The following is a 56,878-nucleotide window of genomic DNA, read 5'->3' on the forward strand; positions in this document are numbered from 1 at the left end:
CCCCTCCAAGACCGCGAAGTTGAATTCCCCGGTGAGGGTATCCACGCTGCCGCCTCCCATCTGCTTGGCGTATAGGCCATAGCCGATGGTTTCAATGAGCCCGGTGTCGTTGCCGGGAGCGATGAAGGTGTTGTTCATGCGGGAAACCGGGGCAAAGCGATAGCTCTGCCGCCGCCCGCTGCCCGTCTTAGCAAGCCCCATGCGGCGGCTGCCCAGGGTGTCCACCAGATTGCCGGTTAAAATCCCCTTGTCGATAAGGATGTTTCGCTGGGTGGGGGTGCCCTCGTCGTCGTAGCCGCAGCTGCCCCAGTAGCCCATGAGGCTGCCGTCGTCGATGGCGGTCACCTTGCTGTTGGCCACTTTCTGGCCCATCTTGCCCGAAAACTCACTCTGGTTTTTACCGGTGCGGATGGATTCCAGGGAATGGCCGCAGGCCTCATGGAAAATGACGCCGCCAAAGCCGTTGCCCACAACCACCGGCATGGTGCCGGCCGGGGCAAAGGGAGCGTGGAGCATGGTGACGGCGGTCTCCGCCGCCGATTTGGCCAGGGCATCTACATCCAGGGACCGGAAGAACTCAAACCCGGCTCCCCGGCCGGGAGCCTGGTAGCCGGTCTGCATCTCGTCCCCCTTGGCCGCGGCCGCGTTGATCATGAACCGAGCCCGATGGCGGCTGTCCTCCACGTAGACCCCGTCGCTGTTGGCGATGATCACGTCCTGGCAGACGTCCGCCAGGCTGGCGGTGGCCTGGACGATCTCGGGGGAATAGGCCCTGGCCGCGTCATGGGCGGCTCGAGCCAGGGAGACCCGCTCCTGGGCATGGCTGGCGCCGGGCAGGATCAGGGCGGGCTGCAGATCCCGGCGGGGGGCCAAGGTGAGGTTTCGAACCTCCCTCATTTTGCGCTGCTGCCCCACCGCGGTGGCGGCTGCCCGGGCGGCGGCCATGAGCCCCGCCTCGGAGACGTCGGCGGTATAGGCATACACATAGTTGAGGCCGTTCAGCACCCGGATGCCGGCGCCGTAGTCCCGGCCGGACAGCACGGTCTGCACCTTGCTGTCCCGATATTCCAGGCTGTTGCGCCGTGTGTCCTCAAAGAAGAGTTCGGATAGATCGCCGCCCCCCGCGAGAGCGGCCGTCAGGACCGATTCAATCAAAGATTTACTGAGCAAATAGGTCACTCCTTTCGCCCCTTTTCCTCCCGGTTCCGCCGCCGAATCTCATGATTCCGGCGGATCGCCGCCTCCTGTCCCATTTCGCTGGGATGGTAGTAGGTGCGGCCCAAAAGGGAGTCGGGCATATACTGCTGTTCCACATAGTGTCCCTCAAAATTGTGAGGATATAGATACCCTTTTCCACTGCCCAGCTTATCGGCGCCAAAATAGCTGGTGTCCCGCAGATGCATGGGCACCGGCTCGTCGGGGAACCGTTTTACGTCGGCAAAGGCCTCGTCCTTCGCCATGACCACCGAGTTGCTCTTGGGGGATTCGCACAAAAAGATGATGGCCTGGGTGAGGGAGAGCCCCGCCTCCGGCATACCGATGAGCTCCACGGCCTGGGCGGCGGCGACCGCCTGAAGCATGGCGCTGGGGTTGGCCAAACCGATGTCCTCGCTGGCGTGGGCGATGAGCCGCCGGGCGATGACCCGGGCGTCGGCCCCCATATAGATGAGCCGGGCAAACCAGGCGATGGCGGCGTCGGCGTCCCCGCCCCGGAGGCTTTTGCAAAAGGCCGACAATACATTGTAATAGTGGTCGTCCCCGCCGTTGATCATCCGCTGCTGCATGCTCTGCTCCCCGATGGACCGGGTGATAAAGAGCTTGCCGTCGGGATCGGCCACGGTGGCGCCTACCGCCAGCTCCAGGGCGTTCAGCGCGGTGCGCACATCCCCGTTGGCGGTGACGGACCAGTAATCCAGGACCCCGTCCTCCAGTTGGATGTTGAGCTTGCCATAGCCCTTTTCCGGATCCTCCATGGCCCGGAGGATGGCGGTTTGCACGTCCTCGGGGGAGAGGGGGAGGAACTGAAACACCCGGCACCGGCTGACGATAGCGGGGGTCATGGAGATCATGGGATTCTCGGTGGTGGAGCCGATGAACTTGATGACGCCCTTTTCGATGGCGGGCAGAATGGTATCGCTCTGGGCCCGGGTCCACCGGTGGCATTCGTCCAACAGCACGATGGTGGCCACCCCGTATAGCCGCAGGTCGCTGTCGGCCTGGTCGATGATGGCCCGCATCTCCTTGACCCCGGTGGAGACGGCGTTGATCCGCACAAACCGGCTTTTTGTGGTCTCGGCGATGATGCTGGCCAGGGTGGTCTTGCCACAGCCCGGCGGGCCGTAGAAGATACAGCTCACCAGGGCGTCGTTCCGGATGGCGTTGTATAGGACGGTTCCCGGGCCCACCACATGCTTCTGACCGATGAATTCCTCCAGCCTGTGGGGGCGCATCCGGTCGGCTAGGGGAGCCCGTTTTTCGGCGTTTTGAGAGAAAAGATCCATGGATTCACCTCACACAACAGTATACCCCTTCTTTCCAAACCATGCCAGCCCTCAAGGGCAAAGGGAGAGGTAGCCGTTTTGCTGCTCCCCCAGGGATAGCGTTTCCGCTCCCCGGCCGGGCTAGGGCGCCCCCCCTTTTTTTTTCAGCGGGCGGCGGGGGACTCGCCCAGCACCTTGCTGTACAGCAGGCATTTCAGAGGCACCCGCTTCGCTCCCAGATCCAGTACCACGTCCCTTTCGCAGGCGCGGGCAAAGCCTCTATGCTCATAGAACTGATAGGTACAGGCGTCGTCCGTATACAGATAGATTGTTTTGCCGCGCTCCCTGCGCTCCAATTCCTGGAGCAGCCTGCTGCCGATTCCCTTGGTTTTGCTTTCGGGATCGGCGGCCAGAAACAGGATCTCTCCCTGAGGGGTATTGTGCTTCAAGTACTGGGCTAGCATGTCTCGGTTTGCTTCGTCGTATACGCCAACTTCGTCCTTATAGAAGGCATTTTGCAGGAATTCAAACCCTCTGACGTATAACCGTCTCCAAAAAGAGCGGGTTTGCTTGGGTTCCCCCTTCATCTCGGCCAACAGCACGCCCGCGAGCCGGTCGCCCACATACGCCGCGATGACCTGGGTGGCGCGGCCCAGCTCCAGATACCAGAAATACCTGCCATATAGGTTCAGCAGAAACCGGCTGTCCAGATACCAGTGAAAGTGCATGCCGGTTATGGCATATTGGATGGCTTTGGCGTAATCCTTCCGTTTCAGCTCTCGCAGCTCCACTTCCATTGTCGTTCCTCCTCTCATCCAAATCCAACGGCTGATGCCGGGTATAAAAAGACCGCCATCCTACCGATGGCGGCATTTTACCGCGACAACGCTACGGGTTTGTGCGGACGCGCCTTACACCGGGGCTTGTTGCCCATCCACCTCAGCCACCGCCGTTTTACCGATGGCCTTGAAACCTGCCAACCGCCTCAGCCTGCCCGGGCGGTGCCTGGCTCCGTGTTGCAACCGATTCGCGGCTACGGGTGTGGCTCTAACCAGCCCCTTACCGTTGGCTACTACAGGTTTGCGATCGCTATGCCAGTGTTGCGGCGAGGGTGCAGGCTCAGCCTGCTACGATGGTCAGGAGGATGGGGATCACCACAAAACAGGCCAGGGTGGTCCAAAAGAAGGTGATGGAGGCAAAGTCCACGTCGGCCCCATAGCGGCTGGACATGATCACCGTCTGGGACTGGGTTGGCATAGCCGAGATGATGACGAACACCGTCCGGGCAATGCCGCCGATGCCGAACAGGGTGCAGATGCCGAACATCAAAAGGGGACAGATCACAAACCGGCTGATGAAGACGTACAGCGTATCCCGGGGAATGGCCAGGCCGCGCAGGCCGTGGTTCTGGAACACCTCATACATGGTGGCGCCGCAGAAGATCAGGGAAAGGGGGGTGCAGGTGTTCCCCAGCTTCCCGGCGATGTCCATGAAGAACACCGGCACGGTCACCCGCAGGGCCACCAGCAAAAGGCTGATGAAGATCACCACAATGTTGATGCTCAACACCTTTTTAACCATATCGCCAAAGGAAAAATGAATATCCCCCTGGCCGTCCCGCTGGATGCCGATGAGTCCCAGGGACCAGAAGATCACGTTCTGGGCCATGAGATAGTACATCACATAGGGCACGCTCACGTCCCCAATGGCGGATAACACGATGGGCAGCCCCACAAAGATGGTGTTGGAGCAGGAACACATACAGGAAAAGGCTCCAAGCCGGCCCTTTTGCACCTTAAGGACATGCCGGGCCAGAATGCCGGAAAGAAAGAACACCGTTAAAATGGATAGGGCGGGTACCAGGATATACCCCCAGATGGAGCTGATGTTGTCGGGGCTCACGGTGTCCAGCACGTTTTTGAAGATGGTGCAGGGCACGGCGATGTACATCACCAGCATGGTGAGAAGGTTTTTGTTGTCCTTGGTGATCCACCCCGCCCTGGTGATGAGAAACCCAATGGCAAGAAAGACAAAAGCCGTGAGCACGGCGGAGATGGAATTCCAGAGCATAAAGAATGCGCCTACCCTTCTTTGGTAAGACTGGCGTAGATGGCCCGCATGGCCACCTCGAAGTCGTCGTTTTGTACGCCTACGATGATGTTCAATTCGCTGCTGCCTTGATCGATCAGCCGGACGTTGACGCCGGCGTCGGCCAGGGCGGAGAACAGCTTGGCGGAAATGCCCACCCGGCGGATCATGCCGTGGCCCACGGTGGCGATGAGGGCCATATCGGAGAAGACCTCAATGCTGTCGGGGTTGCAGGCAAGCTGAAGCTTCTTCAGCACCCGGTCCAGCTTTCCCTCGATCTGGCTGTTTGCTACCACTACCGAAAGGGTGTCGATGCCGGTGGGCATATGCTCTAGGGAGACGTTTTCGTCCTCCAGCACCTGGAGCACCTTGCGGGCAAAGCCCACCTCGTTGTTCATCTTGCTGCGCTCCATCTGGATACTGGTAAAGCCCTTTTTGCCGGCAATGCCGGTGACGGGCCCGTCGTATGCCTCCTCGGGCAGGGAGGGCAGGATCATGGTGCCGGGATGGCTGGGATCATTGGTGTTGCGGATGTTGATGGGGATGCCCGCCACCCGCACCGGGAAGATGGCCTCGTCATGGAGCACCGAGGCCCCCATGTAGGACAGCTCCCGCAGCTCGCTGTAGGAGATGCATTTGATGGTCTTGGGATGGTCCACGATCCGGGGGTCGGTCATAAGGAAGCCGGAAACATCGGTCCAGTTTTCGTAGACGGACGCCCCCGCCGCCCGGGCTACGATAGCCCCGGTGATGTCGCTGCCTCCCCGGCTGAAGGTGCGGACGGCGCCCCGGCTGTCGCTGCCGTAAAACCCGGGGATCACCGCGTAGTCGCTGCCCGCCAAGAGGGCCTTGGTCTGGGCGTGGGTTAGGGCCTCGTCCAGCTGGCCGTTCTCGTCAAAGGCGATGCAGTCGGCGGGATCAATGAAATCAAAGCCCAGGTACTTGGCCAAGATCACGCCGTTGAGGTATTCTCCCCGGCTGGCGGCGTAGTGGTCGCCGTACCCGGCTTTGATGTTCCGCAGCACGGTATGCAGATAGGGGTTCAGATCCAGATCCAGCTGAAGATCCCGTATGATGGAAAGATATCGCTTTTCGATCTGCGCAAAGACCTCCTCACAAGCATGGGTATTGTAGGAATACGCGCAGGTATAGAGCATATCGGTGATCTTGTCGGGAAACTCCGGCGCTTTGCCGGGCGCCGACGGCACCACGTAGTGGATTTCGGGATCGCTTTTTACAATGGACGCTACCTTTTCAAACTGCGGCGCGGTAGCAAGGGAACTGCCGCCGAATTTGGCAACCTTTACGGGCAAACTCCACACCCCCAAGTAATCAATGACGTAACTGATATTATAATAAGGGGAGCAAGAGCATGTCAAATAAATCTCGTATAAAGAGGCGCCCAAAAGGCTCTTGTTTCATTGAATCCCCCTTGATACCTATGTTATAATAGCGAAAAATAGGAAACGGACATGGCGCATGTCTTAAATAGAGGAGTTGAACCCCCATGGATTTCCGTGAAGTGGAGAAGAAGTGGCAAAAGAAATGGGAGGAAGACAAACTGTTTTCCTTCGACGATTCCCATCTGGAGAAAAAACTCTACGTGCTGGAGATGTTCTCCTACCCTTCCGCGGCCAAGCTGCATGTGGGCCATTGGTATAACTACGGCCCCAGCGATACCTATGCCCGGTTTAAGCGGATGCAGGGGTACAATGTATTCCATCCCATGGGCTTTGACGCCTTCGGCCTGCCCGCCGAGAACTACGCCATCAAAACGGGGATCCATCCCCAGGACAGCACCTTCGCCAATATGGAGGACATCGAAAGGCAGCTCCGTGCCATCGGCGGCACCTTTGATTGGGACCATACCCTAAAAACCTGTACCCCGGATTATTACCGCTGGACCCAGTGGCTGTTCCTCCAGCTCTATAAAAACGGCCTTGCCTACCGGAAGGAGGCTCCCGTCAACTGGTGCCCCTCCTGTAACACCGTATTGGCCAACGAACAGGTTCAGGAGGGAGCCTGCGAGCGGTGCGGCACCGCCGTCACCCGGAAAAATCTGACCCAGTGGTTCTTCAAGATCACCGACTACGCCGAGGAACTCTTGGATGGCCTTTCCGATCTTGACTGGCCCGAGAAGACCAAGGCCATGCAGCGGAACTGGATCGGCCGGTCCGAGGGCGCTCAAATCGAGTTCGGCATCGTGGGCGGCGGCAGCTTTTCCGTGTTCACCACCCGGCCGGATACCCTCTTTGGCAACACCTACTGCGTGCTGGCGCCGGAGCATCCCCTGGTGGAGAGCATCACCCGGCCGGAGTATCGGGAGGCCGTGGCCGCCTATCAGGAGCAGGCGGCGGCCAGCTCCGATATCGACCGTTTGTCCACCGCCCGGGAGAAGACCGGTGTGTTCACCGGCGCCTATGCCATCAACCCCATCAACGGCAAGGAGGTGCCCATCTACATCGCGGATTACGTCCTGGTGTCCTATGGCACCGGCGCCGTTATGGCGGTGCCCGGCCACGACGAGCGGGACTATGCCTTTGCCAAAAAGTACGACCTGCCCATCATTCGGGTGATCAAGGGCCGACGGGATGACGATCTCCCCTATACCGGCCCCGGTACCATGGTGGAGAGCGGCCAGTTTGATGGTATGGATAACGAGACCGCCAAGGCGGCCATTGTAGGGGAACTGGCCCGGGAGAAGAAGGGCCAGATGAAGGTCAATTACCGGATGCGGGATTGGCTGGTGTCCCGGCAGCGGTACTGGGGCGCGCCCATCCCCATGATCCACTGCCCCCACTGCGGCGTGGTACCGGTTCCCGAGGAGGATCTGCCGGTGCTGCTGCCCTATGACGTGGACTTCACCCCCGATGGCACCTCGCCCCTACTCAAACATGAGGGCTTTATGAACGTCAAATGCCCGGTGTGCGGGGCCGACGCCAAGCGGGATCCCGATACCATGGATACCTTCGTGTGCAGCAGCTGGTACTACCTCCGCTATCCCGACAACAAGAACGACCAGGCCGCCTTTGATCCTCAGAAGATCAACCAGATCCTCCCGGTGGACAAATACATCGGCGGGGCGGAGCACGCCTGCATGCACCTGTTGTACGCCCGGTTCTTCACCAAGGCCCTGCGGGATATGGGCTATCTGAACTTCGACGAGCCCTTCCTGTCCCTGGTGCATCAGGGCACCATCCTGGGCCCCGACAACGAGAAGATGAGCAAATCCCGGGGCAACGTCATCTCCCCCGACGACTACATCAGCGTCTACGGCAGCGACGTATTCCGGATGTACCTGATGTTCGGCTTCAACTATGTGGATGGCGGCGCCTGGAACGACGGAGGCATCAAGGCGGTTCACCGGTTTATCGACCGGGTGGAGCGGCTGATCTCCCGGATCATCGAGATGGACGACGCCTCCAATACCGAGCGCCTCATCGGCAAGTTCTACAACGACGACTTCACCGCCTATGACGGACCCAACGAGATGGAGCTCCGCTACGTGCTGGCCAACACGGTGATGAACGTCACCGCCGATGTGGACCGGTTCATGTTCAACACCTCCATCGCCCGGCTCATGGAGCTGGTCAACGCCATGTACCGGTATCGGGATGTGTGCAGCACCGAAAACGTGCCCCTTCTGTTCCATGCGGCTGAGGTACTGATCCGGCTGATGGCGCCCTTCGCGCCCCACTTCGCTGAGGAGATGAACAGCCGGATGGGCGGCGCGTATTCCATCTGCAACGCCCCCTGGCCCACCTACCGGGCTGCCGATTTGGTAAAGGACGTGGTGAACATCGCGGTTCAGGTCAACGGCAAGGTGAAGGTCCGCATGGACGTGTCCCAGAACGACGACGAAACCGCCATCCGGGAGCGGGTGCTGGCCGACGCCCGGGTCCAGGACGCCATTGGCGGGCTGGATGTAAAGAAGGTCATCGTCATCAAGGGCCGGCTGGTGAACATCGTAGCCAAATAACCCTGCTATCCTATGGAACCATAAGACGGCTGCCGAACGGCAGCCGTCTTTTTATGCATGAAAACAACCCAACAGAATTCCATCAACTTCCAATTTATGGTATACTATACACAACGGTAAACCGGGAGGTGTAAAGATGGATCAAAGGAAATACAGCGCGCGGAAAAAACATGCCTGGAGCGCCCTGGCCTTTGGGGCTGTGGCCCTGCTCCTGCTGCTGTCCTATGTCCTGTTCTATCCCAGGCTGCGGGCCTGGTGTACCCAGAATTTTCAGCCAATTTATCTTCTCTGGTACCGTTGGACGGTATGGCCCGTCTTTTCCTTTACCGCCGCCCTGGCGGCCCTTAACGGTCTGAACCTTTTGGGCCCCCTTCAGGTCAAGAGCCCTGCCGCCCGGAAGGCTTTCCTATGGGGCGGCGCGTTGATCTTTCTCCTCTTTGGAGCGCTGTTAATCTCCTTTGTCCTTTTCCAGAGCGGCGTCTGGACTGGTCCCAGCACAAAGTTTGTGGTGGAAATCTTTTTTACCACCCAAAGCCTGTGGCTAACCGCCCTCCCCGCCTTTGGAGCGGCAGGGCTCTTCCTGTCCCGCCTTCGATAGCGTAGAAAAAGGCCCGGGTTCTCCGGCCCTTTGTTCCATGCAAAAACTGCATGTTTCTGGAAGCCACCCGCGGCGGCCTTGCTCCCTGGGTGGTTTCGCTGTATCATAAGAAATTAGCAGGGAAATTGGGAGGAGAATATGGCCGCCATCCATAGGGATGTCCACATCCACAGCACCTATTCCTTTGACAGGAAATCCCCCGTCAGAGCCTATATCGACCGGGCCCGGGAGCTGGGGCTTCGGGAAATCTGTATCACCGATCACCAGGAACTGCAGATCCATACCCGCCAATACCGCCCCTATGATGGGGACGGCTACTACGCCGAGATGATCCGCCTCCGGGAGGAGTGCCGGGGGTTTTTGGATCTGAGGCTGGGCACCGAACTGGGGATTCTCAGCGACCGGGTGGAGGAAGCCCGCCGCCGGGCCAAAGCCTATCCCTATGACTTTATCATTCTGTCGGCCCACTGGTGCGATGGCAGCCCCAATTTTTACAGCGAGCCCTGGGGCTCCTATACCAACCGGGATGTTTTTACCCTCCACCTCCGGCGCCAGCTGGAATACGCCCGGATCATGGAGGATTTCGATGTTCTGGGCCACATCACCTACTATTCCCGCCGGTCCCCCTATCGGGACAAGGAGTTCCGCTATACCGACGCGCCTGACCTTCTGGACGCCCTCTTTCAAACCCTCATCGAGACCGGACGGGGCATCGAGATCAACACCAGCACCTGTGGGTCCCTGGGCTTCTCCATGCCGGATTACGATATTTTGCGCCGGTACCGGGAACTGGGGGGCGAGATCGTCACCGTGGGCTCCGATGCCCATACCGCCCAGGCCCTGGGGGCGGGGCTGGATCACGCCGCAGCCATTTTGGAGCGAGCGGGTTTTTCCCACTATACCACCTTCCATGGCCGCAAACCGGTCTTTCATCCCTTGGAGGGCCGTCCATGATTCAGGATTATCATGTGCACACCGCCTTTTCCTTCGACGGCAAGTCCACCGTGGACCAATACCTTCTGGCGGCGGATGCCACGGGGATGGACCGCGTCTGCTTTACCGAGCATTTCAATCCCATGGGGCCGGACGGCGTCACCGACCGGATGCTGCCGGACATGGACGCCTATGAGGCGGCTGTCCGCACTGCCCAAGCCCGGCTGGGCTGCCGGTGCCAAGCCCTTATGGGGGTGGAGATCGGCCCCTATGTGCCCGCCGCCTGCGCCATGGCGGAAGAAAAGCTAAACGGCCGCACCCTGGATTTCATCCTTATGGGAAACCATTGGAACCCCGGCGGCAAGGAATACTGGATTTCAGCGAATTGGCAGGGGGACACCAAGGCGCAGGCCCAGCGGGAGAACATGCTGCACCTTCTCTCCCTCATAGAGGCCATGGATGCCTTTGACGCGGTAGCCCACCTCACCTACTTCTCCCGGGGCTGCCCCTATCCCGATAAGGAAATCCGCCATGACGACGCTCCGGAGGAAACCGACGCCGTCCTCCGCGCCCTTGTGGAACGGGGCAAGGGCATCGAGATCAACACCAGCACCTACCGGGGATTTGGGTTCTTCATGCCGGGGCTTTCGGTGCTAAAGCGGTACCGGGAGCTGGGGGGCGAGATCGTCACCCTGGGCTCGGATTCCCACCATGTATCCACCCTGGGCAGCGGGATCCAAGAGGCCCGGGAACTGCTCCGGGCGGCGGGATTTTCCCACTATACCCTGTTTCGGGAGCGGGTTCCCCAATTCTGTAAGCTATAACTTTTAGATAGAGGTGACCAAGATGCGCATCAAGTACGATTCCCACGTTCATTCCTGCTATTCCCAGCATCCTTCTGTGGATAAGACCCCGCCCAGGGAGACCCTGGATCGGGCCATAGAGCTGGGCCTCAGCCGGGTCTACTTTTCAGAGCATGTGGATATGGACTATCCCTATGCCCTGGAATCCGCAGTGGTGTACGACCCCTGTGTGGATCTGCCAGCCTATGAGGAGAACCTCCATCGGATGGAGCAGGAGTACGCCGGCCGGATCCGCCCCATGTTCGGGGTGGAGGTGGGCCTGATGGACACCAACCTGGAACGAACCCGGGCGTATGTAAAGGGCTATCAGTTCCAGCAGGTGCTGGCCTCCCTTCATATTTTGGAAAACCAGCCCAACTTCCACAAGCCCGAGGCCTGGGAGGGAAAGACCAAGGGGGATGTCCAGCGGCTGTATCTGGAGACCATGGTCCGTCTGACCAAAGCCTATGGGGATTACGATTGTGTCACCCATATCACCTACTATGCCCGGAACTGTCCCTTCCCCGATAAGGAAATCCGCTATGCCGACGCCCCCGAGCATTTCGACCTGCTGTTCCGGCACCTGAAGGAATCCGGAAAGGGGATGGAGGTCAACACCTCCTCCTATCGGAAGTTTGGCTTCTTCCTGCCGGGCATCGAGATCCTGCGGCGGTATCGGGAGATGGGGGGCGAAATCATCACCATCGGGTCCGACGCCCACGGCGCCGGCAAGGTGGGGGACGATCTGGATCTGGCCGCCGAAATGCTGGAGGCCGCCGGGTTCCGCTACTACACCATCTTTGAGGACCGCAAACCCCAGTTTATCAAGCTGTAAGGAGGAAAGGCCCATGGCCGTCGCCTACGATTACCATGTGCATACCAGCCTCTCCCCCGACGGCGTCTCCTCCATGGAGGAGTACATCGGCGAGGCTCTTAGGCGGGGGATGGAGGGCCTGTGCTTTACCGAGCATATCGACGTCCTCTCTCCCGAGGTGGACTTCAACCCCGGCACCGACCTTGCTGCCTACCAAAACGCCTTTCAAAGGGTAAAGGAACGGTATGGGGACGCCCTGTTCCTGGGATTCGGCCTGGAGGCGGGGATCCTCTCCTGGTCGGCGGAGGCCACCCGGGCCTATATGCGGGGCTACGGGTTCGACTACGTCATCGCCTCCTGTCACTGGCCAGAGGGCCTGCCCAACCTCATGTACCCGGAAAACTGGGCCTATGTCACCCGGGAGACCGCGTTGCAAAGGTATTTGGAGGGCTTCTATCAAAGCCTGGGCCGGTATGACGACTACGATTGCATCGGCCATCTAACCTACTTCTCCCGCTACTGCCCCCTGGCCGATAAAAAGCCTCGATTCGCCGACGCCCCCGATCAGATCACCGCGATTTTGAAGCATCTGATTGAAAGGGGTAAGGGGATGGAGGTCAACACCAGCACCTATGGAAAAGAGGGATTCACCATGCCGGATCTGGAGATCGTCCGCCGGTACCGGGAGCTGGGAGGCGAGATCATCACTCTGGGGTCCGACGCCCATGAGGCCGGCGCCCTGTGCCAGAGCTTCTCCTACGCCGCCGGCATGCTGAAGGAGGCCGGATTCACCCACTATACCGTATTTGCGGAGCGCCGGCCCCGATTTTTGCCGCTGTAACGGAAGAAGCCGCCATCCTTGGCCTTTTTCAGGAGAGCGCTGGATAAGCTCAGCCCAAAAAGGGCCAAATTTGGACAGCCTGGGACCATTTCAGCGGAGGAGGATTTGCTATGAAGCGCGGGGAATGGAAGGAATACATTGCGGGAACCTATGGGGTGGAGCCGGATTTCCCCTGGGCGAGGTTTCCCAATCATATGGTGTTCCGGCATGAACAAAACCGAAAGTGGTTTGCGCTGTTGATGTCCATCCCCGGGAGCAAGCTGGGGATCCCGGGGGATCAAACCGTGGATATCCTAAACCTCAAATGCGATCCTCTTCTCACCGGCTCCCTTCGCCGGGAGCCCGGCTTCTATCCCGCTTATCACATGAACAAGGAAACCTGGATTACGGCGGCGCTGGACGGCAGCGCGGAGGAGGAGAGAATCAAACAGCTGCTCCATATGAGTTTTTATTTGACCGCGCCAAAGAATGGATGCTCCTGTGGCGCTATTCCGTGATGGATTTGCAAGAGAAAGCGGAAGGGAAAGGCAATCAAGTGGTTTTTCAATGTAAAAAGAACCGCCGGGGAAGCCCCAGGCGGTTCTTTTGCTCTTGCGGTCTTATCCGATCCGCCAAAAGGGCGGCGCCGGCTTGGAAGGGAGCCAAACAGCCCCACCCGATGGATCGTCGATGTCCTCAAATGGGGGATGGAAAGCCGGGTTATCCCCGCTTTTTTGCCTCCAAATACCTGTCAAACAGCGCTTGGCACGCCTCCCGATCCATCTGCTCTACGGAGAGCAACGGCTGCTTTTCCGGATGCTCCAGCATGTCGTACAGAAGCTTATCGTGGAAGCCGCTTATAAGGGCGTCCTGCCGGCTGCAGCCATAGCATACGCGGGTGATTTTGGCCCAATAGGCGGCGCAAAGGCACATGGGGCAGGGTTCGGAGGTGCTGTACAGGGTGCAGCCCGATAGATCCCGGGTACCCAGCCGCTCCGCCGCCAGGCGGATGGCCGCCACCTCTGCGTGCATGGTTGGATCCTGGGTTTCATACACCCGGTTGCCGCTGACAGCAACGATTTTTCCATCCCGAACCACCGCCGCGCCGAAAGGCCCGCCATGACCCGATTGGAGGGATTCCATTCCGGCCATAAGGGCCGCTTTCATAAAAGGATTCATGGCGTTCTCCCTTTCTTGCCCGTTTCCTTCGAACGGTATGGCGTTCGTCCCTCTGTAAAGTGGCGCTGTTATCCCAGCGGCCGCAAAGCCCGGATGCGGTCCTCATACTCCTGGGGCAGATCATAGTGAAGGGCTGCCAGACAGATGTCCAGCTCCCGGGGCGTCTTGATCCCCACGGTGGGAATGACCTGGAACCCGTGCTCCAGCAGCAGATATTTGATGACGATGGTGTTTACCTCAGCGCCGGTTTCTCGGGCAGCCTCCTTCAGCACCTCTAAAAGCGCCTGGTTGGTGGGACAGTCGTACTCCCGGTGCTCATGCTCCGGTACCTCCATCCCGTTGGCCAAGCGGTGGAAATAGGCGCGGCCGTTGGCGGCGTAGGCCATGACGGGGATCTGGGTTTCCCGGTGGAAGGCATAGGCGCGGTCGTCCATATAGGCGTCGGAACGAAGGCCGTTGGCGCCCTCCGCAAAGACATTGAGGCACCAGGAGATCTGATCCGTGATAAAGCCGGATAACCCGTGGGCTTTGGCGTAGTCGTAGGCTTCCCGCTGCCGGACTACCCGCCAGTTGCTGCATCCATAGGCCCGGATTACGCCCCTCTTCTTCTGCTCCTCCAAGGTCTCCAGAATCTCTCCCACCTCCACGGTTTCGTTGTCGTTGTGGAGGGTGAAAATGTCGATGTAATCGGTCTGAAGATAGCCGAGGGACTCCTCAATATCGGCGATGATATCGGCCCGGTGCAGCTGGGGTTCGGTCTTTGGGCAGGTGAGCATGTTGCCGGTAGGGGTGATGATCTTGGCGTGGCAGCCCTTGGCCGATAGGGTGAACTCATGGCGGCAGCCCCGCTCGCGGAACCATTTGCCGATGAGCTTTTCAGAGCTGGACCGCTCGATCTTCAGCCAGTCGCAATACACCAGGGCGGTGTCCAGGAAGATGCCCCCCAGGGAGCGGAAATAATCCAGTTGGTTGATCACCAGCTCCGGAGCGGTGGAGCCGCCAAAGGAACCTCCTCCGAGGCAGATGCGGTTTACGTCCAGGCCGGTATTGCCCAGTTTAACCCGTTCAAGCATAAGATTTTTCCTCCTTAGCGTAAGCTATCCCGCAGCGCCTTGAGATGCTCCGGGGAGTAGATGATGCAGACGTTTTCAAAACGATGCTGACGGCCCACCATGCCGCTGTTTTCGATGGGTTCATCCCCTTCATCCCGCTGGTTCAGATCCAGGATACAGCCGATGAGCTGATCCAGCACCTCCGGGCCTATGGGGGAGTTGCCATGGCCGGGATAGATGGCGTCAAAATCCAGGTTCATCCCCTGCAAACGGCGAAGGGATTGCAAGAATACCGAAAGGGGCAGGGTTTGGTCGAAGCTTCCTACATACCAGATGGGATGGCTGTTGACGCTGTCCCCCCCAAAGAGACTGCGAAGTTCTGGACTGTACAGAGCTACAGAGCCTACGGAATGGCCCGGCACCTCGATGGCTCGAAGGGTGACGCCCCCAAGGTCCAGTACGTCGTTCTCCACCAAGGGCAGATGTGTTACATGGTTTAGGTTCTGGGCAAAATAGGTGTCCTGATCCAGCACATCTTTAAACCAGGGATTCTTCCGAATGCGGTACTCGATGATCTTTTCCTTGGCTTCCCGGGTATAGCCGGCCAAAAGCCCTGGCAGATCCTTAGGATTCAAATAGGCTTCGGCAAAATAGTAGTTGCCGAAACAATGATCGCTGTGCCCGTGGGTGTTGGCTACTAAAAGGGGTAGGGAGGTGATTTCCCGGATCATGGGCCGGATATCCTCAAAGCCGTAGCCGGTGTCGATCAAGAGGGCTTTTTCGTTTCCCAGCACCAAATAGCGGTGGATGGAGCCCAGTTCGGTGATGCGGTAAATGCGGTCTGTCATCTTGGTGACGCTGTTAACCATGGGCATGGGCGAAACTCCTTTACACATATTTGAATTGGAACAACATTCCAACCCTATGATAGCACAAAGAGCCCGGTACCGTCACGGTTGGTACCGGGCTCTTTCTGAAACCAGGCGGGCAGGCGGGCAGTGGCCGCATCCCTGTTGCAACCGCTTCGCGGTCGGCAGGCTGAGCCTGCACCCATTTTGCAACCGCTACGCGGTTGCGGGGTGTTACACGGGGAACAGACGCCTGCTTTGCAGTCACGGCCTGCGTTACTCTTGCTCAGAACAAAGGCTTCGTTTCTTAAGCATAACGCCGCACCGTTGGCATTAACGATTTTAAATCATAAAATCTATTTCCACGGCAAGGCTCCGGGCACCACTCGGTTAATGGTGGCAGTGATGCGCTTCCCCGTGATGGTGATCGCATTGGCCGGCAGGATTGTCCGTGAGGTTTCCGGCAAGATAGGCTTCCACGGCGGCGTCTACGCTGCCGGAGGCGCCGGCGATGAGTTGGATACCCGCTTCGCTGAGAGCGTCCCGGGCGCCTTGGCCAATGCCGCCGCAGATGAGAAGCTCCGCTCCGGCCTGCTTGAGCACTCCAGCCAGGGCGCTGTGTCCGCTGTCTGAGGTGTCCAAAAGCTTTTTATCGGCCACTTTGCCATCCTCTATGGTATAAAGGGTAAAGCACTGGGTTTTGCCAAAATGCTGATAGATTTCACCGTTTTCGGTGGTAACTGCAATCTTTTTCATGTTGCTTGCGTCCTTTCTCTTATAATGCTTCCAGCGCGTCCACAGCCCGTTTGAGCCAGGGGGCGTCCAGCGTTTCAATCTCTCCTGCATCACAGGCGCTGGCGATGGCCGGATCTACGGGGATCTGGCCCAAGAGGGCTACGCCGTATTTCTGTGCGACCGCTTCCGCCTTGCTCTCGCCAAAGACAGAGATGCGCTTGCCACAGTCGGGACAGAGAAGATAGCTCATGTTTTCCACCATGCCCAGGATGGGTACGTTCATAAGACGGGCCATATTTACCGCCTTTTCCACAATCATGGAAACCAGATCCTGGGGGGAGGTGACGATGATGATCCCGTCCAGGGGCAAGGACTGGAACACCGTAAGGGGGACGTCGCCAGTTCCCGGAGGCATATCCACAAACAGATAGTCCACATCCATCCAGACGGTATCGCTCCAAAACTGCTTTACCACCCCGGCGATAAGAGGACCGCGCCAAGCGACGGGATCGGTTTCGTTCTCCAGCATCAGGTTTACCGACATGAGCTGGATATCCCGGCGGCTCTTGACGGGATAGATGCCGTATTCGCTGCCAACGGCCTGCTCATGGACGCCAAATACCTTGGGGATGGAGGGGCCGGTTACGTCTGCATCCAGGATGCCGGTGCGGTGCCCCGCTTTGTTCATGGCTACCGCCATCAGGGAGGTGACCAGAGACTTGCCCACGCCTCCTTTGCCGCTGACCACGCCAATGACGTGTTTTACACTGCTCAGCTCATGGGGCGGAAACAGCATGCTTTCGGGCTCGCTCCGGGAGGGGCAGTTTTCGCCGCAGGAGCTGCAGTCATGGGTACAGTTTTCCATGGAAACTCACTTCTCTTTCTCTTGATGGATGGAGGACTCGTGGAAGGGACAACGGGAACAGCCGTGGCCTTGGCCGCAGGGGCGTTCCTCCACGGCGTAACTGCCCCCTTGGATCCGGATGCTGGCACCATCCCATAGGGCCTGGGCCACGCTCTTTCGGGCGGCATAGAGAATCCGCTGGAACGTCCCCCGGGATACCCCCATCTGCTGGGCGGCGGCATCCTGGTCAAGCCCCTCCAGATCGCAGAGCCGAAGGGCCTCTAACGCGTCCACCTGTATGGTGACCGTCTGCTCTCCTCCCGAATCGGGAGAAAACACCCGATGGGCCGGCTCCCGGCAGATTCGCCTGCATTTCACATTCCTTGCCATGGGTTCCTCCAAAAAATTATGGGCATATGCACATAATTAGTATAGTGCATATGCCCATAATGTCAATGGTTAAAATGGGGTTATTTTGCCATAACCCGATTGAGCGCCTCAACTAGATGGTCTACGGTGAAGCCGAAGACCTCAAAGAGCTTGTCCCCAGGGGCGCTGGCGCCAAACCGATCGATGCCGATGATCTCCCCGGCGTCTCCAGCGTACTTGTGCCAGCCGAAGGTGGTGCCGACCTCTACGACCACCCGCGCCCGCACCGTGGAAGGCAGCACGGATTCCTTATAGGTGGCGTCCTGCTCCTCAAACACGTCCATGCTGGGCATGCTAACCACCCGAACGGCCTTGCCTTTTTCCTCCAGAGCCTTGGCGGCTTGGATGGCGATGTCCACCTCGCTGCCGGTGGCGATGAGGATGGCGTCGGGGGTATTTCCCGGGCCATAGATCACATAGCCGCCCTTCTGGGCTGCCTCGATGGAGGATCCCTCGTAAAGGGGCAGGTTCTGACGGGACAGGGCCATGAGGGTCGGGCCATTGTGGCCCAGGCCGTAGAGATAGGCGGCGGCGGTTTCCTTGCCGTCGGCGGGACGGAAGACCGATACCCCCGGCATGGCCCGGAAAGAGGCGATGTGTTCAATGGGCTGATGAGTGGGGCCGTCTTCGCCTACGCCGATGCTGTCATGGGTCAGGATGTACAGCACTCGCTGATGCATAAGAGCGGAAAGACGGACGCTGTGGCGGAGATAATCGCTGAACACCAGGAAGGTGGCCACATAGGGCACTACGCCGCCATGGAGGGCCATCCCGTTGGCGATGGCGGCCATGGCATGCTCCCGAACGCCAAAGTGGATGTTGCGGCCTGCCCGGTCGGCAGGGGAGAAATACCCTTCTCCCTCCAACACGGTCTTATTGCTGGGGGCAAGATCGGCGCTACCGCCCATAAGCTGGGGCACCATGGGCGCAATGGCGTTGAGCACCTGGCCGGAGCTGCTCCGAGTAGCGGTGGCGGTGAGCTTTGCGGCAACGGCTTCCACATCGACAAGCTGGGCAGGGTTCTGGGTATGATAGGTATCCCACAGATTACCCATGTCGGGAAGGGCTTTTTTGTATTGAGCCAACAAGGCGTCCCAACTGCTCCGGGCGGCGCGGCTATCGGCCAGCGCGGTTTCCACGTACCCATAGGCCTCCTGGGGGATGTAGAACTCCCGGTCGGGATAATAGTCAAGCGCTTCCTTCAGGGCTTTGATGTTATCGGCGCCCAAAGGCTCGCCGTGGGTTTTTTCACTCCCCTCCAAGGGGCTCTTGGCGCCAATCTTGGTATCCACCACGATGAGGGTGGGTCGCTCTTTGGACTCCTTAGCGGCTTGGATAGCCTGCCCAATGGCGTCCATGTTTTCGCCGTCCGCCACCTCGATTACCTGCCAGCCATAGGCACGATACCGGGCGGGCACATCCTCATTGAAAGAGGTAGCGGTATTTCCCTCGATGCTGATCCGGTTCCGGTCATACAGGACGATGAGCTTATGAAGCTGCTGGGTGCCGGCTAGGGAAGCCGCCTCGGAGGAGATACCCTCCATCATGCAGCCGTCGCCCACCAGAGCGTAGGTGTAGTGGTCCACCAGATCAAAGCCATCTCGATTGAATACGGCGGCCAGATGGGCTTCAGCCATGGCCATGCCCACTGCCATGGAAACGCCCTGGCCCAGAGGACCGGTGGTGGCCTCCACTCCTACGGTATGGCCGTATTCGGGATGGCCGGGAGTGAGGCTATCCAGCTGCCGAAAGGACTTTAGGTCCTCCATGGTAAGGCCGTAGCCAAAGAGATGGAGCAGGGAGTAGAGCAGCATGCTGCCGTGGCCCGCCGATAGGATAAACCGGTCCCGGTTGGGCCAGTCGGGGCAGGCGGGATCATGGCGCAGATGGCCCGAAAAAAGCTCGAAAGCCATGGGAGCCGCCCCCAGGACGATGCCGGGATGCCCGCTATTTGCCTTTTGAATGGCCTCGGCGGATACCACCCGGATGGCGCTGACGCAGAGTTGCTTTTGATCTGTCATGGTGCCCTCCTAAAAAATAATGGATTCGTTGGTAAGGATCATGTAAAGCCATAGCGAAAGCCCGTCTCCGGGCTTTCGCGTATTACGGTGTTATTTGCGGTTCCTCCTGCGGGGAGCATAGGAGAATTCATCCATGGAGGGGGCGGAACCGCCTTCCCTTTGGCCATGGTTCCCGTCGTTAAAATCGTCCTCCGGGGAGAAGAAATCCTCCTCTCGTCCTCGATTCCGGGGAGTCCGCTGCCGGCTGGCACGGGGAGAAACCTCCTCTTCATCGGCAAAGAGATCGTCCAGGTCGTCCCGCCTACGGGGCTTGCGTCCAAACAAGCCGCGCTTGCTCCGGGGAGCCTCGTCCTCGTATTCCTCCTGGTCCTCATCCACCAGCACATCGTCTAAGGAAGGAGCGTCGGGGCTGAGGTCGTCCTCCACCAAGCGCCGTCCCCGGCTCCGACCTCTGACGGAAACGGTTTCGGTCTCATCATCGATGGAGGGAGTGGAATGCACCCGCTCCGCTTCCTCGATCACCTGGCCAAAGGCCCGGCGGGGCCGATCATGGGCAAAGGGATCCTGCGAGGGCAGATCCTCAGGGGTAAAGGAATCGGAAACCGGCGCCGTTCCATTTTCCGGCGGGGTCTCTGCCTCTAAGAGGGACTCTGCTGCTGCACCTGCGATGGCGCCGGTGGACAGCCGCTGGGCCTCCTCGGGAGAAACCTCAAACCGGCGCTTCCGGGCTGCTTCCAGCCGGGCGGCGATCTCAGGATCATCCAGGTGGTAGGAGGAGCCGCCCTCGTAGGGCCGGCGGCTGGGCCGATATACCTTCATGCTATCCTCGTCCTCTTGGACGTTGGGGAGAGAACTGCGGGGAATGGGACCGCCCCGACTGGCCCGGAGCTGTTCCTGAGCGGACTCGGGGGTCACCACCCGCTGGATACGGCGGGTAGCGGTGTTGCTGCCATCCATGGGCATGCCATCGGCGGTCATGCGGGGGCGGGAACCACCGGGCCGGGGACCCATATCCCGTCCATTGGGCCGGTTGCCACCGGGGCCTCCGCCGATGCCGGGCCGTCCGCCGCGGGCCATAGCACGCTGAGCCCGTTTCTTTTTGTCGATGACCATGAGGATCACTAGGGCAACAGCGGCCACAACGATGAGGATGACAATGATGATCAGCACCTTAAAGAAGGTTCCCAAGGCATCCCCTCCCTCGGAGGGATTGATGGTGCTGGGGTCTCCTGCCGCAACCCCCAGTGCCACGGGCAGGGAGGAGGCGGTATAGGCGGTGCCGGCCTCATCCTTGGCGATGGCCGAGAAGAGGTAGTTGCCGGCCTCTTCAATGCGCAGGGTTTTGGTGATCTCCCGGGTGCCAGGCGCCAGTTCGGCAAGGGTCTCTATCTGGCCCAGCTTGGCTTCAGTAATGACGATATCCTTTAGGGTGATGCTGCCATCTGCCGTCAAAGTGATTTTGAATTCCACGTCTCCAGGAATCTCGGGATTCTGGTTTATGGGAGTAACGGTCATGCTGAACAGGAAGGAGCCGGATACCGTGATGGGTACCTCGGCAGATTGCTCGGATTTGGTACTGCCTCCGGCGGGAAATTCCGCCACAAAGTAGTAGTTATGGCTTTCAGCCACGGTGGTTTTATAGCTGATATTGGTGGAGGCGTTGGGGTTTAGGCTGATGTCCTTCCGAACCTCGTTGCCTGCGTCATCCTTCACCGTGATACCATTGATGGCCACGGCGCTGGTGTTTTTTAGGGTGATGGTAAAGTTAACCTCTGCTCCCTGATCCACAGCGTCTTGATCGGCCTTGGCGGTGATGGAAAGAGAGGGGGTGCTGGCGGTAATCTTAATAGGGGTAGCGGAAGCGGTGCCTCCGGTACCCTGGGCGGTATAGGTGGCGGTAGGGGAGGAGGTGATGTCCTCATTCACCGTAACGGTCTTGGTGTATTGTTGGTTCTGGCCAGGGGATAGAGCCAGGCCGGATGCGATGTTACCGGAAACCACAGCGGTATCCTTGATGGTGATATCGGTCAGATCCACATCGCCGCCGTTCTGAACGGTGTAGGTAAAGGTGACCTTTTCTCCCGGCTCCACAGCTTTTTTATCGGAAGTAACGGTGAGGTTCAGTTTGGGATTGCCGCCCTTTTTCTTGACGGTAACGGCGCCGGAAGCGCTGCGGGATTCTCCGCCCACCATGTAGGTGACGATATAGGTCAAAGGAGCGCCCAATTCCTCGGCGGAGAGGCTGACGGTAACGGTGTGGTTGGTGCTCTGCCCCTCGTCCAGGTTGCCCAGGTTGACAGGGGAGGAGATGCCGGGCCCCGCAAGGGCGATGTTTTCCACCCCTACGTTGGCACCCACGGTAACGGTGACGTTGGTGGAGCCCGCGCCAGTCATCTCGGCAGGGCTGGCGGTTACGGAAACGGTGATGTCGGCGGCCGCCTGGGCGGGGAGGGCAGGAATCCCCATCACCATCAGGGCAAGTATGGCCAATCCTATGGTAAAGACGCTTTTGATCCGCTTCATGAAATACCTCCGGTATGAGGGTTGTGGGCAGTGCATACAGCCCATAGCTTACAGACCATTATACCAGTATTGACAACCTTAGGCAACACAGCTTGTCCCGTCCATGGGCTGGAATCCATGGGGAAATCCCCCTGCTATGGACATTTTATGGGGAAGGTGCTACACTGCCGCAAAAGAGAGGGGGGAGGGCTATGGAGCTTTCCCGAAGGGTCGCTGGCTGCCGGGGGATGCTCATGGAAGGGGCGCTGGGAACCAGGCTGAAGCAGGAATACGGAATTTCCTTTCATGAGGAGGTCGTTATGGCGCCGCTGGTGCGAACCGAGCAGGGCCGGGAAGCCCTTGGGGCACTTTGGTCCCAGTATGTGGAAATCGCCCGCTGCCATGGCCTGCCCTTTTTGGCCACCACCCCCACCCGCAGGGCCAACTGGGAGCGGATGGAGCGCGCGTCCTTTGGCCCGGACCTGTTCCGGGACAACGTAGGGTTTTTAAAGGCGCTACGGGAGAAATCGCCGGGGGAAATGTACATCGGCGGACTTATGGGCTGCCGGGGTGATGCCTATCGGGGGGATCAGGGGTTATCGGCCCAAGAGGCCCAGCGGTTTCATAGCTGGCAGGCGGCAGCCCTGGCCGGTTCCGGAGTGGAGTTCCTGTACGCAGGCATCATGCCCACCCTGCCCGAGGCTTTGGGCATGGCCCGTGCTATGGGGGCCACCGGTCTTCCCTACCTTATAAGCTTCATGATTCGCCGGGATGGCCGCCTCCTGGATGGGGTTCCCATGCGGGAGGCCATCGCGGCCATTGAGGAGGGCGCACGGCCCCGGCCCCTATGCTATCTGGCAAACTGCGTTCATCCCTCGCTGGTTCGGGAGGCGCTTTCCCAGCCCTTTAACCGGGATCCCCTGGTGGTTCGACGATTTATGGGGCTTCAGGCCAATGCCTCCCCTCTTCCGCCGGAGGAACTGGAAACCTCCGAAGCGCCGATGACCACAGCCCCAGACGATCTTGCCCGGGAGATGCTGTCCCTTCGGGATCTCTGCGATTTCCGCATCTGGGGCGGCTGCTGCGGCACCGACGACCGTCATATGGAGGCGCTAGCCCGGGGGATCTAGACGTAAAGAAAACCTCCCAGCATACAATGGGAGGTTTTCTAGTTGAACATTGTTTTTCATTTGTAAATTTAACCATATGAAATCAGGGGACAGCAATTTACTGCCCCCTGATCTTGGTATTTATTTATTTTTGCGTTTATCGTTACAGCTTGGTGATCCAGCCCATGGGATCGGGCTTTACACCGTACTGAATACCGGTGAGCTCATCGTATAGCTTCTGGGTGACGGGACCGATGCCGCCATCCCCGATGGTATATTCCTTGCCCTCCCAGATGAGGGTACCCACAGGGGAGACAACGGCGGCGGTACCGGCGCCGAATACCTCGCTGAGCGTGCCCTTCGCATGGGCTTCAGCTACCTCCTGGATGGAGATCTTCCGCTCCTCCACGGGGATGCCCATGGAGGAGGCCAGCTTTAGGATGCTGTCCCGGGTGATGCCAGCCAGAATGCTGCCGTCCAAAGAGGGGGTTACCAGCTTTCCGTCTATGACGAAGAGGATGTTCATGCTGCCCACCTCCTCGATGTATTTCCGCTCTACGCCGTCCAGCCAAAGAACCTGGCTGCAGCCATATTTCTTGGCGGTGGCGTCAGCGATGAGGGAACAGGCGTAGTTGCCGGCGGCCTTGGCGAAGCCCATGCCACCCCGCACCGAGCGAACGTATTCATTTTCCACCAGAATCTTTACGGGATGGATGCCCTCGGCGTAGTAGTTGGCTACGGGGGAGAGGATCACCATAAAGATGTAGCTCTCCGCCACCTTTACCCCCAGGAAGGGATCGGCGGCGATGGCAAAGGGCCGGACATATAGGGACTGGCCGTACTCGGTGGGAACCCAGGCTTTATCCAGCTCCACCAGCTGTTTGATGCAGCCCAGCACGAATTCGGTGTCGATGTTGGGGATGCAGAGCCGGTCAGCGCTGCGGTTAAAGCGGTTCAAATTGTCCATGATGCGGAAGAACTGAAGCTCCCCATCGGGATTGCGGTATACCTTCAACCCCTCGAAGATGGCCTGACCATAGTGAAACACCATGGCGGCAGGATCCAGGCACAGGGGCTGGTAGGGCACAATACGGGCGTCGTGCCAGCCCTTGCCCTCCTTGTAGTTCATCATGAACATGTGATCGGTAAAATACCGGCCAAAGCCAAGAGGGCCTTCCGGCTTTTTCTTTGTGTTTTCGCTTGCGATGATCTTTAGCGTCATAACGATTTCCCCCTTCTGGTAATGCGTAAAAAAATCAAATTGAACCCGCTGGCTCAAATGAAAACAGGATTTCGCCCAGCCTGGAAAGCAGCGCCTTTACTGATTGGGCAACGTACAATTCTTATTCTATCACAAAATAGGCGAGATACGCCCAGTCCAACAGGCCATGGAAGATGATCCAGCCCACCGACCGCTATCAAAGGTGCCGCTGGTCTCGATGGTTTTATGGACGATGGCGGTCCGGTTCCTTTTCTTAGAAGGGAAAGAGCAGCTCTTTTCCCCTCGTCAGTTGGGCGGTACCATCGGTGGCATCGGCCAGATCCCGCTCAAATCCCGGGTATTCCTCCAGCCTCAGCGTTCCCTCGATGGACACGTCCGCCTCAAACCGGGTGTCCTGGACCCGCAAGCCGGGGTGGGCTAACAGCGCTCCGATCTTTCCATACATGGCGTAGCTTACAACGATGGTGAGGGCTACGCCCGGCAGCATTTGGATCAAACCGGCCTCCTCAAGGGCCATCCCCGCCGATTTCCCATAGGTTCGGGTCAATCCGCCGGCCCCCAACAGGATGCCGCCGAAGTATCGGGTTACGATCACCAGCACATCGGTGAGCTCCCGCCCGGTGATGGCGTTTAAGATGGGCATCCCGGCGGTGCCGCCCGGCTCCCCATCATCGCTGTACCGTGCTACGCTCCCATTGGGGGTGAGCCGGTAGGCCCAGCAGTTGTGGCTTGCGTCATGATGCTGCTTCCGGATGCGAGATAGATGGGCAAGAGCCTCCTCTTCAGAAGCGATGGGAAAACACCAGCCGATGAAGCGGCTTTTCCGCTCCACAAGCTCAATTCGGCTTTCCCGTTCCACCGTCCGGTATCCCGTCATGGCGTCATTTCTGCAACAGCCGGTGGAAGGATTTCTTCCCCTTGCGGAGGATGATGCCATCCCCAAGGCGCTGGGTAGGCAGGGGCGCGAAGGGATCGGACATCTTTACGTCGTCCAGGTAGACGCCGCCCCCCTCTACCAGCCGACGGGCATCCCCGCGGCTTTTGGCCAGGCCGGTTAGGACCAATGCGTCGGTCAGGGTTTTTTCCTCCATCTCCCCAGCTTCCACCAGGGTAGTGGGCATATTGGAAAGGTCGGAGCCACCGCCAAAGAGGGCTTCGCTGGCGGCCTGAGCTTCCATGGCGTCCTGCTCGCTGTGAATCAGCTTGGTAATTTCAAAGGCCAGAACCTTTTTGGCCTCATTGATCTCCTGATCCCGAAGGGCCCCCAGCCGCCGAACCTCGTCCATGGGTAAAAAGGTCAGGAGGGCCAGGCACTTCTCCACGCTGGCATCCTCGATATTCCGCCAGTACTGATAGAACTCATAGGGGCTGGTTTTCTCCCGGTCCAGCCATAGGGCGCCCTTTACGGTTTTGCCCATCTTGGTTCCGTCAGAGGTGGTGAGGAGGGGGAAGGTGAGGGCAAAGGCCTCCTTTTGCTCTTTCCGCCGGATCAGATCCGCCCCCGAAAGGATGTTGCTCCACTGGTCGTCCCCTCCGGTCTGAAGGGTGCAGCCGTATTCCTTGTACAGATGCAGGAAATCGTAGCTCTGCATCAGCATATAGTTAAACTCCAAAAAGGTGAGACCCCGCTCCATCCGCTGCTTGTAGCACTCGGCGGTCAGCATGCGGTTTACGGAAAAATGGACGCCGATGTCCCGAATAAACTCCACATAATTGAGGTTCAAAAGCCAATCGGCATTGTCCACCATAATGGCCTTGCCGGGGGAGAAGTCCATAAACTTCTTCATCTGCTCCTTGAGACAGTCGGCGTTATGGGCGATGCGTTCCCGGGTCATCATCTGGCGCATATCGGTCTTGCCGGAAGGGTCCCCGATCATGCAGGTACCGCCTCCCACCAGCACGATGGGACGGTGGCCGGCCCGCTGGAGGTGCGCCATGGCCATAAGAGGAATGAAGTGGCCGATATGGAGGCTGTCGGCGGTGGGGTCAAATCCGTTGTAGAAGGTGACGGGGCCCTCAGCTAGCCGATCTTTGATCTCGGGATGGCTTACCTGCTTAATAAAGCCCCGCTCGGTCAGAATATCAAATGCATTCATTGTATTACACCTCGGAATATTTGATGGAATGCCCTCGCTACCGGCTGGTCTTCAGCAGGTTGGCGAGGATCTCCATGCCTTTTCGGATCTGTTCCGGAGTGGAAGCGGAGAAGTTCAGCCGCATGGTGTTGGGCTTGGGATCCTTGGCATAGAAGTGCTGACCGGGGACATAGGCGACGCCCGCTTCCACGGCCTTCTCTAACATGGCCTGCGCGTCCTGCCCTTCCGGAAGCTCCACCCAGATAAACAGGCCTCCGGAGGGCCTGGTATAGGAGATCTCCGGGGGGAAGAGGGAGAACATGTCCAGCATGGCCTCCATCTGGGCCTTGTAGGAGGGAAGGATCTCCCGAACATGATTAAAATAATGCCCTTCCCGGATATAGGCGTCCACCATGGCCTGATTGAGATTGGCGGTGTGAACGTCAGCGCCCTGCTTTGCCACCACCATCTTGCGGATCACCGTTGGATTGCCAACGGCGGCGCCCAGACGCAGGCCGGGGGATACGGTCTTGCTGAAGGTCATAAGATGGATGACCAGGCCCTTTTGATCGAAGCTCATGATGGAGGGCTGGGGATCTCCCAGGTACCGCAGCTCGCAATAGGGGTCATCCTCCAAAATAAACACCCCGTACTGCGCGGCCAGTTCCGCCATCCGCTGGCGGCGGTCGTTGCTCAGACAGACGCCGGTGGGGTTCTGGAACGTGGGAATGGTATAGATGAACTTGGGATGGTGGGCCTTGATCTTCCGCTCCAGGTCCTCCATGTCCATGCCGTTGTCATCCATCTTTACACCGATGACGTTGGCCTGATAGGAGAAAAAGGTCTGAAGCGCGCCCAAAAAGGTGGGAGCTTCCGCTAGAATCACATCGCCGGGGTTGATCATCAGCTTGGTAAACAGCTCGATACCCTGGCTAGAGCCGGTGAGAGGCAGAATGCCGCCCTCGATGGGGTTGATGCCCCGGGGCTTTAGCACCTGCCAAATGGACTCATACAAAGGAGCCCAGCCCTCGGTTTGCCCGTACTGCAAAATCACGGCGCCGTTGTCCCTTAAGATCCGGGCGCTGATGTCCGCCAGCGCCTCCTGGGGGAAGGTCTTAGGATTGGGGTTCCCCCCTGCGAAGGAGATGACGTTCCCCTTTTGTACGATCTTGAAAATCTCCCGAATGGCGCTGCCGCTGACGCCCTCCATCCGGTCGGAAAAATGCAATTCTGCCATGCTACCACCGTATTTCCGTAAAATATAGTAAGTATTTTATACCATAGTTCATCGGGTTAAACAAGGGAAGAAGGCTCTGTGGACAAGGGTTGCACGTAAAAATACCATAAAAATATGGTGGATAACCGAATAAGTATGATATAATAAGAGCAAATTTTTCACAATGATCATCCACAGAAGGAGGAGCAATCATGCAATATTCACACGAAGTGGAGCAGATGTGTTGCGTATGCAAGGGCGCGAAGCACGATCCGGCCCCCATCCCCGAGGAGGGCAAATGGGTAAAATCCAAGGAGATTCGTGACATCAGCGGTCTGACCCACGGCATCGGCTGGTGCGCACCCCAGCAGGGCGCCTGCAAGCTGACCCTGAACGTTAAAGAGGGGATCATCCAGGAGGCTCTGGTGGAGACCATCGGCTGCTCGGGCATGACCCACAGCGCCGCCATGGCCGCCGAGATCCTGGCCGGCAAGACCATCCTCGAGGCTCTGAACTCCGACTTGGTCTGCGACGCCATCAACACCGCCATGCGGGAGCTGTTCCTGCAGATCGTGTACGGCCGCACCCAGACCGCTTTCTCCGAGAACGGCCTTCCCGTGGGCGCCGGCCTGGAGGATCTGGGCAAGGGTCTTCGGAGCCAGGTGGGCACCACCTACTCCACCGTGGCCAAGGGGCCCCGGTATCTGGAGCTGGCCGAGGGCTATGTGCTGGAGCTGGGCCTGGACGAGGGCAACGAGATCATTGGCTATAAGTTCTTGAAGGTGGGCCCCTATCTTGAGGAGATCAAAAAGGGTGCAGACCCCGTGGAAGCCTTTAAGAAGCATACCGCTGTCTATGGCCGCTTCAATGAAGCCGTGAAGGTCATCGACCCGCGTCACGAGTAAGGAGGATACGACTATGATTCGCTTCGAAGGATATGAACGGCGCATTGCCCAGATCGAAGCCTGTATGAAGGAATACGGCATCGCTGATCTGGAGGACGCCAAGGCTATTTGCACCAGCAAGGGTATCGACGTGGACGCCATCGTCCGCGGCATTCAGAATATCTGCTTTGAGAACGCCATCTGGGCCTATACCCTGGGCGCGGCCATCGCCATCAAGAAAGGCGCTAAGGATGCCGCTTCCGCCGCCGAGGCCATCGGTATCGGGCTCCAGGCCTTCTGTATTCCCGGTTCCGTGGCCGATCAGCGCCAGGTGGGTCTGGGCCATGGCAACCTGGGCGCCATGCTGCTTCGGGAGGAGACCAAGTGCTTCTGCTTCCTGGCCGGCCATGAGTCCTTTGCCGCCGCGGAAGGCGCCATCGGCATCGCCCGGACCGCTGACAAGGTCCGCAGCGAGTCCTTGAAGGTTATCCTCAACGGCCTGGGCAAAGATGCCGCTTATGTCATCAGCCGCATCAACGGCTTTACCTATGTGGAGACCGAGTACAACCAGTATACCGGAGAACTTAAAATTGTCATGGAGAAGCCCTTTTCCCAGGGCGAGCGGGCCAAGATCCGCTGCTATGGCGCTGACGACGTCAACGAGGGCGTGGCCATCATGAAGGCCGAGGGCGTGGATGTATCCATCACCGGTAACTCCACCAACCCCACCCGGTTCCAGCACCCCGTGGCGGGCACCTATAAGAAGTGGGCCGTGGAGAACGGCGTGAAATACTTCTCTGTGGCCTCCGGCGGCGGCACCGGTCGTACCCTGCATCCCGATAACATGGCTGCTGGCCCTGCCTCCTACGGCATGACCGATACCATGGGCCGGATGCATTCCGACGCCCAGTTTGCCGGTTCCTCCTCCGTGCCCGCCCATGTGGAGATGATGGGCCTGATCGGCATGGGCAACAACCCCATGGTGGGCGCCACCGTTGCCGTGGCCGTAGCGGTTCAGGAAGCTGGCTGAGAGAGCGATTCCATAAGGTAAAAAGAAAAAAAGAATTAAAAACGCGGAAGGAATGTATTCCTTCCGCGTTTTTAATTCTAATGTTCTGGTTCATGTTTTTGGGAAGAGGGGATGCGCTCCCCTAGAGCGGTTTCGATCTCCTGCACCAATTGGCTGGGCCGCATGGAGAGTGCGCTGGCTAGACGGAAGATGGTTTCCAGGGTTGGCTTGCGCTCCCCCCGTTCGATCATACTGAGGTGGGTTCTTCCAATGGCGGCAAAGCCGCTTAGAACCTCTTGGGAGAGGCCCCTTTCTTCCCGCAATGTTCGTATGATGTTGCCTACCACTTCGGCGTCTACCATGGCGATCCCTCTTGAGCCTATTCTATGGAAGAAGGCCGGGGCCTATGCATACAAATATAGACATTCGGTGGGCAAATATGCTAGTATACAGGGGAAAGCTTTGAACAGAAGCCGAGGATGGTCTCTAGAAAAACCAGGGATGGAGCGGAGGGTGGAAATCGGTGGAGGATGGTGAAAAGAGGGGACTGCTGGAATACCTGCATCAGGAGGTTGGCTGCGGCTATCTTTCGGACCTGCGCTACCGGCCCTGGAGCCAGGAATGCCATCGGGTCATTGCACGGATAAAGCCTGGGGCGTACACCCTTGTGGATTGGAGCGAGGCCTATTGCTGTTTATTGGGCCATAGGGAGAGTTTTGCCGACGTCCAACAGGCGCGGGAGCGCATATTGCAGGACATGGCCGCCGGCTGAGGCCGGGCCGGTACTTGATAAAAAAAGAGCCGATGGAAACTCCATCGGCTCTTGCTTTTCTCTTTATACGGTGCCATTGGGCAGCTTATCCTTCTTTTTGAAGACGCTGGTGAGACTGTCCACCAGGACGAACCCCGCTCCCACCAACAGGTTGGAATAGTAGGTGAAGAGCCGCCACATAAGGGTGGCCACATAGATGAGCTGGGTACCGGGGAACAACATGCTGAAGAACAGGAAGAACCCACCCTCGCTGGCAAGGGCTGCTCCCGGCAGAGGAACAAAGGAAACCGTCAGGTACAGGAAGGATTGCAGGAAGATGATGTTGATGGGGCTGGAGCCCTGCATACCCAGGGCACGATACACGCAATAGGTGATGAAGAAGTAAGCGCCCATCTCCAAGATGCTGTACAAAAGACCCATGAGCATCATGCCCCGGTTGTGCCGCAGATAATCGCTGCTGCTATGGAACTCATCCAGCGTTTTGGTGGCCGCCAACAGCGCCTGTTCCGGCCGCTTGATGAGTTTGATCCTGGCCAGGAAATTGATGACCCGGGTGGTAAACATCATGGTCTTCACCTTGTTGATTACCACGAACAGTACCAGCAGCATCAGGCCGGCATTGATCACGATTCCCAGAATGGTGAGATAGAAGATCTGGGGATGCTGAGCCTTATAGTAGGCGCCGCGAAGGATCATGCCGACGGTGAAATACAGGCACATGGTGAGCTGAAATACCACAAACTTCAGGGAAAACACGCAAGTGCTTTTGCCCACAGGAATCCCATCCCGCTTCAGATACATGACCTGTACGGGCTGCCCGCCCGAGGCAAAGGGGGTGATGGCACTGTAATAGCAGCCGATCATGGTCACCTTTACAGCGTGGCGGAAGGAAATACGTTCTCCAACCCCCCGTACGAACAGATGTAGGCTGGCGGTGCTCATACCCCAATACACAAAAATAGCGCAGACTGCGATGAGAATCCACATGGGGGACAGTCCGCTGAGGACGCCCAAAACGCCCTTTAACTCGGGATTGAGGAAACCATAACCGACGATAATGCCCAGGGTCAAACCGATATATAATAGGTTAAATATAATTTTTTTGTTTTTCTTTTTGGGGCTGTTTTCCTGGATCTCCAAGAGCAGCACCTCCTATTTAGAAAGACACTAAGGTTATCTTAACATCAAATCCACTACAAGGCAATATTTCTTTGTCTGCCGGAACCGGCGGCTGCATATGCATAGAGGGAAAACGATTGGCGGAGGTGGAAAAGGGTGTCATTCTATCATATGCTGCTGTTTTGCCTCTGCGCCGCCGCCATGCCGCAGCTCAGCGGAGCCCTGCCCGATGGGACGGAGCCGCCGTCCCGGGCGCTCCTATCCCTAGGTATCGGATGCATGGCGTTTGCCCTGGGCGGCTATGCCATGGGATCCATGGTGACCGTGGATCCACCGCTGCTGGCGGGCATCGTCGCGCTGGGGGTATCCATCACCTGGGGATTTGGTATCTTGTTCCATCCCGCGTATGAGCCCAAGGGGCCCCGCCATTGGCCTGCCTATTGCCTGAGCTTTGCCACCGGCATTCTGGGGATGATTCTGCCGCCCGTGATTTTAATCCCATGCTTTTACCAACTGTTTACCGTGCTGTTTCGCTGGCTCTCCCGGGAAAAGCTGCTTTCGGGGTGCCTGGGCCTGGTCCTGTTCTTAAGCGGCGTTGCCCTGTGCCTTCTCCCCGGATAAAGGGGGCTAGTAGGCTTCAAAATGAACGGCGTCCGGCTCATATAGGCCCTTAGGGGCGGGGGACTCGTCGGGATAGCCCAGGGATAGCACCGCATAGGGATCCACATCGCTGGGAATGGACAGCAGCTCGCGAAGATAATCCATTACCTGGGGCCGGGGATAGCTGGCAAGCCATACGCCGCCCAACCCAAGGCCATGGGCGGCCAGCAGGATGTTCTCGCAGGCAGCCGCCACTCCATGCTCGCTGTTGTCGTGAACGGGGCGCTGGTCCTTTTTCCAGTCCACACAGGCCACGATGGCCAGGGAAGCGCCCTTTAAACAGGCATGCCCGGGAGCGGCCAGGGACATCCGCGCAAGGGTATCCCGATTTTGTACCACAACAAACTGCCAGGCCCGGCTGTTTCCCGCGGTAGGGGCGTGGAAGCCGCAGAGCAGCAGCTTTTCAATGAGTTCCCGTTCTACTGGACGGTCCTGGTATTTGCGGACGCTGGCCCTTTTCAAAATGCATTCGATGGCATCCATGGGGATCCCTCCTAAATCTGATATAATATATAAAAACAGTATATCATATTTTAGGATGAAATAACCCTGGGGTGACGGGTGGAGAAAAATGAAGTAGAATACCCCAGAGAGGGATGGGTATGAAGCGAAACGAATACCGGATTCTATTACAGGCGGAGGATCTGCTGGCGGTGGACAAGCCGCCGGGGATTCCCACCGTGGGGCGAGATGGCCTGGAAACGTGGGTCAAGGTGAACTTCCCCGGGTTTCGGCCCTGCCACCGGCTGGACGCCATGACCGGTGGGGTGGTGTTATTTGCCAAGGGCGCCGCCTACCAGCATGCGACCGCCCTGTTTCTTGAGCGGAGAGTGGAAAAAAGGTATTGGGCGTTGACGCAGGGTCGGGTGGCTTCCGGCATCTATACCCATTATTTGGAAAAATGTGCGGGTGGTATGGTACGCGCCGCCAAGACCCGATCTCCTCGGGGGAGGACCGCCGTGGCGGAGTTCAAAACCCGGTTGGCACAGGGAGATCTAGCCTTGGTACGGTGTCTGCCTCACACCGGGCGTACCCATCAGCTGCGGGTGCAGCTCAGCGCCTTGGGACATCCCATCCTGGGGGACGACCGATATGGGAACAGGGAGTTCAACCGGGCATATGGCGCCCGGTATCAAGCCCTTTGGGCCGATACCCTAATCCTTCCCGATTGGAACGGGAGACCCATTGCGTTGCATTCCAGGCCCTATTTTCCCCATAAGGCCCTCCAAAAACTGGGAATAGAACCGGACTTTTTTGACCATCCTGTGGATGGTGATGGAATTGGAGAATAACATGGGTATGGATCGCATCAGATCCCTCTGTCGAGAATATCGAGAGATCCTTTTATATGTGATATTTGGCGCACTGACCACCGGGGTCAACTATGCCGTCTATTTTCTATGCCGCCGGCTGTTGGGGGTGGAATATGTGGCTGCCAATGTTTTGGCTTGGATCGGCGCGGTTACCTTTGCCTACTTGACCAACCGCCGCTTTGTGTTCCAGAGCCGGACCCGGGGCGCGTCGGCGGTGTTCCGGGAGGCCGTGCGGTTTTATCTGGCTCGGGTTGCTACCCTGTTGATGGAATCCGGGCTGCTGGTGCTGGCGGTGGAGGGATTCCGCCTTTCGGATACCCTGCCCAAAATCGGAGCGGGGGTACTGGTGATCCTGGTCAATTACATCCTCAGCAAATGGCTGGTCTTTCGCAAAAAAGCCTAAGTAGGAGGAGAGGGCCGCTATGGAAGAAGGATGATCCGGCAAAAGAGGTATTTTCCTCTCTGCTTGGTACGGAGAGGCCTACCGGATGAATTGGCTCCATGCCCATGGATCGATAGCAAAAAGCCCCGCAAACGCGGGGCTTTTTTGATTGTGGCTATTTGATGATGGTACCGTCGGGATTGACCCGGCCGATGATGCCCTCGGCAGCCTCCCGATCCATATACCACAGGCAGTTGGGATGCATCTGGAGAATGGAGGCGGGGACGTCCTCGGTGACGGGGCCCAGGATCGCGTTGTAGGTGGCCTGGGCTTTGCTGGCGCCCACTGTAATGGGGAAGGTGAAGCGGGCATGCATCACCGTTTTTAATCCCATGGTCATGCCATAGAAGGGGCCGTAGCTGGGATCCACGCCGTGCTGGGGCGCGGTGCGGATATCCTCCACGATTTTATCGGATACCCGGGTAACGTGCATACCCTTGCCGAAAGGGGTGCCGGGCAGACAGAACCCGATGTGGGCGTCGGAACCGATCCCCAGCTCCTGCAGGCCGATGCCGCCCAGCATCTGGATCTTCCGCTCGTATTTCTCGCATTCGGCGTCGGGATCCTCAGGAGTGCAGCTGGGAAGCATGCCGTGCTCCTCATCCAGGCCCAGGCCCTCGTAGAGGGGGCGCATGGAGTGGTACATGGTAAGCTTTTTGGGGCAGGGATTGGGGGTCACGAATTGATCCACGTTGGCGGTGCGCAGGTTGGACGTATCAAAGGGGCTCTTTTTATACTTCTCCACCACCAGTTGATGGATGGGGCCGGTGGTAGTGCCGGTGCAGCAGCCGATGATGCTGGTGGGATGGGCGATGGCGTAATTGACCCATACCGAGGCGGCGGCCTCAAAGCACTCTTCCTTGGAATCAAAGATTCGGATCCTCATGTTTTTACCTCCAAATGTATTTGTCCACTGGGACTCTATTCGTAAGTATAGCAGAAATCATAGGAAATTGGGAAAAACTCCCCCAAGAAAACCAAGCCCTTGCCAAAGAGGCTTTTTTAGCTTCGGCGGGTGCCGCACTCGGGGCAAAACAGGTTCGAGGGGCTCAGCTCGTTGCCGCAGTTTTTGCAGACGTTATGGTCGGCAGACGAGGATTCCCCACCCGCGTTGGGAGCTGGATCGGGCCGGTCCAGCTTGCGGTTGATTTCCCGAACCTCGGAGCGAATGGATAGAAACAGATAGCCCGCCTCGTATAACAGCCGAAGCAGTACCGGCGCAAGGACCAGAAACAACAGCCCTTGGAGCGGCTCCATGGTTAAGAGATAGAGTCCGGCGCAGAGGGCTGCCGTGGTGGACACGATATAAAGCGCCTTTAAAATGCCGCCCATCCAGAAGGTTTTAAAATTGAAAAAGTCGTGGATTTTCTGCATAGTGGGGGATAACTCCGCCCGTTTGTGGCTGGGGAGCACAGCTGTCATCAATACCGCGGCGGCGATGGCGCCCAGGACCAATCCAACCAGCAGGATAGAGGAGGGTTCATAGGAATAACTTACGAGCGGATACTTGGACATGGATGCCTCCCGGTGTGATTGATATCACTACAATAGCATGAAAGCCCGGCTCCCGCAAACCCGTAGCCGGGATAAACGCTTTCAAAAAGAGGCCGATAGAAAATCGTCACGGGAACGACAGATTGTGTTAAGAAATCGGCAAAGCCGTCGTCTAAAAGGAAGGATAGAATCAGGGTCAGTAAGGGCCCGCAGGCCCGGTATCGGAGGAGAGAGACCATGAGAAAGAAGCGGCTGGCCGTGCTGTTTGGCGGCTGTTCCAGCGAATACCCCGTATCCCTGCAATCGGCCTATGGGGTATTGACCCATTTACGGCCCGACCGGTACGAGGCCGTGCCGGTGGGCATTACCCGAGAAGGGAAATGGCTGTGGTACCACGGACAGCTGGATCGAATTCCCACGGATACCTGGTGGCGGGATGGCTCATGCACGCCGGTGGCCCTATCCCCGGTTCGTGGGCAGGAGCTACTGGAATTCCGGGAGGACGGCGTGCGTCAATCCCATTTGGATGGGGTGTTTCCGGTGCTGCACGGCCGAAATGGGGAGGATGGCACCGTACAGGGACTGATTGAGCTTGCAGGAATCCCTTTGGTGGGATGCGGCACCCTGAGCTCAGCCCTTTGTATGGATAAGGAGCTGGCCCATACCCTGGCCGGCGCAGCCGGCGTGCCGGTTCCTCCATCGGCGGTGATCTGGAACTGGATGGACTGGAAGCGGGTCACCGCACTGGCGTCTCGGCTGCACTATCCGTTGTTTGTAAAACCCGCCCGCGCCGGATCCTCCTTTGGCATCGCCCGCATTGTGGAGGAGAGTCAGCTGGAAAAAGCGGTGTCCGCCGCCTTTTCCCACGATGAGAAGGTCCTCCTGGAGGAGGAGATACCGGGCTTTGAGGTGGGATGTGCGGTCCTAGGCCGGGGGGAAAATCTGTTTGTTGGCGCGGTGGACGAAATCGAGCTTAAGGCGGATTTCTTCAACTACCGGGAGAAGTACGGTATGGGGGAATCGGCGATCCACGTGCCGGCTAGGATCGACCAGGGAACTACGGAACGGATCAAAGCGGCCGCCGCCCGTGTCTATCGGGCGTTGGATTGCCGGGGCTTTGCCCGGGTGGACCTGTTTTTAACCCCGTCGGGCCAGGTGGTGTTCAACGAGGTAAATACCATCCCGGGGATGACGCCCCATAGCCGTTTTCCAGGGATGCTGGCGGCAGCCGGCCTGGAGTTTTCCCAGGCGCTGGACCGCATTTTAGAGGAGGGGTTGGGATGACCCGCCAACTTTTTCGCAGGGGCGCCCCGCGCCGGGAGCATCCGGTGCTGGTAAACCGGCAATATCCCATCCGGCGGAAATCCGGAGAGGTGTGAAGATGGCAAGAAAGCGCTTAACTCAGGTTTTCCCCTTTTTGATTCCCCTCCGCGTATGGCAGCGCAAACGTTGCTTTTATTTAAAGATGAGGATGGACGGACGGAAATATGCCCGGGAGCGGGGGGATCTGCTTCCCTATATCGGCTTTGAGACCCGCTCTAGGATGCTCAATCCCGCGACCGGCGCGGATATGACCTACCAACAGAACAAGGTACATAACCTGAAACTGGCTGCCCGTATGCTCAATGGGGTGGTGATCCGCCCGGGGGAAACCTTCTCCTTCTGGCAGTTGGTACGGCATGCTGACCGGGAGGAGCCATACCGGGATGCGCTGACCCTGCGGGACGGAGCCATCGTGCCGGAATACGGCGGGGGTCTGTGCCAGCACAGCAATCTATTGTATTGGATGTTCCTCCACAGCCCTTTGAGCATAGTGGAGCGCCATGCCCATGGAATCAAGGCATTTCCCCTGCCGGATCCGGAGATTCCCGAAGGGGTGGACGCCACCGTGGGGGAGGGTTGGCTGGATCTTAAGGCTGCCAATGAGACGGGGCAGCCAATCCAGATCGAGATCGAGTTCATGGGGGAATACGTCTATGGACGCATTCGTCTCGCGGAGCCTCCCAAATACCGGCTGGAGGTCTTTACCCGGAACCTGCGATATACCCGGCTGGGGGAGGGCGTCCAACAGACCGTGGACGTTTACCGCAGGCGGGTGGATGTTCGTACCGGCCTGTGGCGGGAGGAGTTCCTCTACCATAACCGGTGTCTCGTCGGCTATCCGCTGCCGTCCCAGGTGCCGATATTGGAGGGGCCGTAAGCATAGACGGAGGCCAGCCATGTCCAACCGGCGGGTTTTTTGATAAAATCCTAGCGTTTCTTACATTTCCATTCAAATCATTCCAATATAGGAGCGGTTTTGGTTGCGGAATGGGCGGAATCCGGATATGATTAAGCTGTATTGCTAAAAAACTAATATCTAACGGATAAAACGCAGGATGGGAGAGAAACCGGTGGAAAACGGTCGTTTTATTGTGCGTATGCTGGGGGGATTTTCGGTCTATTACGGCGAGCGGCCCATCGTCTCGGAACGAAGCCGTAACAGCAAGGTAACCCAGCTTTTGGAGTATCTTTTGATGAACCGGCGGCGGGGGGTGCCCCAAGAGGAGTTGATCGAGGTCCTGTTGGCAGGGGAGGAAAGCGAGAGCCCCGCCAACGTGTTGAAAAATCTCATCTACCGCCTGAGGAAGCTGTTTATCGCAGCCGATTTACCGGGGGATAGCTGTATCTATTTTCAGAATGGATGCTATGGGTTTACCCAACAGATCCCCTGCTGGATGGACGTTGAAGCTTTTGAGGAGGCCATCGCCATTGCTCGGCGGACAGCGGATCGGGAGAAGAAATTTGGCGCCTATCTGGAGGCCATGGACCTGTACCAAGGGGACTTTCTCCCTAGGCTTCTGGGGGAAACCTGGGCCATGGTGCCGGCGGTTCGGTATCAGGATCTCTACCGGAGCTGCATTCAGGAGGCCTATGCGTTGCTGTCCCAGAGCAGGGAAATCAGCCGGCTGCTGGGCCCCATCCGGCGGGCCACTACCCTTTATCCCTATGATGAAAGCCTGCATATTCTATACATTTCCTGCCTGTTTCAGCTTCAGCGCTACAAAGAGGCGGTGGCGGAGTATGACAGGGTGGTCAACCTGCTGTTTGATGACCTGGGCGTTGGCCCCTCCGAGGAGCTCCAGGAGCTGTTCCAACGAATCACCGGCAAGATTCAGCCCCTGGCCAGCTCTTTGGATGCGATTCGTGAGGACATGAGCGAGGGAGAGACCCAAACCGGCGCATATCAGTGCAATTTTCATGACTTTACCTCCACCTACCGGTTTGTGGTACGGCATATCGAGCGCAGCGGCCAGTCCGCGTTTTTGATGCTGTGCAGCGTCACCCAGTGGGATGGCAGCGTCCCGGCAGGGGGTAAGGATTTGCGGGAGGTATCCAGGGCGTTTCAGGATGCGGTGCGGAATTCCCTGCGGCGGGGGGATATCTGCACCCGGTATAGTCCTTCTCAATTCTTGCTGCTATTGATGGATATCAACCAGGAGAACTGCAAGGTGGTGGCCAACCGAATCCGAGACCAGTTCTTGCGGAACATCCGCCGCCGGGACCTGCGCGTGCATAGCAAGGCGATTTCGGTGGTAGACATAGGCAAATCAATCGATCAGTCCGTCATTGGCACGGGCAATTTAAGCTGGCAATAGAAAGCAGCGATAAAATCCTCGGAGGAACGCCGGGGGTTTTGTTTTTTAATCGGGCTTTCTTGTAGGAAGATGTGACCGGAAATTTGACCGGCGGCTGTTATCATGTGCTTAAAAACAACATATGGTGTCGATAAAATGATTGGATTGCATGTTCCCAATAGGGTTATTATCTGTGTGGACCGGTGGGATAACGCCAACATAGCCGGGCGAATCTTTCACAGGCTTTCCCCACAGGCCGTTTTGTTTCAGGAAATCAATGAGCTTTTGCTTGAGATGGAAAAGCTGTTTGACCAGTTGGGGATCCCCCAGGCGTCTACGGAGAACAGATATTTTGAAACATACCAGCGCCAGGGCAGCGGCGCGGATGAAAAAAAACGTCAAAAGAGGGAGGAGTTGAGCCCCATGGCCAAGGATACCGCCCAGCAGAAGGGGAAGAAAGCGACTTTTGTAGTGCAGGTGCAGTACCGGCAAAACGCCACCTGGCAGGGCACGGTTGTTTGGACCGAAAAGGAGGAGACCAAGCGGTTCCGCAGCGCGCTGGAACTGCTCAAGCTGATGGACAGCGCCATCGCTCCCGATGAGGAAGAGAGCGCCCCTGCAACGAACGCGCAATAGAGGGATCAAAAAGGCTCCGGACGAGAGATCCGGAGCCTTTTTCTGCTGATGCGCTTTTAAAAAAGAGTCTGAAAGCGGTCTAGGTTGTCCTTTCGGGGAGCGCCTTCTCCTCGCTCCATCTCCTGGATGACCCGTACCACCATATCGTTAAAGGGGGTAGGCACGCCGTGCTGGCGTCCAAACTGACAGACAACCCCGTTGATGGCGTCTACCTCGCAGGGCTTCCCGTGTTCGATGTCCTGGAGCATGCTGGGCTTCAGCAGCCGGTGTTTTTTCATGGCGATGGGGATGATCCGGTAGGAGAGCCAGCGCTTTACACCGCCTTTTTTGAAATAGAGCAGCCTAACGATGTCCTTGCCCTGGACGGGAGCAAAGGTTACGCCGGCGGCATGGCCTACATCAATGCATTCTTTGATCAGGTATTGGGCAACCCGCCGTGCCCTGGGATCCTCGGAAACATCGCCAAAGGTTCCGCCGATGACGGTGCCCAGCCCGCTGAAGGCCGCGTTGATCAGGAGCTTGCTCCAGCGCACGCCCATAAAATTGTCCTCCACTTCCACCGGGCACATATGCTCCAGGATCCCCTTTACCAGCTTCAGTCCTTGGGATCCTACGCCTTCCATGGTGCCCATGCCGAAGGTAAGGCTGTCGGCTTCCGAGGTCAGCTGGGATACGCCGGGCGCCAACAGGGTAGCGCCCCAGGCGACGGTACAGCCTACCACCCGATCCTTTCCAATCAGCTCGGCGATGGCGGGCTCCGGAATGCCGTTTTGCAGGGTGCAGATCAACCCCGTTTCTCCCAGATAGGGCTTTAGGAAGGAGACCACCTCCGGGTTATGCAACTGTTTGGTCATAAGAAAGATTACATCGTATTCCCCGGACATCTCCTGGGGCAATAGGGCCTTCACCGGAACGGTAAGCTCCACCGTGCCCGTCACCCGGGCGCCCTGTGTCCGAAGGGCCTCTACGTGGGCTTGGTTGCGGTTGATCAGCTCGCAGTTCAGCCCAGCCTTGGTCAGATATGCGCCTAAAATGGTGCCAAGGGATCCGGCTCCATAGATCGCAATGCGCATGGAACACACCTCTTTTTGTTTTTGCTCATCTTAACAGAAGACGTCTCCCCATGCAAGGCCAGGCAAGGGAAAAACGGCAGGCGCCGATGCGGCGCCATACCGTTTCCTTTATAGCTTCTTGGTAGGAAAGGAAGCCTATTCCTCGTCCTGAAGAGCATCGTACCCCTCTTCCCCGGTGCGGACTTTGATGACGTTTTCCACATCATATACGAAGATCTTGCCATCGCCAATATTGCCGGTGTAAAGGGCTTGCTTAATGGTGGAGAGAAGCAGATCCAGGGGGATCTTGCAGATGACGATTTCCACCTTAACCTTGGGCAGGAGGGTAGTCTCCACCGGCACGCCCCGATAGTATTCCTGCTGTCCCCTCTGCATCCCCCAGCCCAGCACCTGGGTGACAGTGACGCCGGTGATGCCGATACCGTCCAGCGCGGCTTTCAAAGCCTCAAATTTACTCTGTCTGGTGACGATTACCACCTTGGTCATCTTGCTTCCTGGCCGAGAGTTATTTACTACGGGAATGGCTTCCTGGGGGGTGGGCACGGGAATGCTGTTTGCCGCCAGAAATGGGGCTTCCGATGCCGGCATAAAGTCAGCATAGCTGCTGGCGATGCCATGCTCATGGATATCCAGGCCATCCAATTCCTCCTCCCGGGAAACCCGGAGGCCAATGGTTTTCCCGATGACCAGAAACACCAAAGTCATGGTAACGCCTACCCAGGCGGCTACCGACAAAACACCTAAAAGCTGTATTCCTAAAAAAGCAAATCCTCCGCCGTAGAAAAGACCGCCATCCAGGGCGAAGACTCCGGTGAGGATGGTTCCGGTAGCTCCGCACAACCCATGCACGCCAATGGCGCCCACCGGATCGTCGACTTTCAGCCCCTTGTCAATCCATTCGATGCCGTATACCACCACAAAGGCGGCGATAAGGCCAATGAAGAAGGCGCCTATGGGGGAGACCAAATCGCAGCCCGCGGTGATGGCCACAAGGCCCGCTAAAGCACCGTTTAGGGTCATGGAGACATCGGGCTTCCTGAATCGTAACCAGGTGATGATCATGACTGCGGTAGCCGCCGTGGCCGCGGCGATGTTGGTGGTGACAAAGATGTTTGAGGCCGAAAGGATGGCGTCATCTCCCGTCATGGATATGGTGGAACAGCCGTTAAAGCCGAACCAGCAGAACCACAGGATAAATACACCCAATGCACCCAGGGTCAGGCTGTGGCCGGGGATGGCTCGGCTGGAACCGTCCTTTGTATATTTTCCAATCCGTGGTCCTAGCATCTTAGCGCCAATGAATGCTGCAATACCGCCCACCATATGAACGGCGGTGGAGCCAGCAAAATCATGGAACCCCAGCTGGGACAACCAGCCGCCGCCCCAGATCCAATGGCCCGAAATGGGATAAATTACAGCGCTGATGATCAAGCTATATACCAGATAGGCGGAAAACTTGGTGCGCTCAGCCATGGCACCCGAGACGATGGTAGCGGCTGTTGCGCAGAACACCGTCTGGAAAATTACAAAAGCACTGGTAGGAAATGCACCGCTATAATCTCCCTGAATAAAGAGGTCCAGTCCTCCAATAAAAGGGCCGTCCCCAGCGAACATCAGACCGAATCCCAGAAGCCAGAAAACCAAGGTCCCAACGCAGAAATCCATGAGATTTTTCATGATGATATTGCCTGCATTCTTGGCTCGGGTAAATCCGGTCTCCACCATGGCAAATCCTGCTTGCATAAAGAACACCAGTACAGCGCCGACAAGAACCCAAATGGTATCGACAGCAGAAAACATAGAGCATTCCTCCTTTTAGAATAAAAAAGGCGTACACCCGCCAACCATGGTTGGTCAGGTGCACGCCTTTGTGCGCGATGGTCTATCTAGTTGACGCTATACAGCATCTCCCCATAGGTGGGAAGCGGCCAATCCTCTTTCGCCACCAGGGTTTCCAACTCATCCACCACCAGCCGCAGTTCCGACATGCGGCTGAAGATCTCGCTCCGATAGAACCGGGCTAGGGAGAGCTGATCTTCCGACTTTTTGGTTTCCAAAAGGGCGCTCTCCAGAGCGGTGAGCCGGCGAAGGAGACAGGCGGACAGTCCAGACAGCCGTTCCAACCGCTGCTCCTCCAGGGCGGTATCATAGGCGCCACAGGCCTTTTTTGTTGCCAGCAATCCAGCGAGTTTGTTCTGATAGGCAATGCAGGCAGGGATGATTTCCCGGTTGACCAAATCCACCATGGTCAGCGCTTCGATGTGCAGGGTTTTGCAGTAGTTCTCCAACAGAATCTCGTAGCGGGAGCGGATCTCGGATTCGGAAAACACGTGGTGTCGGATAAAGACATCCATGTTCTTCCGGGATACCAGGGCAGGCAACGCGTCCACGGTGGTCTTCAGATTGGAAAGCCCCCGGCGCTCCGCCTCCTGTACCCATTCGTCGGAATAGTTGTTGCCGTTGAAGATGATACGCTTATGGGCGGCAATGGTCTCCCGGATGAGGTCGCCCAGGGCTCCCTTGAAATCGTCGGTGTTTTCCAGGATATCGGCAAATTGACGCAGGCTTTCGGCCACCACCGTATTCAGCACGATGTTGGGCCCGGCGATGGAAAAAGCGCTGCCCAGCATGCGAAACTCAAACTTATTGCCGGTGAAGGCAAAGGGCGAGGTGCGGTTCCGATCGGTGGTATCCTTGGGGAAATGGGGCAATACCGTGGCGCCAATCTCCATCTCGTACTGCTGATGGCCATGGTAGTCGGCTCCGGTTTCCAAAGCGGTGAGGATCTCCATCAGCTCATCCCCCAGAAACATGGAGACGATGGCGGGGGGCGCTTCGTTGGCCCCCAGCCGGTGGTCGTTTCCGGCGCTGGCCACCGACACCCGGAGCAGCTCCTGATAGTCGTCCACCGCCTTGATGACCGCCACCAGGAACAGCAAAAACTGGGCGTTCTCGTAGGGGGTATCCCCTGGCTCCAGCAGGTTGACGCCGGTATCGGTGGAGATGGACCAGTTGTTATGCTTGCCGCTGCCGTTGATGCCGGCAAAGGGCTTTTCGTGGAGCAGGCAGACCAGGCCATGGCGGCTGGCGATGCGCTTCATCAGCTCCATGGTGAGCTGGTTGTGGTCGGTGGCGATGTTGGTGGTACCGAAGATAGGGGCCAGCTCGTGCTGGGCGGGCGCCACTTCGTTGTGCTTGGTTTTGGCGTAGACCCCCAGCTCCCATAGGGATTCCTCCAAATCCCGCATAAAATCGGATACCCGGGGCTTCAGGCTGCCAAAATAATGATCGTCCAGTTCCTGGCCCTTGGGAGGCCGGGCTCCAAATAAGGTCCGGCCGGTGTAAACCAAATCGGGCCGGCGGCGGTACATCTCCTGATCGATGAGGAAATACTCCTGCTCCGGGCCCACGGTGGTAATGACCCGCTGGGCCGGCGTGCTGCCAAACAGCCGCAGAATCCGCATGGCCTGACGGTCCATGGCCTCCATGGAGCGCAGGAGGGGGGTCTTTTTATCCAGCGCTTCCCCGCTGTAAGAGCAGAAAGCCGTGGGAATATAGAGGGTACCGTCCTTTAAAAAGGCGTAGGAGGTGATGTCCCATACGGTATAGCCCCGGGCCTCAAAGGTGGCCCGCAATCCGCCGGAGGGAAAGCTGGAAGCGTCGGGTTCTCCCCGAACCAGCTCCTTGCCCGAGAACTCCATGATGGCTCCGCCGCCCTCCTGAGGGGAGAGAAAGCTGTCATGCTTCTCCGCTGTAACCCCCGTCATGGGCTGGAACCAGTGGGTAAAGTGAGTGGCGCCCTTTTCCACTGCCCAGTCCTTCATGGCGCTGGCTACCACGTTGGCCACGTCCAGCTCCAGATGGGTGCCCTGGGAGATGGTTTTTTTCAGGGCCTTGTATGTATCCTTGGGCAGTCTGGCGCGCATGACGGCGTCGTTAAACACCATGCTGCCGAATACGCTGGGTACGTCTCTCATTTGGATCACTCCCATTCTAGGATAATGAAGAAAGGCGCCGTGGACCCGCGTCCACAGCGCCTTTGCTGTTATGGCCCCAATATAGCGCGCAGGCGCCGGGTTGTCAAGGGGGAAAACCAGGAAAAATGAAAAAAGTGTTTTTCTATCCTGCATATACTGGGCATTCGATTGGGAAAAAGAAAAGAAATTGCAACATATTGAATAAATTATTTCAAATTTTCGTTGACAAGAAAACGCGGCTATTGTATAGTGAGTGCGTTGAACAAAGGCGTTCATCAAACCGCACAGGCGAGGATAGATTTCTTTGCCGGCTGCGCGGGTTGATGAGCGCCTTTTTCGTTGAATGGAGGGAATGCTATGCGAGAGGGACAGGTGCGGATTCCGTCGGGATGCGCCATTTCAGGGATTATCGACCGCAGTGGAACGCCAATGAGCGGAGAGGCGATCATCCAGTCCATCTCCCGGATGCATGACCGTGCCAACGGCCTGGGAGGAGGGTTTGCCGCCTATGGGATCTATCCGGAGTATAAGGAATATTACGCGTTCCATATCTTCTATGACGATCCATCCGTCAAGCGCGCCTGCGAGGAATTTTTGGAACGGCATTTCGACATCATCAACCTCTCCAAAATTCCTACCCGGAAGGTGCGGGAGATCACCGATGAACCCCTGATCTGGCGGTATTTCCTGCTGCCTCTGCCTACCCGTCTGGCGGATAGCCAGCTAAGCGAGGGGGAGTATGTGATCAAATGCGTCTTCCGCATCAATATCCAGATCAAAGGCGCCTACGTCTTCTCTTGCGGCAAAAATATGGGGGTCTTTAAGGGCGTGGGATATCCCGAGGACATCGGCCGCTTTTACCGGTTGGAGGAGTACCAGGGCTATTGCTTTACCGCCCATGGCCGGTATCCCACCAACACGCCGGGCTGGTGGGGCGGCGCCCATCCCTTTGCGCTGTTGGACTACTCGGTGGTGCACAACGGGGAGATCTCCTCCTATGACGCCAACCGCCGCAGCATAGAGATGTACGGGTACACCTGCACGCTACAGACCGATACGGAGGTGATCACCTATCTCATCGATTACCTTCATCGGAAGCGGGGGCTCACCCTTTCGGAGACGGCGTCGGTGCTGGCGGCTCCCTTCTGGCAGGAGATCGACCGGATGCCGGAGGCGGAGCGGGCGCGGTATTCCTACCTCCGCAACGTATATGCCGCCCAGCTGATCACCGGGCCTTTTTCCATCCTGGTGGGCTTTACGGGGGGCATGATGGCCCTAAACGACCGGCTGAAGCTGCGCAGCATGGTGGTGGGGGAGAAGGGCGATCGGGTGTATATCGCCAGCGAGGAGGCGGCCATCCGGGCGGTGGAGCCGGAGCTGGACGGCGTCTGGTCTCCAGAGGGGGGACAGCCGGTGATTGTGGAACTATATGGGAGGGAGACATGATGGCGCTGGATCTTTTTTACCCCCGGTTTGACGTGGTGCGGAATCGGGAACGCTGTACCCTTTGCGGCGCCTGTATCAGCCAGTGCGCCAACGGCGTGCATAGCAGAGCGGAGGACGGGCGGGAGATGCTTGCAGATCCCACCCGGTGCGTCAACTGCCAGCGCTGTGTGGCCCTGTGCCCCACCCGAGCGCTGAAGGTCGTTAAGAGCGATAACGCCGTCCAGGAGAACGCTAATTGGAGCGGGAAAGCCATCCGGGAGATCTACCGCCAGGCGGAGAGCGGCGGCGTATTGCTCTCCAGCATGGGCAATCCCGCGCCCTATCCCGTTTATTTTGACAGGATGCTGCTAAACGCATCCCAGGTAACCAACCCCTCCATCGACCCGCTTCGGGAGCCCATGGAGACCCGGGTATTTCTGGGGCCCAAGCCCCAGGCCATCAGCCGGGACGCGTCGGGGCAAATCGAAAGCCGCCTCCCGCCCTATCTGAGCCTGTCCATGCCGGTGATGTTTTCCGCCATGAGCTATGGCTCCATCAGCTATAACGCCCATGAGAGCTTGGCCCGGGCGGCGGAGGAACTGGGGATTTTCTACAACACCGGGGAGGGAGGACTCCATGAAAATTTATACCGCTATGGGAATCATACCATTGTACAGGTAGCGTCCGGCCGGTTTGGGGTGCATCCAGATTACCTCAACAGCGGCGCAGCCATTGAGATCAAGATGGGCCAGGGGGCGAAGCCGGGCATCGGCGGCCACCTGCCGGGCGCTAAAATCGTAGGGGACATCTCCCGTACCCGGATGATTCCGGAGCACAGCGACGCAATCTCCCCGGCGCCTCATCATGATATCTATTCCATCGAAGACCTGCGGCAGCTTGTGTACTCCTTAAAGGAAGCCACCGGCTATCAAAAACCGGTAATCGTTAAGATCGCCGCGGTCCACAACGTGTCCGCGATCGCCAGCGGTATCGCTCGGAGTGGAGCGGATATCATCGCCATCGACGGGTTTCGAGGCGGCACCGGCGCCGCGCCCACCCGGATCCGGGATCACGTGGGCATCCCTGTGGAGCTGGCCTTGGCCAGCGTGGACAGCCGCCTTCGGGAGGAGGGGATCCGGGATCATGTCTCCCTCATCGTAGGAGGGAGCATCCGAAGCAGCACCGATGTGGTAAAGGCCATTGCTTTGGGTGCGGACTGCGTCTATATTGCCACCGCCGCTCTGCTGGCTCTGGGCTGCCACCTCTGCGGAAGCTGCCACACCGGGCGCTGCAACTGGGGCATCGCCACCCAGGTTCCGGAACTGGTCCAGCGGCTGGATCCAGACGTGGGAGCCCGTCGGCTGGTCAATCTGCTCGCCGCCTGGCAGCACGAGATCATGGAGATGATGGGGGGCATGGGGATCAATGCCATTGAGAGCCTGCGGGGAAACCGGCTGATGCTCCGGGGCATTGGTCTCAATCAAAAGGAACTGGATATTCTGGGCATCAAGCACGCGGGGGAGTGAACATATGAGCCAAGTATTGTATGAAGGAAAGTCCAAATTGGTATGCCAAGGGCCCCGGGAGGGCAGCCTGTTGATCCGCTATAAGGACACCGCCACTGCCTTTAATGGGGAGAAGAAAGCGGAGCTTTCGGGCAAGGGGGTGCTCAACGCCGCCATCTCCAACCGCATCTTCCAATATCTCATGGATCACGGGGTAGAAACCCATCTGATCCAGGTGGTGGACGATGTCTCCGTGGTGGTGCGGCGGGCGGAAATCATCCCGGTGGAGGTGGTGGTGCGAAACCTGGCTGCCGGAGGCTTCTCCCAGAAGTATGGCGTGCCGGAGGGCACGCTTCTAAGGAATACCGTGATGGAGTTCAGCTATAAAAGCGATGCCCTGGGGGATCCCATGATCAATCGAAGCCAGATTACCGCCATCGGCCTAGCCTCCCGGGAAGAGCTTCAGGAGATGGAGCGCCAAGCCCTTAATATCAATGAATTATTATGCAGGTTATTTGAGCGAATGGACATCCGTCTGGTGGACTTCAAGCTGGAGTTTGGCCGGGTGGACGGCCACGTGATCCTATGCGATGAAATCTCGCCGGATTCCTGCCGTCTTTGGGATATGGCTACCGAGGAAAAGCTGGATAAGGACCGCTTCCGGCGGGATCTAGGCGATGTTCTGGCGGGTTACCGGGAAGTTTTGAGACGGCTTGACGATGTTCTGCAAACCCCGGAGAGTGAATAAAATGGATCTTTATGCGGAGAATTTGGATTTTCAGGAGTTAAACCGCCGCATTCGGGATGCGGAGGAGGATGTACGGGTAACGGGATGTCTGGGCCAACGGTTTCTGGGCGCCGGGATCAAGGGAAAGCGCGTGTACATCCAGGGAACCCCGGGCAACGGATTGGGCGCCTACCTGGACGGAGGGGAAATCCACGTTATGGGCAACGCTCAGGACGCTGTGGGGGATACTATGAACGGCGGCAGAATCGTGATCCATGGCAATGCGGGGGATGCCTTGGGATACGCAATGCGGGGCGGTAGCATCTATGTGCGGGACAACGCCGGCTACCGCACCGGAATCCATATGAAGGAATACCGGGAGCATCGTCCGGTCATCGTGGTGGGAGGCAAAGCCGGAAGCTTCCTAGGGGAGTATTTGGCTGGCGGGCTCATCGTCGTTTTGGGAATGGGCGCCGAGGACATCCCGGTGGGCGGTTTTATCGGGACCGGCATGCATGGGGGCAGTATCTTTATCCGTACCCAGGGGAATCTTACCGGTCTGCCGGCGCAGGTCACCGCAGAGGTAGCGGATGGGGAGATGCTGGAGGAAATTCGACCCTATGTATCGGAATTCTGTATGCATTTTGGGATGGATGCAGACAAACTCTTAAAAGACCGGTATTATAGATTAAAAGCAAACGCCAGGAATCCCTACCGGCAGCTATATACCACGGAATGATGAGGTGGAATCCATGAACCATACGCAGAACGAAGTGATGCAGTTTGTGCGGGAGAACGACGTCAAATTCATCCGGCTGGGCTTTTGCGACCCCTTCGGCATCCAGAAGAATATCTCCATCATGCCGGAGGAGCTTGCCGATGCCTTTACCTACGGGGTGTCCTTTGACGCTTCCGCCATAGCGGGATTTCAGGATGCGGACCAGTCCGACCTTTTGCTGTTCCCCGATCCAGCCACTCTTACCGTCCTGCCCTGGCGGCCGGGCCCCGGCCGGGTGATCCGCTTTTACTGCGACATTAAAACCCCCGATGGCGCGGTGTTTGCCGGCGATACCAGATCCATGCTGAAACGGGTTGCCGCGCAGTACGAGGCCCTGGGCTATGTCTGCAAGGTGGGAGCGGAATGCGAGTTTTATCTGTTCCAGACCGATGAGGATGGCGAGCCCACCCAAAAACCCTTGGACCGGGGAGGCTATCTGGACATCTCTCCTTTGGATAAAGGGGAGAACATCCGGCGGGAGATCTGCCTATGCTTGGAGGAAATGGGGATCCAGCCCGAGGCCTCCCACCATGAGCAGGGACCGGGGCAAAATGAGATCGATTTTAAGTTTAGCGATGCTCTTTCCAGCGCCGACCACCTTTTGACCTTTAAATCGGTGGTCAAGGCCATTGCTGCCCGCAACGGCCTGTTTGCCTCCTTTTTGCCCAAGCCCCTGGCCAATATGGCGGGAAGCGGACTCCATGTAAACCTTTCCCTGGCCCAAAACGGGCTCAATATCTTTCGGAACGCGGCCCAGGGCCATTCCCCTGTGGCCGAGAGCTTTATCGCGGGGATCCTCCGCCGGGCTGCCGACATGACCCTGTTTTTGAACCCGCTGACCAATTCCTATGAGCGCTTTGGAAGCTTTGAGGCGCCCAAATACATCTCCTGGTCCCACCAGAACCGGTCACAGCTGATCCGTATTCCGGCAGCGGTGGGAGAGCGGGTGCGGATGGAGCTTCGCTCCCCCGACCCTGCCATCAATCCCTATCTTGCCTTTGCCCTGATCCTGTCGGCGGGGCTGGAGGGAATGGAGGACGGCCTTGCGCTGCCTCCCGCCGTGGACGGCAACCTGTTTGACGCCGAGGCGGGAGAAAAGGCGTTTCTGACGCCGCTGCCGGGGACCCTGGCCGAGGCCGTTTCCGCGGCGGAAGCCAGCCCCTTTGTAAAGGGCGTGGTTGGGGAACCGCTGCTGTCAAAATATCTGCTTCAAAAACGCCGGGAGGCGGAGGACTGCCGGAGGGCGGAGTCGATGGATGCTTTTACGCGAAAGCGGTATTTTCATCTGATCTGATTGCACCTTAAGGGAAGGCGGTGAGGATATGGAAACTGCGTTGATCGTGACCTGCAATGAAAAAAGCATCCCCTTTTTTACGGAGATGCTCAATGCGGCTTCCATCGACCAGATCACGGTCCTGCGGTCCTGCGGCGAGGCACGGCGGCTGCTCTTAGAGCGGGAGTTTGACCTGGTGGTGATCAACGCGCCCTTAAAAGACGAAACCGGGGAGAGCTTTTCCCGGCATGTGGCTGGAAGGGGAACCTGCCAGGTGATGCTCCTGGTGAACAGCGCCTATTTTGAGGAGGTCTCCGCCGCCACCGAGGAGGCGGGCGTACTGACCGTTTCAAAGCCCGTCAATAAAGGGGTGTTCTGGTCTGCCTTAAAGCTGGCCAAGGCCAGCTTTAACCGGCTTCGCTCCATGCGTAGGGAGAACAGCCAGCTCAAACAGAAGATCGAGGATATCCGCATCGTGGATCGGGCTAAATGTATCCTCATCTCCTATTTGAGCATGAGCGAACAGGAGGCCCACCGATACATCGAAAAACAGGCTATGGATCTGCGCACCACCCGGCGGGCGGTGGCGGAAAGCCTGTTGCGAACCTATGAGAGCTAGGACGGGCGTCACGGGCCGAAGGACCTCCTCGGCCCATGCTGCAAGGGAGGAAGACTATGAACGAACTGGTGTTGGTACTGGACTTTGGCGGGCAGTATAAAGAGCTCATCGCCCGAAGGGTGCGGGGGCTTTCGGTCTATTCCGAGATCAAGCCGGGCAATCTTCCTCTGGAGGAGATTCGGCGGCGCAACCCCATTGGGATCATCCTGACCGGAGGTCCGGCCAGCGTCTATCTGCCCGATTCCCCCAGGTGCGATCCCGGCATTTTTGACCTGGGAATCCCGGTGCTGGGCATCTGTTATGGCATGCAGCTGATGTGCCATCTATTGGGCGGCAGGGTGGAGCCCTGCATCCGCAGCGAATACGGAAGAGTCCAGGCGGAGATGGACACCGATTCTCCGCTGTTCCAAGGGTTGCCCCGGAAAAGCGCGGTGCTGATGAGCCATACCGATAGGGTGGTGGACCTGCCCCAGGGGTTTGAGGCCGCGGCCCATACGGCGGATTGCGCCGTGGCGGCCTGCCAGTGCCGGGAGCGAGGGCTTTATGGGGTACAGTTTCATCCCGAGACCGAGCTCAGCCAATACGGCGGCCAGGTTCTGGAACACTTTTTATACCGGATCTGCGGCGCCAAGGGAGACTATCATTTGGATGACTACATCCAGCGGGCTGTGGCCGGCATCCGTAACAGGGTGGGGGGCCGGCAGGTGCTGTTGGCCCTTTCCGGCGGGGTGGATTCCTCGGTATGCGCCGCCCTGCTCTCCAAAGCCATCCCGGGCCAGGCCACCTGCGTGTTTGTGGATCATGGCTTCATGCGCCTGAACGAGGGCGACGAAATCCAGCGGGCCTTTGCAAACAGCGAGATCCGTTTGATTCGGGTTAACGCGCAGGAACGGTTTTTGCGCAGGCTGGAGGGCATTCGGGATCCCGAGACAAAGCGAAAGATTATCGGAGCGGAATTCGTCCGGGTCTTTGAGGAGCAGGCCAGGGAGCTGGGCGCCATTCCCTATCTGGCCCAAGGGACCATCTATCCGGATGTCATTGAATCCGGTGGGGAATTGGGCGCCACCATAAAAAGCCATCACAACGTGGGCGGGCTTCCCACCGATTTGGCCTTTGATGGGGTCATCGAACCCCTTTCCGGCCTGTTTAAGGACGAGGTGCGGGAGCTGGGTAAACGGCTTGGGCTGCCCAGCTCCCTGGTGAACCGGCAGCCCTTCCCGGGCCCCGGCCTGGCCATTCGGATCATGGGAGAGGTTACCGAAAAAAAGCTGGATACCCTGCGGCAGGCGGATCATATCCTGTGCGATGAAATCGCTCGTCTACGGCGAAAGCCGCAGCAATACTTTGCGGTGTTGACCGATACCTATTCCGTAGGGGTAAAGGGGGACGACCGCATCTATGAGCCGGTGATTGCCCTCCGGGCGGTGACCACCAGCGATTTCATGACCTGCGAATATACCCCCATTTCCCATAGGGTGCTGGGACGGATTGCGTCCAGGATTGCCAATCAGGTGCCCGGGGTAAGCCGCGTGGTGTACGATATCACGTCGAAGCCTCCTGCCACCATCGAGTGGGAGTAGGCCATGCGACGCTTTAGAAAGGAGGTCCTATCATGCGGGACTATCGCCAGGAGACGGAAAAACGGATCGGATTTATCCGGGAGAGCCTAGCGTCGGCCGGGGCCCGGGGGATCGTCTATGGTAACAGCGGCGGTAAGGACAGCGCCCTTGTAGGCATTCTCTGCAAGATGGCCTGTGAGGATACTCTGGGAATCATCCTGCCCTGCGGATCCAAGCGCAACTATGAGGAGGATGCCCGGGATGCCATGGAGGTGGCGGCGCGGTTTGGAATCGCTGTCCGGACGTTGGACCTCACCAAAGTGAAGGAAGCGTTGGTACGCGCCATGGACGGCGTTGCCGTTCTATCGGCGTCCGCATCCGCCAATATCGGTCCCCGCCTGCGCATGACCGCCCTCTACGCCGTGGCGGCCAGCGAAAACCGCCTGGTGGCGGGCACCGGCAACCGTAGCGAGGGATATATGGGCTATTTCACCAAATGGGGGGACGGCGCTTATGATTTTAATCCCATCGCTGACCTCACCGTTACCGAGGTATATGAGTTTTTACGGTACCTCGGCGCGCCGGAATCGGTGATACAAAAAGCGCCGTCCGCCGGCCTGTTTGACGGCCAGACCGATGAGGGGGAAATGGGGATCGCCTACCGGCAGATTGATGCCTATTTGCTGACCGGGGAGGCGGACAGGGGGGCGTTGGATCGGATGGAGCGCTATCATGCTGCCAGCCAGCATAAGCGTCAACCGCCCCGGGTTTATGGAGGTCATGTATGAACATCAACCGTAACTATCATAATCTGGAGGAAAGCTACCTTTTTTCCACCATCGCCAGAAAAGTGGACGCATATGCCGCCCAGCATCCCGACCAAAAGGTGATCCGCCTAGGTATTGGGGACGTTACCCTGCCGCTGGTGCCGGCGGTGGTGGAGGCGGCTCAGCGCGCTGTTCGGGAGATGAGCCGTGCCGAGACCTTTCGTGGATATGGGGAGGAGCAGGGCTATGGATTTCTGCGGCAGGCCATCTGTGCGTACTATGCGCAAAAGGATGTAACGCTATCCCAGGAGGAGATCTTTATCAGCGATGGCGCCAAAAGCGATCTTGGCAATATCCTGGACATCTTTGCCGCCGGCAGCACGGTTCTGATTCCCAATCCGGTCTACCCCGTCTATGTGGATACCAACGTGATGGCCGGCAACCGGATCCTCTATGTCAACGGAACCGTGGAGAACCAATTCCTGCCTTTGCCGGATCCTTCGGTCCAGGTGGATCTCATCTATCTCTGCTCACCCAACAATCCCACTGGGTCGGTGTACAACGGGGAGCAGCTGAAGGCTTGGGTGGACTATGCCCTCAGTCAAAACGCCGTGATTCTCTTTGACAGTGCCTATGAGGCCTTTGTTCGGGATCCACGCCTGCCCACCAGCATCTATCAGATCGAGGGGGCGGAGCGGTGTGCCATCGAGTTTTGTTCCTTCTCCAAGACGGCGGGTTTTACCGGGATGCGGTGCGGGTATACGGTGATCCCCCAGGGATTGATTTGCGATGGAACACCCCTCAATGAACTGTGGCTTCGCCGGCAGACCACCAAGTTCAACGGCGTGTCCTATATCACCCAGCGCAGTGCGGAAGCCGCCCTTTCACCTGAGGGGCTGGAGCAGATCCGCCAGAATATCGATTATTATCTCTTTAACGCCGGACAAATCGCCCAAACCCTTCGGGAACTGGGGATCTGGTTTATGGGCGGGGAGAATTCGCCCTATATTTGGCTAAAATGCCCCAAAAGCATGACTTCCTGGGCGTTTTTTGACCATCTTTTGACCAAACTGGCCCTTGTAGGAACCCCCGGTACGGGATTTGGCGCCGGAGGAGAGGGGTTCTTCCGCTTGACTGGTTTTGGCAGTAGGGAGAACACCCTTGAGGCCATGGAGCGGTTGCGCGGGCTGTAAGAGCACAATCGAAGACGGTTGACTGCCATTCCAATAAAAAAACCCTCGCTTTTTGCGAGGGTTTTTTTATTGGAATGCTACTTGAATTCGCCCCGGTTTACCTCCAGATATTGTCCTTCTTTTACGGTGATATATTTTGCGGCCTCCGTGTTTCCGTTGGTTATTTTATGTAAGTGGATCTCCAATTATTGATAGTGGCAACAATGAAAACGGCAATTGGGTCAAATTTTCGGACGGCACAATGATTTGTTCCAACAAGATTAGTGCTTCGGTCGCTGCGACAACATCCATTGGCAACATCTATTATGGCTATGCTCCCGCTATCTCCTTCCCTCAACCATTTATTTCCAATCCGGTTGTAACGATGGGGCTTGAAGATAACGATTTTATAAGTGTTGCTTTTTATGGGCTAAACGAATCCGGAACGGGGCAGTACAGGTTATATGTGTATTCGCCGAACTCTTTGACCAAAACGATAAGCTACTATTATATTGCCATAGGCAGATGGAAATAGGTCATACAACAATAAACAAACCAATAAAGGCGGAGGATTCTTTCGTCCTTTATCACGGAATAAGGAGGAATATTGATGGTGCCAATTAGAAACATGCTTGTGCCTGAAAACAAGTATGGGATTAAGTGTCCCTATACTATGACTGCAACCCGAATCATCGTTCATAATACGGCAAACGACGCTTCGGCTGAAAACGAAGCCTTGTACATGGCCCGAAACAACAACGAAGCCAGCTTCCATGTAGTAATAGATGACAAAGAGGTAATCCGGTGCATTCCCTTTACCCGCAATTCCTGGAATGCGGGTGATGGGAATGGGGTAGGAAACCGCCAGGGGATCGCCATTGAAATCTGTTATAGCAAAAGCGGCGGCGAGCGGTTCATCCAAGCCGAGAAGAACGCCGCTGAATATATCGCGATGCTGCTAAAAAGCTACGGCTGGAGCATCGATAAGGTGACCAAGCATCAGGATTACAGTGGCAAATATTGTCCGCACCGTACTTTGGATATGGGCTGGCAGCGATTCCTGGACATGGTAACTGGGTATATGGGGGGTGAAGTCCCACAGCCTACTCCCGTTCCTAGTACAAAGGAGATTGATGCATTTTATCGAGTCCGCACCCAGAAGCATGGCTGGCTACCGGAGGTATGTAACCTTGCAGACTATGCTGGGTGGGAGGATAGCCCCATTACCGATGTGGCCATCGGGGTGTCCCATGGGTCGGTAAAGTACCGGGTGCATGTGATGGGTGGCGACTGGCTCCCCTGGGTAACTGGATACAACATCAATGATATCGTGAACGGTTACGCCGGTAATGGGAAGGTGATCGACGCCATTGAGGTGTATTTCTATACCCCCGATGATATTCGGCCCTATCAGAAAGCCAAGTACCGCGTGGCTCCTGTGGGTGGCGGGTATTACGCCTTCCAGTACGATAGCGAGACCACGAATGGCCAGGATGGATATGCTGGGCTGTTTGGCAAGGCCATTGGCAAATTCCAGCTAACCATCGAATAGGGGGTGATTGGATGTGGAAGTAGCGTTGTCGATCCTCTCGGTTCTTGGGATCAATGGTATTTTGCTGTTCTTCATCAAGCGGTTCTTTGACAAGAAGGACAGCGAGGCGAAGGAGGAAAAAGCGGATAGAGACGCGCTAGTCAAAGAGGTGCGGACAGGCCTTGATACCATCCGTTTGTTGGCTTATGCCAGACTATCCGAGGAAATCGAGAGGTTGTTGAACAAGGGATACGCCACCCCATCGGAGCGGCGGATTCTGGAGGAGATGTTTTTGAATTACAAGGCCCATGGGTGGAATGGAGATATGGATTCTAGGATAGAGAGGGTTCATACCCTCCCCACCAAGGACTTGAAACATTAAGGAGGAATTTGTGATGAGTGACTTTACCCAGTTTATTACCGAGAACATGTACATTGTGGCGGCTGCCCTGTATGTGTTGGGGGTGTTTTTGAAATCCATCCCCAATATCCCAGACTGGACGATTCCCTTTATCCTGACCGCCATCGGCATTGCGTTTGGGGTAGCGCTGATTGGAGTCCCCCAGGGGATTTTGGAGGGCGTGCTTTGTGCTGGCGCTGCGGTTCTGGTAAATCAGATGGTTAAACAGGCCCAGAAAGCCAAAGAAGAATGAAATGTCCACGAGCTCTTTTGAAAAACAGTTCGTTGCAACTAAAGACGAAGAAGTTGACCGCTTGATTTTATGCTGGCAGCATGCCAA

The 56,878-nt window shown here is 57.7% G+C and carries 56 protein-coding genes (2 of these 56 only partly in view); 31 read left to right on the forward strand and 25 right to left on the reverse strand.

Annotated features, from left to right (window positions below; all coding sequences use genetic code 11):
- From KP626_RS07575 to KP626_RS07595, 5 genes are all read right to left on the reverse strand, one after another.
- Positions 1-1,170 carry the 5' portion of a TldD/PmbA family protein gene (locus tag KP626_RS07575; protein WP_395976361.1) on the reverse strand. Its footprint begins 213 nt before the window's first position, so 1,170 of the gene's 1,383 nt are visible here — the first part of the coding sequence; it begins with the start codon at positions 1,168-1,170; the stop codon falls past the left edge of the window.
- 5 nt (positions 1,171-1,175) lie between these two features.
- Positions 1,176-2,501 carry a replication-associated recombination protein A gene (locus KP626_RS07580; protein ID WP_395976363.1) on the reverse strand — a complete coding sequence of 442 codons (1,326 nt, stop codon included), beginning with the start codon at positions 2,499-2,501 and terminating at the stop codon, positions 1,176-1,178.
- 143 nt (positions 2,502-2,644) lie between these two features.
- Positions 2,645-3,277, reverse strand: coding sequence for a GNAT family N-acetyltransferase (locus tag KP626_RS07585; protein WP_395976365.1), 633 nt, complete (start codon positions 3,275-3,277; stop codon positions 2,645-2,647).
- A gap of 322 nt (positions 3,278-3,599) precedes the next feature.
- Positions 3,600-4,550, reverse strand: a complete 951-nt coding sequence (locus KP626_RS07590) for an AEC family transporter (RefSeq protein WP_395976367.1) — start codon at positions 4,548-4,550, stop codon at positions 3,600-3,602.
- 11 nt (positions 4,551-4,561) lie between these two features.
- Positions 4,562-5,881: an aspartate kinase gene (locus KP626_RS07595; RefSeq protein ID WP_395976369.1), complete on the reverse strand. Its 1,320-nt coding sequence runs from the start codon at positions 5,879-5,881 to the stop codon at positions 4,562-4,564.
- A gap of 194 nt (positions 5,882-6,075) precedes the next feature.
- Between KP626_RS07595 and leuS the strand changes: the two genes are divergently transcribed.
- From leuS to KP626_RS07630, 7 genes are all read left to right on the forward strand, one after another.
- On the forward strand, positions 6,076-8,547 hold the full coding sequence (gene leuS / locus KP626_RS07600; protein WP_395976372.1) for a leucine--tRNA ligase: 2,472 nt from the start codon (positions 6,076-6,078) through the stop codon (positions 8,545-8,547).
- A 136-nt stretch (positions 8,548-8,683) separates the two neighbouring features.
- Positions 8,684-9,145, forward strand: coding sequence for a hypothetical protein (locus KP626_RS07605; protein ID WP_395976374.1), 462 nt, complete (start codon positions 8,684-8,686; stop codon positions 9,143-9,145).
- 138 nt (positions 9,146-9,283) lie between these two features.
- Positions 9,284-10,099, forward strand: a complete 816-nt coding sequence (locus KP626_RS07610) for a histidinol-phosphatase HisJ family protein (protein WP_395976376.1) — start codon at positions 9,284-9,286, stop codon at positions 10,097-10,099.
- Entirely contained in the window at positions 10,096-10,902 is an 807-nt protein-coding gene (locus KP626_RS07615) for a histidinol-phosphatase HisJ family protein (protein ID WP_395976378.1), read from the forward strand. The genes KP626_RS07610 and KP626_RS07615 overlap by 4 nt, the downstream gene beginning before the upstream one ends.
- Before the next feature lie 22 nt (positions 10,903-10,924).
- The gene (locus KP626_RS07620; RefSeq protein ID WP_395976380.1) at positions 10,925-11,755 is read left to right on the forward strand and encodes a histidinol-phosphatase HisJ family protein; all 831 of its coding nucleotides are present in this window, start codon (positions 10,925-10,927) and stop codon (positions 11,753-11,755) included.
- A gap of 13 nt (positions 11,756-11,768) precedes the next feature.
- Positions 11,769-12,575, forward strand: a complete 807-nt coding sequence (locus tag KP626_RS07625; RefSeq protein ID WP_395976382.1) for a histidinol-phosphatase HisJ family protein — start codon at positions 11,769-11,771, stop codon at positions 12,573-12,575.
- Positions 12,576-12,685: 110 nt separating this feature from the next.
- Positions 12,686-13,072: an MmcQ/YjbR family DNA-binding protein gene (locus KP626_RS07630; RefSeq protein WP_395976384.1), complete on the forward strand. Its 387-nt coding sequence runs from the start codon at positions 12,686-12,688 to the stop codon at positions 13,070-13,072.
- 202 nt (positions 13,073-13,274) lie between these two features.
- Here the strand turns inward: KP626_RS07630 and KP626_RS07635 are convergent, their stop codons facing one another.
- The 8 genes from KP626_RS07635 to KP626_RS07670 all read right to left on the reverse strand — a co-directional run bounded on the left by KP626_RS07635 (position 13,275) and on the right by KP626_RS07670 (position 22,185).
- Positions 13,275-13,733, reverse strand: coding sequence for a nucleoside deaminase (locus KP626_RS07635; protein ID WP_395976386.1), 459 nt, complete (start codon positions 13,731-13,733; stop codon positions 13,275-13,277).
- A 68-nt stretch (positions 13,734-13,801) separates the two neighbouring features.
- Complete coding sequence (locus KP626_RS07640) at positions 13,802-14,806, reverse strand: aldo/keto reductase (protein WP_395976388.1); 1,005 nt, start codon at positions 14,804-14,806, stop codon at positions 13,802-13,804.
- Between the two features lie 14 nt (positions 14,807-14,820).
- Positions 14,821-15,660 carry an MBL fold metallo-hydrolase gene (locus KP626_RS07645; protein WP_395976390.1) on the reverse strand — a complete coding sequence of 280 codons (840 nt, stop codon included), beginning with the start codon at positions 15,658-15,660 and terminating at the stop codon, positions 14,821-14,823.
- Positions 15,661-16,023: 363 nt separating this feature from the next.
- Positions 16,024-16,389, reverse strand: coding sequence for a NifB/NifX family molybdenum-iron cluster-binding protein (locus tag KP626_RS07650; RefSeq protein ID WP_395976392.1), 366 nt, complete (start codon positions 16,387-16,389; stop codon positions 16,024-16,026).
- Positions 16,390-16,408: 19 nt separating this feature from the next.
- Positions 16,409-17,233 (reverse strand): P-loop NTPase, encoded by an 825-nt coding sequence (locus tag KP626_RS07655; protein WP_395976394.1) that lies wholly within the window; start codon positions 17,231-17,233, stop codon positions 16,409-16,411.
- Between the two features lie 6 nt (positions 17,234-17,239).
- Positions 17,240-17,602: a DUF134 domain-containing protein gene (locus KP626_RS07660; RefSeq protein ID WP_395976396.1), complete on the reverse strand. Its 363-nt coding sequence runs from the start codon at positions 17,600-17,602 to the stop codon at positions 17,240-17,242.
- An 80-nt stretch (positions 17,603-17,682) separates the two neighbouring features.
- Complete coding sequence (gene tkt, locus KP626_RS07665) at positions 17,683-19,662, reverse strand: transketolase (protein WP_395976398.1); 1,980 nt, start codon at positions 19,660-19,662, stop codon at positions 17,683-17,685.
- A 90-nt stretch (positions 19,663-19,752) separates the two neighbouring features.
- On the reverse strand, positions 19,753-22,185 hold the full coding sequence (locus tag KP626_RS07670; RefSeq protein WP_395976400.1) for a hypothetical protein: 2,433 nt from the start codon (positions 22,183-22,185) through the stop codon (positions 19,753-19,755).
- Between the two features lie 191 nt (positions 22,186-22,376).
- Between KP626_RS07670 and KP626_RS07675 the strand changes: the two genes are divergently transcribed.
- Positions 22,377-23,294 (forward strand): homocysteine S-methyltransferase family protein, encoded by a 918-nt coding sequence (locus KP626_RS07675; RefSeq protein ID WP_395976402.1) that lies wholly within the window; start codon positions 22,377-22,379, stop codon positions 23,292-23,294.
- A 142-nt stretch (positions 23,295-23,436) separates the two neighbouring features.
- Here KP626_RS07675 and KP626_RS07680 read toward each other — a convergent pair whose 3' ends face one another.
- The 4 genes from KP626_RS07680 to KP626_RS07695 form a co-directional block, all read right to left on the reverse strand.
- Positions 23,437-24,495, reverse strand: coding sequence for a branched-chain amino acid aminotransferase (locus KP626_RS07680; protein ID WP_395976404.1), 1,059 nt, complete (start codon positions 24,493-24,495; stop codon positions 23,437-23,439).
- Between the two features lie 253 nt (positions 24,496-24,748).
- On the reverse strand, positions 24,749-25,372 hold the full coding sequence (locus tag KP626_RS07685; protein ID WP_395976406.1) for an IMPACT family protein: 624 nt from the start codon (positions 25,370-25,372) through the stop codon (positions 24,749-24,751).
- A gap of 4 nt (positions 25,373-25,376) precedes the next feature.
- Positions 25,377-26,591, reverse strand: coding sequence for a tyrosine--tRNA ligase (tyrS, locus tag KP626_RS07690; RefSeq protein WP_395976408.1), 1,215 nt, complete (start codon positions 26,589-26,591; stop codon positions 25,377-25,379).
- Positions 26,592-26,628: 37 nt separating this feature from the next.
- Positions 26,629-27,807: a PLP-dependent aminotransferase family protein gene (locus tag KP626_RS07695; RefSeq protein ID WP_395976411.1), complete on the reverse strand. Its 1,179-nt coding sequence runs from the start codon at positions 27,805-27,807 to the stop codon at positions 26,629-26,631.
- Between the two features lie 191 nt (positions 27,808-27,998).
- Here KP626_RS07695 and KP626_RS07700 point away from each other — a divergent pair, with 191 nt between their 5' ends.
- Together KP626_RS07700 and KP626_RS07705 are read left to right on the forward strand one after the other, a co-directional pair.
- A complete protein-coding gene (locus tag KP626_RS07700; protein ID WP_395976414.1) occupies positions 27,999-28,691 on the forward strand; it encodes an iron-sulfur cluster assembly scaffold protein in 693 nt (230 codons plus the stop codon).
- Positions 28,692-28,704: 13 nt separating this feature from the next.
- Positions 28,705-29,700, forward strand: coding sequence for a GGGtGRT protein (locus KP626_RS07705; RefSeq protein ID WP_395976416.1), 996 nt, complete (start codon positions 28,705-28,707; stop codon positions 29,698-29,700).
- Between the two features lie 77 nt (positions 29,701-29,777).
- On the opposite strand, the gene KP626_RS07710 is transcribed toward KP626_RS07705, so the two are convergent.
- Positions 29,778-30,041, reverse strand: coding sequence for a helix-turn-helix domain-containing protein (locus KP626_RS07710; protein ID WP_395976418.1), 264 nt, complete (start codon positions 30,039-30,041; stop codon positions 29,778-29,780).
- Between the two features lie 161 nt (positions 30,042-30,202).
- Here KP626_RS07710 and KP626_RS07715 point away from each other — a divergent pair, with 161 nt between their 5' ends.
- A complete protein-coding gene (locus KP626_RS07715; protein WP_395976420.1) occupies positions 30,203-30,451 on the forward strand; it encodes a hypothetical protein in 249 nt (82 codons plus the stop codon).
- A gap of 63 nt (positions 30,452-30,514) precedes the next feature.
- Here the strand turns inward: KP626_RS07715 and KP626_RS07720 are convergent, their stop codons facing one another.
- The gene (locus KP626_RS07720; RefSeq protein WP_395976422.1) at positions 30,515-31,591 is read right to left on the reverse strand and encodes a YbhN family protein; all 1,077 of its coding nucleotides are present in this window, start codon (positions 31,589-31,591) and stop codon (positions 30,515-30,517) included.
- A gap of 135 nt (positions 31,592-31,726) precedes the next feature.
- Here KP626_RS07720 and KP626_RS07725 point away from each other — a divergent pair, with 135 nt between their 5' ends.
- A complete protein-coding gene (locus KP626_RS07725; RefSeq protein ID WP_395976424.1) occupies positions 31,727-32,191 on the forward strand; it encodes a hypothetical protein in 465 nt (154 codons plus the stop codon).
- A gap of 6 nt (positions 32,192-32,197) precedes the next feature.
- Here the strand turns inward: KP626_RS07725 and KP626_RS07730 are convergent, their stop codons facing one another.
- Positions 32,198-32,713: a nitroreductase family protein gene (locus KP626_RS07730; RefSeq protein WP_395976426.1), complete on the reverse strand. Its 516-nt coding sequence runs from the start codon at positions 32,711-32,713 to the stop codon at positions 32,198-32,200.
- A gap of 119 nt (positions 32,714-32,832) precedes the next feature.
- On the opposite strand from KP626_RS07730, the gene KP626_RS07735 reads away from it, so the two are divergent.
- Positions 32,833-33,522 carry an RluA family pseudouridine synthase gene (locus tag KP626_RS07735; RefSeq protein ID WP_395976428.1) on the forward strand — a complete coding sequence of 230 codons (690 nt, stop codon included), beginning with the start codon at positions 32,833-32,835 and terminating at the stop codon, positions 33,520-33,522.
- 7 nt (positions 33,523-33,529) lie between these two features.
- Positions 33,530-33,946 (forward strand): GtrA family protein, encoded by a 417-nt coding sequence (locus KP626_RS07740; RefSeq protein ID WP_395976430.1) that lies wholly within the window; start codon positions 33,530-33,532, stop codon positions 33,944-33,946.
- Between the two features lie 154 nt (positions 33,947-34,100).
- Here KP626_RS07740 and KP626_RS07745 read toward each other — a convergent pair whose 3' ends face one another.
- Both KP626_RS07745 and KP626_RS07750 read right to left on the reverse strand, forming a co-directional pair.
- Positions 34,101-34,871: a 6-phosphogluconolactonase gene (locus KP626_RS07745; protein ID WP_395976432.1), complete on the reverse strand. Its 771-nt coding sequence runs from the start codon at positions 34,869-34,871 to the stop codon at positions 34,101-34,103.
- 116 nt (positions 34,872-34,987) lie between these two features.
- Positions 34,988-35,500, reverse strand: coding sequence for a zinc ribbon domain-containing protein (locus KP626_RS07750; protein ID WP_395976434.1), 513 nt, complete (start codon positions 35,498-35,500; stop codon positions 34,988-34,990).
- Positions 35,501-35,716: 216 nt separating this feature from the next.
- On the opposite strand from KP626_RS07750, the gene vanG reads away from it, so the two are divergent.
- The 4 genes from vanG to KP626_RS07770 all read left to right on the forward strand — a co-directional run bounded on the left by vanG (position 35,717) and on the right by KP626_RS07770 (position 39,732).
- Positions 35,717-36,763 carry a D-alanine--D-serine ligase VanG gene (vanG, locus tag KP626_RS07755; RefSeq protein ID WP_395976436.1) on the forward strand — a complete coding sequence of 349 codons (1,047 nt, stop codon included), beginning with the start codon at positions 35,717-35,719 and terminating at the stop codon, positions 36,761-36,763.
- Between the two features lie 97 nt (positions 36,764-36,860).
- Positions 36,861-37,679 carry a glycopeptide resistance accessory protein VanW gene (vanW, locus tag KP626_RS07760; RefSeq protein ID WP_395976438.1) on the forward strand — a complete coding sequence of 273 codons (819 nt, stop codon included), beginning with the start codon at positions 36,861-36,863 and terminating at the stop codon, positions 37,677-37,679.
- A gap of 193 nt (positions 37,680-37,872) precedes the next feature.
- Positions 37,873-39,117 carry a BTAD domain-containing putative transcriptional regulator gene (locus KP626_RS07765; protein ID WP_395976440.1) on the forward strand — a complete coding sequence of 415 codons (1,245 nt, stop codon included), beginning with the start codon at positions 37,873-37,875 and terminating at the stop codon, positions 39,115-39,117.
- Positions 39,118-39,252: 135 nt separating this feature from the next.
- A complete protein-coding gene (locus KP626_RS07770; RefSeq protein ID WP_395976442.1) occupies positions 39,253-39,732 on the forward strand; it encodes a hypothetical protein in 480 nt (159 codons plus the stop codon).
- A gap of 56 nt (positions 39,733-39,788) precedes the next feature.
- Here KP626_RS07770 and KP626_RS07775 read toward each other — a convergent pair whose 3' ends face one another.
- The 3 genes from KP626_RS07775 to KP626_RS07785 form a co-directional block, all read right to left on the reverse strand.
- Positions 39,789-40,805: a ketopantoate reductase family protein gene (locus KP626_RS07775; protein ID WP_395976444.1), complete on the reverse strand. Its 1,017-nt coding sequence runs from the start codon at positions 40,803-40,805 to the stop codon at positions 39,789-39,791.
- A 135-nt stretch (positions 40,806-40,940) separates the two neighbouring features.
- Complete coding sequence (locus tag KP626_RS07780) at positions 40,941-42,605, reverse strand: ammonium transporter (protein ID WP_395976446.1); 1,665 nt, start codon at positions 42,603-42,605, stop codon at positions 40,941-40,943.
- Between the two features lie 86 nt (positions 42,606-42,691).
- Positions 42,692-44,782 carry a glutamine synthetase III gene (locus tag KP626_RS07785; RefSeq protein WP_395976448.1) on the reverse strand — a complete coding sequence of 697 codons (2,091 nt, stop codon included), beginning with the start codon at positions 44,780-44,782 and terminating at the stop codon, positions 42,692-42,694.
- A 357-nt stretch (positions 44,783-45,139) separates the two neighbouring features.
- Here KP626_RS07785 and KP626_RS07790 point away from each other — a divergent pair, with 357 nt between their 5' ends.
- The 13 genes from KP626_RS07790 to KP626_RS07850 all read left to right on the forward strand — a co-directional run.
- Positions 45,140-46,228, forward strand: coding sequence for a hypothetical protein (locus tag KP626_RS07790; RefSeq protein WP_395976450.1), 1,089 nt, complete (start codon positions 45,140-45,142; stop codon positions 46,226-46,228).
- A complete protein-coding gene (locus KP626_RS07795; RefSeq protein WP_395976452.1) occupies positions 46,228-47,733 on the forward strand; it encodes a glutamate synthase-related protein in 1,506 nt (501 codons plus the stop codon). The genes KP626_RS07790 and KP626_RS07795 overlap by 1 nt, the downstream gene beginning before the upstream one ends.
- Positions 47,734-47,737: 4 nt before the next feature.
- Positions 47,738-48,460, forward strand: a complete 723-nt coding sequence (gene purC / locus KP626_RS07800; protein ID WP_395976454.1) for a phosphoribosylaminoimidazolesuccinocarboxamide synthase — start codon at positions 47,738-47,740, stop codon at positions 48,458-48,460.
- 1 nt (position 48,461) lies between these two features.
- Positions 48,462-49,178: a glutamate synthase gene (locus KP626_RS07805; RefSeq protein WP_395976456.1), complete on the forward strand. Its 717-nt coding sequence runs from the start codon at positions 48,462-48,464 to the stop codon at positions 49,176-49,178.
- A 13-nt stretch (positions 49,179-49,191) separates the two neighbouring features.
- Entirely contained in the window at positions 49,192-50,511 is a 1,320-nt protein-coding gene (locus tag KP626_RS07810; protein WP_395976458.1) for a glutamine synthetase family protein, read from the forward strand.
- 28 nt (positions 50,512-50,539) lie between these two features.
- Positions 50,540-51,109: an ANTAR domain-containing response regulator gene (locus tag KP626_RS07815; RefSeq protein WP_395976460.1), complete on the forward strand. Its 570-nt coding sequence runs from the start codon at positions 50,540-50,542 to the stop codon at positions 51,107-51,109.
- Positions 51,110-51,165: 56 nt separating this feature from the next.
- A complete protein-coding gene (guaA, locus tag KP626_RS07820) occupies positions 51,166-52,689 on the forward strand; it encodes a glutamine-hydrolyzing GMP synthase (RefSeq protein ID WP_395976462.1) in 1,524 nt (507 codons plus the stop codon).
- 32 nt (positions 52,690-52,721) lie between these two features.
- Positions 52,722-53,456 carry an NAD(+) synthase gene (nadE, locus tag KP626_RS07825; RefSeq protein ID WP_395976464.1) on the forward strand — a complete coding sequence of 245 codons (735 nt, stop codon included), beginning with the start codon at positions 52,722-52,724 and terminating at the stop codon, positions 53,454-53,456.
- Positions 53,453-54,628, forward strand: coding sequence for an LL-diaminopimelate aminotransferase (locus KP626_RS07830; RefSeq protein WP_395976466.1), 1,176 nt, complete (start codon positions 53,453-53,455; stop codon positions 54,626-54,628). The genes nadE and KP626_RS07830 overlap by 4 nt, the downstream gene beginning before the upstream one ends.
- Before the next feature lie 589 nt (positions 54,629-55,217).
- Positions 55,218-56,159, forward strand: a complete 942-nt coding sequence (locus KP626_RS07835) for an N-acetylmuramoyl-L-alanine amidase family protein (RefSeq protein WP_395976468.1) — start codon at positions 55,218-55,220, stop codon at positions 56,157-56,159.
- 13 nt (positions 56,160-56,172) lie between these two features.
- Entirely contained in the window at positions 56,173-56,520 is a 348-nt protein-coding gene (locus tag KP626_RS07840) for a hypothetical protein (RefSeq protein ID WP_395976470.1), read from the forward strand.
- Between the two features lie 13 nt (positions 56,521-56,533).
- Entirely contained in the window at positions 56,534-56,791 is a 258-nt protein-coding gene (locus KP626_RS07845; protein WP_395976472.1) for a phage holin family protein, read from the forward strand.
- A gap of 1 nt (position 56,792) precedes the next feature.
- Positions 56,793-56,878, forward strand: partial view of a hypothetical protein gene (locus KP626_RS07850; RefSeq protein WP_395976474.1) — the start only. It continues 160 nt past the right edge of the window; only the first 86 of its 246 coding nucleotides appear in the window; it begins with the start codon at positions 56,793-56,795; the stop codon falls past the right edge of the window.

The sequence above is a fragment of the Christensenella sp. MSJ-20 genome, assembly GCF_044357945.1.
Taxonomy (GTDB): Bacteria; Bacillota; Clostridia; order Christensenellales; family QAND01; genus QAND01.

What these genes read in the sequence shown, in the direction of transcription:
- KP626_RS07730 (WP_395976426.1), bottom strand. Translation starts at nt 32,713, where the DNA reads ATGGATGCCATCGAATGCATTTTGAAAAGGGCCAGCGTCCGCAAATAC.
- KP626_RS07810 (WP_395976458.1), top strand. Translation starts at nt 49,192, where the DNA reads ATGAACCATACGCAGAACGAAGTGATGCAGTTTGTGCGGGAGAACGAC.
- KP626_RS07660 (WP_395976396.1), bottom strand. Translation starts at nt 17,602, where the DNA reads ATGGCAAGGAATGTGAAATGCAGGCGAATCTGCCGGGAGCCGGCCCAT.
- KP626_RS07670 (WP_395976400.1), bottom strand. Translation starts at nt 22,185, where the DNA reads ATGAAGCGGATCAAAAGCGTCTTTACCATAGGATTGGCCATACTTGCC.
- KP626_RS07610 (WP_395976376.1), top strand. Translation starts at nt 9,284, where the DNA reads ATGGCCGCCATCCATAGGGATGTCCACATCCACAGCACCTATTCCTTT.
- KP626_RS07645 (WP_395976390.1), bottom strand. Translation starts at nt 15,660, where the DNA reads ATGCCCATGGTTAACAGCGTCACCAAGATGACAGACCGCATTTACCGC.
- KP626_RS07625 (WP_395976382.1), top strand. Translation starts at nt 11,769, where the DNA reads ATGGCCGTCGCCTACGATTACCATGTGCATACCAGCCTCTCCCCCGAC.
- KP626_RS07580 (WP_395976363.1), bottom strand. Translation starts at nt 2,501, where the DNA reads ATGGATCTTTTCTCTCAAAACGCCGAAAAACGGGCTCCCCTAGCCGAC.
- KP626_RS07655 (WP_395976394.1), bottom strand. Translation starts at nt 17,233, where the DNA reads ATGGAAAACTGTACCCATGACTGCAGCTCCTGCGGCGAAAACTGCCCC.
- KP626_RS07830 (WP_395976466.1), top strand. Translation starts at nt 53,453, where the DNA reads ATGAACATCAACCGTAACTATCATAATCTGGAGGAAAGCTACCTTTTT.
- KP626_RS07635 (WP_395976386.1), bottom strand. Translation starts at nt 13,733, where the DNA reads ATGAATCCTTTTATGAAAGCGGCCCTTATGGCCGGAATGGAATCCCTC.
- KP626_RS07695 (WP_395976411.1), bottom strand. Translation starts at nt 27,807, where the DNA reads ATGGCAGAATTGCATTTTTCCGACCGGATGGAGGGCGTCAGCGGCAGC.
- nadE (WP_395976464.1), top strand. Translation starts at nt 52,722, where the DNA reads ATGCGGGACTATCGCCAGGAGACGGAAAAACGGATCGGATTTATCCGG.
- KP626_RS07605 (WP_395976374.1), top strand. Translation starts at nt 8,684, where the DNA reads ATGGATCAAAGGAAATACAGCGCGCGGAAAAAACATGCCTGGAGCGCC.
- purC (WP_395976454.1), top strand. Translation starts at nt 47,738, where the DNA reads ATGAGCCAAGTATTGTATGAAGGAAAGTCCAAATTGGTATGCCAAGGG.
- vanG (WP_395976436.1), top strand. Translation starts at nt 35,717, where the DNA reads ATGAGAAAGAAGCGGCTGGCCGTGCTGTTTGGCGGCTGTTCCAGCGAA.
- KP626_RS07710 (WP_395976418.1), bottom strand. Translation starts at nt 30,041, where the DNA reads ATGGTAGACGCCGAAGTGGTAGGCAACATCATACGAACATTGCGGGAA.
- leuS (WP_395976372.1), top strand. Translation starts at nt 6,076, where the DNA reads ATGGATTTCCGTGAAGTGGAGAAGAAGTGGCAAAAGAAATGGGAGGAA.
- KP626_RS07740 (WP_395976430.1), top strand. Translation starts at nt 33,530, where the DNA reads ATGGATCGCATCAGATCCCTCTGTCGAGAATATCGAGAGATCCTTTTA.
- KP626_RS07845 (WP_395976472.1), top strand. Translation starts at nt 56,534, where the DNA reads ATGAGTGACTTTACCCAGTTTATTACCGAGAACATGTACATTGTGGCG.
- guaA (WP_395976462.1), top strand. Translation starts at nt 51,166, where the DNA reads ATGAACGAACTGGTGTTGGTACTGGACTTTGGCGGGCAGTATAAAGAG.
- KP626_RS07795 (WP_395976452.1), top strand. Translation starts at nt 46,228, where the DNA reads ATGGCGCTGGATCTTTTTTACCCCCGGTTTGACGTGGTGCGGAATCGG.
- KP626_RS07705 (WP_395976416.1), top strand. Translation starts at nt 28,705, where the DNA reads ATGATTCGCTTCGAAGGATATGAACGGCGCATTGCCCAGATCGAAGCC.
- KP626_RS07790 (WP_395976450.1), top strand. Translation starts at nt 45,140, where the DNA reads ATGCGAGAGGGACAGGTGCGGATTCCGTCGGGATGCGCCATTTCAGGG.
- vanW (WP_395976438.1), top strand. Translation starts at nt 36,861, where the DNA reads ATGGCAAGAAAGCGCTTAACTCAGGTTTTCCCCTTTTTGATTCCCCTC.
- KP626_RS07815 (WP_395976460.1), top strand. Translation starts at nt 50,540, where the DNA reads ATGGAAACTGCGTTGATCGTGACCTGCAATGAAAAAAGCATCCCCTTT.
- KP626_RS07630 (WP_395976384.1), top strand. Translation starts at nt 12,686, where the DNA reads ATGAAGCGCGGGGAATGGAAGGAATACATTGCGGGAACCTATGGGGTG.
- KP626_RS07785 (WP_395976448.1), bottom strand. Translation starts at nt 44,782, where the DNA reads ATGAGAGACGTACCCAGCGTATTCGGCAGCATGGTGTTTAACGACGCC.
- KP626_RS07620 (WP_395976380.1), top strand. Translation starts at nt 10,925, where the DNA reads ATGCGCATCAAGTACGATTCCCACGTTCATTCCTGCTATTCCCAGCAT.
- KP626_RS07685 (WP_395976406.1), bottom strand. Translation starts at nt 25,372, where the DNA reads ATGACGGGATACCGGACGGTGGAACGGGAAAGCCGAATTGAGCTTGTG.
- KP626_RS07640 (WP_395976388.1), bottom strand. Translation starts at nt 14,806, where the DNA reads ATGCTTGAACGGGTTAAACTGGGCAATACCGGCCTGGACGTAAACCGC.
- KP626_RS07680 (WP_395976404.1), bottom strand. Translation starts at nt 24,495, where the DNA reads ATGACGCTAAAGATCATCGCAAGCGAAAACACAAAGAAAAAGCCGGAA.
- KP626_RS07805 (WP_395976456.1), top strand. Translation starts at nt 48,462, where the DNA reads ATGGATCTTTATGCGGAGAATTTGGATTTTCAGGAGTTAAACCGCCGC.
- KP626_RS07775 (WP_395976444.1), bottom strand. Translation starts at nt 40,805, where the DNA reads ATGCGCATTGCGATCTATGGAGCCGGATCCCTTGGCACCATTTTAGGC.
- tkt (WP_395976398.1), bottom strand. Translation starts at nt 19,662, where the DNA reads ATGACAGATCAAAAGCAACTCTGCGTCAGCGCCATCCGGGTGGTATCC.
- KP626_RS07750 (WP_395976434.1), bottom strand. Translation starts at nt 35,500, where the DNA reads ATGTCCAAGTATCCGCTCGTAAGTTATTCCTATGAACCCTCCTCTATC.
- KP626_RS07590 (WP_395976367.1), bottom strand. Translation starts at nt 4,550, where the DNA reads ATGCTCTGGAATTCCATCTCCGCCGTGCTCACGGCTTTTGTCTTTCTT.
- KP626_RS07835 (WP_395976468.1), top strand. Translation starts at nt 55,218, where the DNA reads ATGGTGCCAATTAGAAACATGCTTGTGCCTGAAAACAAGTATGGGATT.
- KP626_RS07615 (WP_395976378.1), top strand. Translation starts at nt 10,096, where the DNA reads ATGATTCAGGATTATCATGTGCACACCGCCTTTTCCTTCGACGGCAAG.
- KP626_RS07700 (WP_395976414.1), top strand. Translation starts at nt 27,999, where the DNA reads ATGCAATATTCACACGAAGTGGAGCAGATGTGTTGCGTATGCAAGGGC.
- KP626_RS07650 (WP_395976392.1), bottom strand. Translation starts at nt 16,389, where the DNA reads ATGAAAAAGATTGCAGTTACCACCGAAAACGGTGAAATCTATCAGCAT.
- KP626_RS07735 (WP_395976428.1), top strand. Translation starts at nt 32,833, where the DNA reads ATGAAGCGAAACGAATACCGGATTCTATTACAGGCGGAGGATCTGCTG.
- KP626_RS07745 (WP_395976432.1), bottom strand. Translation starts at nt 34,871, where the DNA reads ATGAGGATCCGAATCTTTGATTCCAAGGAAGAGTGCTTTGAGGCCGCC.
- KP626_RS07780 (WP_395976446.1), bottom strand. Translation starts at nt 42,605, where the DNA reads ATGTTTTCTGCTGTCGATACCATTTGGGTTCTTGTCGGCGCTGTACTG.
- KP626_RS07675 (WP_395976402.1), top strand. Translation starts at nt 22,377, where the DNA reads ATGGAGCTTTCCCGAAGGGTCGCTGGCTGCCGGGGGATGCTCATGGAA.
- tyrS (WP_395976408.1), bottom strand. Translation starts at nt 26,591, where the DNA reads ATGAATGCATTTGATATTCTGACCGAGCGGGGCTTTATTAAGCAGGTA.
- KP626_RS07770 (WP_395976442.1), top strand. Translation starts at nt 39,253, where the DNA reads ATGATTGGATTGCATGTTCCCAATAGGGTTATTATCTGTGTGGACCGG.
- KP626_RS07585 (WP_395976365.1), bottom strand. Translation starts at nt 3,277, where the DNA reads ATGGAAGTGGAGCTGCGAGAGCTGAAACGGAAGGATTACGCCAAAGCC.